Origin of the sequence: Plantibacter sp. Leaf314 (genome assembly GCF_001423185.1) — a bacterium.
Taxonomy (GTDB): Bacteria; Actinomycetota; Actinomycetes; order Actinomycetales; family Microbacteriaceae; genus Plantibacter.
Genome location: NZ_LMOB01000001.1, coordinates 2,539,833 through 2,596,423 on the forward strand (window position 1 = coordinate 2,539,833; position 56,591 = coordinate 2,596,423).

At 68.5% G+C, this 56,591-nt stretch carries 52 protein-coding genes, 3 rRNA genes and 1 pseudogene (2 of these 56 cut by a window edge); 33 read left to right on the forward strand and 23 right to left on the reverse strand.

The genetic code is table 11. The annotated features are described in order from the left end of the window. The 19 genes and pseudogenes from ASF68_RS11955 to ASF68_RS12040 form a co-directional block, all read left to right on the forward strand. A protein-coding gene (locus ASF68_RS11955; RefSeq protein WP_056010506.1) for a metal ABC transporter solute-binding protein, Zn/Mn family crosses the window boundary here: on the forward strand, window positions 1-618 show its 3' portion. The gene continues 372 nt to the left of window position 1, outside the view; 618 of the gene's 990 nt are visible here — the last part of the coding sequence; its start codon lies off the left edge, out of view; the stop codon is at window positions 616-618. Then, window positions 615-1,472, forward strand: coding sequence for a metal ABC transporter ATP-binding protein (locus tag ASF68_RS11960; RefSeq protein ID WP_056010509.1), 858 nt, complete (start codon window positions 615-617; stop codon window positions 1,470-1,472). The genes ASF68_RS11955 and ASF68_RS11960 overlap by 4 nt, the downstream gene beginning before the upstream one ends. Continuing rightward, window positions 1,469-2,389: a metal ABC transporter permease gene (locus ASF68_RS11965; protein ID WP_056010511.1), complete on the forward strand. Its 921-nt coding sequence runs from the start codon at window positions 1,469-1,471 to the stop codon at window positions 2,387-2,389. Before ASF68_RS11960 ends, ASF68_RS11965 begins: the two co-directional genes overlap by 4 nt. A 92-nt stretch (window positions 2,390-2,481) precedes the next feature. Continuing rightward, window positions 2,482-2,883: a Fur family transcriptional regulator gene (locus ASF68_RS11970; RefSeq protein ID WP_056010514.1), complete on the forward strand. Its 402-nt coding sequence runs from the start codon at window positions 2,482-2,484 to the stop codon at window positions 2,881-2,883. 7 nt (window positions 2,884-2,890) lie between these two features. Then, window positions 2,891-3,979 (forward strand): permease, encoded by a 1,089-nt coding sequence (locus ASF68_RS11975; RefSeq protein WP_369796458.1) that lies wholly within the window; start codon window positions 2,891-2,893, stop codon window positions 3,977-3,979. Then, on the forward strand, window positions 3,972-4,784 hold the full coding sequence (locus ASF68_RS11980; RefSeq protein ID WP_157580338.1) for a TIGR03943 family putative permease subunit: 813 nt from the start codon (window positions 3,972-3,974) through the stop codon (window positions 4,782-4,784). The genes ASF68_RS11975 and ASF68_RS11980 overlap by 8 nt, the downstream gene beginning before the upstream one ends. Beyond that, complete coding sequence (locus tag ASF68_RS11985) at window positions 4,774-6,240, forward strand: hypothetical protein (protein WP_157580341.1); 1,467 nt, start codon at window positions 4,774-4,776, stop codon at window positions 6,238-6,240. The genes ASF68_RS11980 and ASF68_RS11985 overlap by 11 nt, the downstream gene beginning before the upstream one ends. A gap of 775 nt (window positions 6,241-7,015) precedes the next feature. Further along, a 16S ribosomal RNA gene (locus ASF68_RS11990) occupies window positions 7,016-8,536 on the forward strand. Window positions 8,537-8,986: 450 nt separating this feature from the next. Continuing rightward, a 23S ribosomal RNA gene (locus ASF68_RS11995) occupies window positions 8,987-12,103 on the forward strand. Between the two features lie 136 nt (window positions 12,104-12,239). Then, window positions 12,240-12,356 (forward strand): 5S ribosomal RNA (rrf, locus tag ASF68_RS12000). The 16S, 23S and 5S rRNA genes sit together here, the layout of an rRNA operon. 328 nt (window positions 12,357-12,684) lie before the next feature. After that, complete coding sequence (gene rpmB, locus ASF68_RS12005) at window positions 12,685-12,921, forward strand: 50S ribosomal protein L28 (RefSeq protein WP_056010522.1); 237 nt, start codon at window positions 12,685-12,687, stop codon at window positions 12,919-12,921. Beyond that, complete coding sequence (rpmG, locus tag ASF68_RS12010; RefSeq protein ID WP_056010525.1) at window positions 12,921-13,088, forward strand: 50S ribosomal protein L33; 168 nt, start codon at window positions 12,921-12,923, stop codon at window positions 13,086-13,088. The genes rpmB and rpmG overlap by 1 nt, the downstream gene beginning before the upstream one ends. Window positions 13,089-13,090: 2 nt before the next feature. Next, on the forward strand, window positions 13,091-13,396 hold the full coding sequence (gene rpsN, locus ASF68_RS12015) for a 30S ribosomal protein S14 (protein WP_056010528.1): 306 nt from the start codon (window positions 13,091-13,093) through the stop codon (window positions 13,394-13,396). Between the two features lie 114 nt (window positions 13,397-13,510). Continuing rightward, window positions 13,511-14,164: pseudogene (locus ASF68_RS19410) on the forward strand (MFS transporter); the annotation flags it as partial. A 54-nt stretch (window positions 14,165-14,218) separates the two neighbouring features. Next, a complete protein-coding gene (locus tag ASF68_RS19415; RefSeq protein ID WP_369796481.1) occupies window positions 14,219-14,929 on the forward strand; it encodes an MFS transporter in 711 nt (236 codons plus the stop codon). A 205-nt stretch (window positions 14,930-15,134) separates the two neighbouring features. Further along, a complete protein-coding gene (locus ASF68_RS12025) occupies window positions 15,135-15,416 on the forward strand; it encodes an HU family DNA-binding protein (protein WP_056010531.1) in 282 nt (93 codons plus the stop codon). 194 nt (window positions 15,417-15,610) lie between these two features. Continuing rightward, window positions 15,611-16,780 carry an exonuclease SbcCD subunit D gene (locus tag ASF68_RS12030; protein WP_056010533.1) on the forward strand — a complete coding sequence of 390 codons (1,170 nt, stop codon included), beginning with the start codon at window positions 15,611-15,613 and terminating at the stop codon, window positions 16,778-16,780. Further along, entirely contained in the window at window positions 16,780-20,034 is a 3,255-nt protein-coding gene (locus ASF68_RS12035; protein ID WP_056010535.1) for an AAA family ATPase, read from the forward strand. The genes ASF68_RS12030 and ASF68_RS12035 overlap by 1 nt, the downstream gene beginning before the upstream one ends. Before the next feature lie 52 nt (window positions 20,035-20,086). Then, on the forward strand, window positions 20,087-22,081 hold the full coding sequence (locus ASF68_RS12040; protein ID WP_056010538.1) for a cytochrome c oxidase assembly protein: 1,995 nt from the start codon (window positions 20,087-20,089) through the stop codon (window positions 22,079-22,081). 10 nt (window positions 22,082-22,091) lie between these two features. Here the strand turns inward: ASF68_RS12040 and ASF68_RS12045 are convergent, their stop codons facing one another. Further along, window positions 22,092-23,159 (reverse strand): hypothetical protein, encoded by a 1,068-nt coding sequence (locus ASF68_RS12045; RefSeq protein ID WP_082498595.1) that lies wholly within the window; start codon window positions 23,157-23,159, stop codon window positions 22,092-22,094. A 66-nt stretch (window positions 23,160-23,225) separates the two neighbouring features. On the opposite strand from ASF68_RS12045, the gene ASF68_RS12050 reads away from it, so the two are divergent. Both ASF68_RS12050 and ASF68_RS12055 read left to right on the forward strand, forming a co-directional pair. Beyond that, complete coding sequence (locus tag ASF68_RS12050; protein WP_056010540.1) at window positions 23,226-24,485, forward strand: ATP-dependent RecD-like DNA helicase; 1,260 nt, start codon at window positions 23,226-23,228, stop codon at window positions 24,483-24,485. A gap of 89 nt (window positions 24,486-24,574) precedes the next feature. Further along, window positions 24,575-25,009 (forward strand): hypothetical protein, encoded by a 435-nt coding sequence (locus ASF68_RS12055; protein ID WP_056010543.1) that lies wholly within the window; start codon window positions 24,575-24,577, stop codon window positions 25,007-25,009. A 19-nt stretch (window positions 25,010-25,028) separates the two neighbouring features. Here the strand turns inward: ASF68_RS12055 and ASF68_RS12060 are convergent, their stop codons facing one another. The 4 genes from ASF68_RS12060 to ASF68_RS12075 all read right to left on the reverse strand — a co-directional run bounded on the left by ASF68_RS12060 (window position 25,029) and on the right by ASF68_RS12075 (window position 27,205). Then, window positions 25,029-25,682 carry a heme oxygenase (biliverdin-producing) gene (locus ASF68_RS12060; RefSeq protein WP_056010545.1) on the reverse strand — a complete coding sequence of 218 codons (654 nt, stop codon included), beginning with the start codon at window positions 25,680-25,682 and terminating at the stop codon, window positions 25,029-25,031. Between the two features lie 94 nt (window positions 25,683-25,776). Then, window positions 25,777-26,370 carry a hypothetical protein gene (locus ASF68_RS12065; RefSeq protein ID WP_157580344.1) on the reverse strand — a complete coding sequence of 198 codons (594 nt, stop codon included), beginning with the start codon at window positions 26,368-26,370 and terminating at the stop codon, window positions 25,777-25,779. 22 nt (window positions 26,371-26,392) lie between these two features. Continuing rightward, the gene (locus ASF68_RS12070; RefSeq protein ID WP_056010550.1) at window positions 26,393-26,803 is read right to left on the reverse strand and encodes a DUF4383 domain-containing protein; all 411 of its coding nucleotides are present in this window, start codon (window positions 26,801-26,803) and stop codon (window positions 26,393-26,395) included. Between the two features lie 93 nt (window positions 26,804-26,896). After that, window positions 26,897-27,205: a DUF2470 domain-containing protein gene (locus ASF68_RS12075; RefSeq protein WP_369796461.1), complete on the reverse strand. Its 309-nt coding sequence runs from the start codon at window positions 27,203-27,205 to the stop codon at window positions 26,897-26,899. Window positions 27,206-27,351: 146 nt separating this feature from the next. Between ASF68_RS12075 and ASF68_RS12080 the strand changes: the two genes are divergently transcribed. Then, complete coding sequence (locus tag ASF68_RS12080; RefSeq protein WP_162235766.1) at window positions 27,352-28,650, forward strand: serine hydrolase; 1,299 nt, start codon at window positions 27,352-27,354, stop codon at window positions 28,648-28,650. A gap of 96 nt (window positions 28,651-28,746) precedes the next feature. Next, the gene (locus ASF68_RS12085) at window positions 28,747-29,298 is read left to right on the forward strand and encodes a DinB family protein (protein WP_056010559.1); all 552 of its coding nucleotides are present in this window, start codon (window positions 28,747-28,749) and stop codon (window positions 29,296-29,298) included. On the opposite strand, the gene ASF68_RS12090 is transcribed toward ASF68_RS12085, so the two are convergent. After that, window positions 29,246-29,887, reverse strand: coding sequence for an ABATE domain-containing protein (locus ASF68_RS12090; RefSeq protein ID WP_082456219.1), 642 nt, complete (start codon window positions 29,885-29,887; stop codon window positions 29,246-29,248). The two genes, ASF68_RS12085 and ASF68_RS12090, sit on opposite strands and share 53 nt — an antisense overlap. An 89-nt stretch (window positions 29,888-29,976) precedes the next feature. On the opposite strand from ASF68_RS12090, the gene ASF68_RS12095 reads away from it, so the two are divergent. After that, window positions 29,977-30,912, forward strand: a complete 936-nt coding sequence (locus ASF68_RS12095; RefSeq protein ID WP_056010561.1) for a DMT family transporter — start codon at window positions 29,977-29,979, stop codon at window positions 30,910-30,912. A 20-nt stretch (window positions 30,913-30,932) separates the two neighbouring features. Here the strand turns inward: ASF68_RS12095 and ASF68_RS12100 are convergent, their stop codons facing one another. Next, window positions 30,933-32,087 (reverse strand): FAD-dependent oxidoreductase, encoded by a 1,155-nt coding sequence (locus tag ASF68_RS12100; RefSeq protein WP_056010564.1) that lies wholly within the window; start codon window positions 32,085-32,087, stop codon window positions 30,933-30,935. Between the two features lie 89 nt (window positions 32,088-32,176). Then, window positions 32,177-32,761 (reverse strand): hypothetical protein, encoded by a 585-nt coding sequence (locus tag ASF68_RS18780; RefSeq protein WP_056010567.1) that lies wholly within the window; start codon window positions 32,759-32,761, stop codon window positions 32,177-32,179. 72 nt (window positions 32,762-32,833) lie between these two features. Here ASF68_RS18780 and ASF68_RS12110 point away from each other — a divergent pair, with 72 nt between their 5' ends. Together ASF68_RS12110 and ASF68_RS12115 are read left to right on the forward strand one after the other, a co-directional pair. Continuing rightward, window positions 32,834-33,499: an SIMPL domain-containing protein gene (locus ASF68_RS12110; RefSeq protein ID WP_056010570.1), complete on the forward strand. Its 666-nt coding sequence runs from the start codon at window positions 32,834-32,836 to the stop codon at window positions 33,497-33,499. Window positions 33,500-33,560: 61 nt separating this feature from the next. Continuing rightward, complete coding sequence (locus tag ASF68_RS12115; protein ID WP_056010573.1) at window positions 33,561-34,448, forward strand: LysR family transcriptional regulator; 888 nt, start codon at window positions 33,561-33,563, stop codon at window positions 34,446-34,448. Between the two features lie 10 nt (window positions 34,449-34,458). On the opposite strand, the gene ASF68_RS12120 is transcribed toward ASF68_RS12115, so the two are convergent. Then, window positions 34,459-35,550 (reverse strand): GTP-binding protein, encoded by a 1,092-nt coding sequence (locus ASF68_RS12120; RefSeq protein WP_056010575.1) that lies wholly within the window; start codon window positions 35,548-35,550, stop codon window positions 34,459-34,461. Window positions 35,551-35,641: 91 nt separating this feature from the next. Between ASF68_RS12120 and ykgO the strand changes: the two genes are divergently transcribed. Beyond that, window positions 35,642-35,764 (forward strand): type B 50S ribosomal protein L36, encoded by a 123-nt coding sequence (gene ykgO, locus ASF68_RS12125; RefSeq protein ID WP_056010578.1) that lies wholly within the window; start codon window positions 35,642-35,644, stop codon window positions 35,762-35,764. A 35-nt stretch (window positions 35,765-35,799) separates the two neighbouring features. Here the strand turns inward: ykgO and ASF68_RS12130 are convergent, their stop codons facing one another. Beyond that, window positions 35,800-36,225, reverse strand: coding sequence for a hypothetical protein (locus ASF68_RS12130; protein ID WP_056010581.1), 426 nt, complete (start codon window positions 36,223-36,225; stop codon window positions 35,800-35,802). A 247-nt stretch (window positions 36,226-36,472) separates the two neighbouring features. Here ASF68_RS12130 and ASF68_RS12135 point away from each other — a divergent pair, with 247 nt between their 5' ends. Continuing rightward, window positions 36,473-37,531: a LacI family DNA-binding transcriptional regulator gene (locus tag ASF68_RS12135; protein ID WP_056011907.1), complete on the forward strand. Its 1,059-nt coding sequence runs from the start codon at window positions 36,473-36,475 to the stop codon at window positions 37,529-37,531. A 286-nt stretch (window positions 37,532-37,817) separates the two neighbouring features. Here ASF68_RS12135 and ASF68_RS12140 read toward each other — a convergent pair whose 3' ends face one another. Next, window positions 37,818-39,308 carry an HNH endonuclease signature motif containing protein gene (locus ASF68_RS12140; protein ID WP_056010584.1) on the reverse strand — a complete coding sequence of 497 codons (1,491 nt, stop codon included), beginning with the start codon at window positions 39,306-39,308 and terminating at the stop codon, window positions 37,818-37,820. A gap of 400 nt (window positions 39,309-39,708) precedes the next feature. On the opposite strand from ASF68_RS12140, the gene ASF68_RS12145 reads away from it, so the two are divergent. Next, a complete protein-coding gene (locus ASF68_RS12145) occupies window positions 39,709-40,044 on the forward strand; it encodes a nuclear transport factor 2 family protein (protein ID WP_056010587.1) in 336 nt (111 codons plus the stop codon). A gap of 120 nt (window positions 40,045-40,164) precedes the next feature. After that, window positions 40,165-40,815 carry a GntR family transcriptional regulator gene (locus ASF68_RS18985; protein ID WP_056010590.1) on the forward strand — a complete coding sequence of 217 codons (651 nt, stop codon included), beginning with the start codon at window positions 40,165-40,167 and terminating at the stop codon, window positions 40,813-40,815. A gap of 86 nt (window positions 40,816-40,901) precedes the next feature. Here ASF68_RS18985 and ASF68_RS12155 read toward each other — a convergent pair whose 3' ends face one another. Together ASF68_RS12155 and ASF68_RS12160 are read right to left on the reverse strand one after the other, a co-directional pair. Next, on the reverse strand, window positions 40,902-42,152 hold the full coding sequence (locus ASF68_RS12155; RefSeq protein WP_056010593.1) for an APC family permease: 1,251 nt from the start codon (window positions 42,150-42,152) through the stop codon (window positions 40,902-40,904). 56 nt (window positions 42,153-42,208) lie between these two features. After that, on the reverse strand, window positions 42,209-44,209 hold the full coding sequence (locus ASF68_RS12160) for an AarF/ABC1/UbiB kinase family protein (RefSeq protein WP_056010597.1): 2,001 nt from the start codon (window positions 44,207-44,209) through the stop codon (window positions 42,209-42,211). Between the two features lie 131 nt (window positions 44,210-44,340). Here ASF68_RS12160 and ASF68_RS12165 point away from each other — a divergent pair, with 131 nt between their 5' ends. Both ASF68_RS12165 and ASF68_RS12170 read left to right on the forward strand, forming a co-directional pair. Continuing rightward, a complete protein-coding gene (locus ASF68_RS12165) occupies window positions 44,341-44,979 on the forward strand; it encodes a LysE family translocator (protein WP_056010599.1) in 639 nt (212 codons plus the stop codon). Window positions 44,980-45,047: 68 nt separating this feature from the next. Next, complete coding sequence (locus ASF68_RS12170) at window positions 45,048-45,866, forward strand: hypothetical protein (protein WP_056010600.1); 819 nt, start codon at window positions 45,048-45,050, stop codon at window positions 45,864-45,866. A gap of 45 nt (window positions 45,867-45,911) precedes the next feature. Here the strand turns inward: ASF68_RS12170 and ASF68_RS12175 are convergent, their stop codons facing one another. From ASF68_RS12175 to ASF68_RS12220, 10 genes are all read right to left on the reverse strand, one after another. Next, complete coding sequence (locus tag ASF68_RS12175) at window positions 45,912-46,892, reverse strand: hypothetical protein (RefSeq protein WP_056010601.1); 981 nt, start codon at window positions 46,890-46,892, stop codon at window positions 45,912-45,914. Between the two features lie 47 nt (window positions 46,893-46,939). Further along, entirely contained in the window at window positions 46,940-47,809 is an 870-nt protein-coding gene (locus ASF68_RS12180) for a MurR/RpiR family transcriptional regulator (protein WP_056010603.1), read from the reverse strand. Beyond that, window positions 47,799-48,779, reverse strand: a complete 981-nt coding sequence (gene murQ, locus ASF68_RS12185; RefSeq protein ID WP_056010606.1) for an N-acetylmuramic acid 6-phosphate etherase — start codon at window positions 48,777-48,779, stop codon at window positions 47,799-47,801. The genes ASF68_RS12180 and murQ overlap by 11 nt, the downstream gene beginning before the upstream one ends. Continuing rightward, entirely contained in the window at window positions 48,763-49,704 is a 942-nt protein-coding gene (locus tag ASF68_RS12190) for an N-acetylglucosamine kinase (protein ID WP_056010609.1), read from the reverse strand. Before ASF68_RS12190 ends, murQ begins: the two co-directional genes overlap by 17 nt. After that, window positions 49,701-51,302: a glycoside hydrolase family 3 N-terminal domain-containing protein gene (locus tag ASF68_RS12195; protein ID WP_056010611.1), complete on the reverse strand. Its 1,602-nt coding sequence runs from the start codon at window positions 51,300-51,302 to the stop codon at window positions 49,701-49,703. The genes ASF68_RS12190 and ASF68_RS12195 overlap by 4 nt, the downstream gene beginning before the upstream one ends. Further along, the gene (locus ASF68_RS12200) at window positions 51,299-52,141 is read right to left on the reverse strand and encodes a carbohydrate ABC transporter permease (protein ID WP_056011910.1); all 843 of its coding nucleotides are present in this window, start codon (window positions 52,139-52,141) and stop codon (window positions 51,299-51,301) included. The genes ASF68_RS12195 and ASF68_RS12200 overlap by 4 nt, the downstream gene beginning before the upstream one ends. 83 nt (window positions 52,142-52,224) lie before the next feature. Next, the gene (locus ASF68_RS12205) at window positions 52,225-53,196 is read right to left on the reverse strand and encodes a carbohydrate ABC transporter permease (RefSeq protein ID WP_369796463.1); all 972 of its coding nucleotides are present in this window, start codon (window positions 53,194-53,196) and stop codon (window positions 52,225-52,227) included. 6 nt (window positions 53,197-53,202) lie between these two features. Continuing rightward, window positions 53,203-54,489: a sugar ABC transporter substrate-binding protein gene (locus ASF68_RS12210; protein WP_056010615.1), complete on the reverse strand. Its 1,287-nt coding sequence runs from the start codon at window positions 54,487-54,489 to the stop codon at window positions 53,203-53,205. A 253-nt stretch (window positions 54,490-54,742) separates the two neighbouring features. Next, entirely contained in the window at window positions 54,743-55,426 is a 684-nt protein-coding gene (locus tag ASF68_RS12215; protein WP_056010618.1) for a FadR/GntR family transcriptional regulator, read from the reverse strand. Continuing rightward, entirely contained in the window at window positions 55,423-56,151 is a 729-nt protein-coding gene (locus ASF68_RS12220) for an SDR family oxidoreductase (protein ID WP_082498597.1), read from the reverse strand. Before ASF68_RS12220 ends, ASF68_RS12215 begins: the two co-directional genes overlap by 4 nt. A 96-nt stretch (window positions 56,152-56,247) precedes the next feature. Here ASF68_RS12220 and ASF68_RS12225 point away from each other — a divergent pair, with 96 nt between their 5' ends. Further along, a protein-coding gene (locus ASF68_RS12225; protein ID WP_056010623.1) for an SDR family NAD(P)-dependent oxidoreductase crosses the window boundary here: on the forward strand, window positions 56,248-56,591 show its 5' portion. It continues 427 nt past the right edge of the window; only the first 344 of its 771 coding nucleotides appear in the window; the start codon lies at window positions 56,248-56,250; its stop codon lies off the right edge, out of view.

Genomic DNA, 56,591 nt, shown 5'->3' on the forward strand with positions numbered 1-56,591 from the left:
GCCCCGGACGACGACCACGCCGACGAGGAGCACACGGAGGAGGCACACACCGACGAGGCCCACGCCGACGAGGACGGCCACGACCACATCGAGGGCTTCAACGAGCACGTCTGGTACAGCCTGCCCACGATGGCGAAGCTCGCCGACGAGCTGGCGAAGGAGCTCGGCGAGCTCGACAGCGCCAACGCCGACACCTACACGGCCAACGCGAAGTCCTTCACCGACTCGCTCGCCACGATCGAGACCGCGCAGGCCGCCATCAAGACCGCGCACGACGGCGAGGGCGTCGCGATCACCGAGCCCGTCCCGCTCTACCTGCTCGAGGCCGCCGGCCTGAAGAACCGCACGCCGGACGCCTTCAGCGAGGCCATCGAGGAGGGCACGGACGTCTCCCCGACCGTCCTCAAGGAGACGCTCGACCTCTTCGGCAGCGGAACCGTCGCCCTGCTTGCCTACAATGAGCAGACGAGCGGCGCGGAGACCGAGCAGGTCAAGACCGCCGCGGAGAACGCAGGCGTGCCGGTGCTGTCATTCACCGAGACCCTCCCGGACGGCAAGGACTACCTCTCGTGGATGACCGAGAACGTCGACGCCGTGGCGGACGCCCTGGGTCGATGACGAGCGGATCCACGGATTCATCCGGCCCCGTCGACGTCCTCGCGCTCGCCGGGGCCGAGCTCGGTTTCGGCGGACGCACCCTCTGGAACGGTCTCGACCTCTCCGTGCGTCCGGGTGAGTTCCTCGCGGTGCTCGGTCCGAACGGCTCCGGGAAGACGAGTCTGCTGCGGACCATCCTCGGGCAGCAGCAGCTCGACCGAGGGACGATCAGCGTCGCCGGCGGACCGGTGCACCGCGGAGACCGCCGCATCGGGTACATCCCGCAGCAGAAGCTCATCCCAGCGGGCACACCGATGCGCGGCCGCGACCTCGTCGCGCTCGGCGTCGACGGTCACCGCTTCGGGCTGCCCATCCGCTCCGCCGCGACGAGGCGCCGGGTCGACGAACTCATCGCGTCGGTCGGGGCGAGCTCGTACGCCGACGGACCGGTCGGCACGCTGTCCGGCGGCGAGCAGCAGCGGCTCCGCGTCGCCCAGGCGCTCGCGGACGACCCGATCCTGTTGCTCTGCGACGAGCCGCTCCTCAGCCTCGACCTCCAGCACCAGCGGGGCGTCAGCGAGCTCATCGACCGCCGCCGCCGGGAGCACGACACCGCGGTGGTGTTCGTGACCCACGACGTGAACCCGGTGCTCCACATGGTGGACCGCATCCTGTACCTCGCCGGCGGCAGCTTCCGGGAGGGGACGCCGGACGAGGTCCTGCGGAGCGACGTGCTCTCCGAGCTCTACGGCACACCGGTCGACGTGCTGCGCAGTCACGGACGCGTCGTCGTCGTCGGCATCCCCGACAGCGAGACGCACCATCACCATCACGATGAGGATCCGCGCACCGGCGCCGTGGGGGTGGGCGCATGAACGCCGACGACCTCTGGGGACGGCTCTTCAACTTCCAGGACTACGGCGCGCTGCTCGAGCTCGTGCAGAACTCGATCATCGCGGGCGCGGTGCTCGGCATCGTCGGTGGGCTGATCGGTGTGTTCGTCATGCAGCGCGACATGGCGTTCGCGGTGCACGGCATCAGCGAGCTGTCGTTCGCCGGTGCCGCCGGGGCGCTGCTGTTCGGCGCGAACGTCGTCATCGGTTCGCTCGCGGGCTCGCTGGTCGCGGCGATCCTCATCGGGCTGCTCGGCGCGAAGGCTCGCGACCGCAACTCGATCATCGGCGTGCTCATGCCCTTCGGCCTCGGGCTGGGGATCCTCTTCCTCGCGCTCTATCCCGGCCGCAGTGCGAACAAGTTCGGCCTCCTGACCGGGCAGATCGTCTCCGTCGACGACCCGCAGCTCGGGCTGCTCATCGTCATCAGCATCGTCGTCCTGGTCGCGCTCCTCGTGCTCTGGCGGCCGTTGAGCTTCGACAGCCTCGACCCGGACGTCGCAGCGGCGCGCGGGGTGCCGAGCCGGTTCGTGTCGCTCGCCTTCATGGTCCTGCTCGGGCTCACGGTCGCGGTGTCGGTGCAGATCATCGGAGCGCTGCTCGTGCTCGCGCTGCTCGTGACGCCCGCCGCCGCCGCGCTCAGGGTCTCCTCGTCGCCGTTGCTCGTGCCGCTCTTGAGCATGCTCTTCGGTTTCGTGTCGGCCGTGGGCGGCATCCTCCTCGCCATCGGCGGGTCGTTGCCGATCAGCCCGTACATCACGACGATCTCCTTCCTGATCTACCTCGTCTGCCGCATCCTCGGTTCGCGCGGTTCGCGGAGCCGGGCCAGGGTGTCCCGTCGAGGTCGCGATCGAAGCGAGGCCGGCCCGATCGGCGACCGCGTCGAGGTCGCGCCGTGACGGTGAACGGCACGCCAGGGATGCACCGCGCCCCTTCGGAGCGTCCTCCAAGTGGTTCCCGGGTACCCTTGAAGCGACAGGCAGGAGCACCCGTGGCGAAGCGCAACACCTGGCAGCGTGAAGCTGTCCGCGAGGCCCTCGGCGGCAACGACGGATTCGTGAGCGCTCAGGGGCTGCACGCCGAACTCCGCGACACCGGCTCGCCGATCGGGCTCGCCACCGTCTACCGCGCCCTGTCCGACCTCGCCGTCGAGGGCGAGGCCGACTCACTGCAGTCTCCGGACGGCGAGAACCTCTACCGCGCCTGCACGCCGGGTACCCACCACCACCACCTCATCTGTCGCAACTGCGGTCTCACGATCGAGATCGAGGCCGACGAGGTCGAGGCGTGGGCGCGCTCGGTCGCATCACAGCATGGGTTCACCGAGGCCAAGCACGTCGTCGACGTCTTCGGCCTCTGCGCGAACTGCTCGGCGGCGGCCCAGCGCGCGTGAGGCCGCAGTGAGCAGGACGACCGGCACCCTCGGGGTCGACGACGACTGGACCGCACCCGACGACGACGGTGCCGAGCACTGGGGACGCACGGAGGGCCGCGATCCGCGGAACATCCGCACCCCGCTCCTGATCGGGGCCGCGCTCGCGGTGGTCGTGGGGCTCTTCGTCCTCCGGGCACTCATGCCGCTCGGCGAGGCCCTCACCCCGCCGACGGCCGTCCGGGACTTCGTCACCCTGACCCTCAGCGTCGTGGTGGAGTCCCTGCCGTTCGTCGTCCTCGGGATCGTGCTGTCGATCCTCGTGCAGATCTGGTTGCCGGACGGCTGGCTCGAGCGGTGGCTTCCGTCGCAGCCTATCCTCCGTCGTGCCTGCATCTCGCTTCTCGGCATGTTCCTCCCGGTGTGCGAGTGCGGTAACGTCCCGCTCGCCCGAGGGCTCATCGTGCGCGGATTCACGGTGCCGGAGTCGATCACCTTCCTGCTCGCCGCACCGATCCTCAACCCGATCGTCATCGTGACGACGCATCAGGCCTTCGGTTGGGACGGCGGCATCCTCGTCGCCCGTCTCGTCGGAGGGTTCCTGCTCGCGAACCTCATCGGCTGGCTGTTCAGCAAGCATCCGGACCCGAGCTCGCTGCTCACCCCGACCTTCCAGGCCAGCTGCGAGGTGACGGAGCAGCACGGGCACGAGCACACACGCATCGAACGCAGCCTGCAGCAGTTCGTCGCCGAAGCGCGCGCGATCATGCCGGCGCTGCTGATCGGTTCCGCGGTCGCGGGCGCCGTCCAGGTACTCGTGCCGAGGGATGTGCTGGTCACGCTCGGCGCGAACCCGGTGTGGTCGGTGCTCGCCATGATGACGCTGGCCGTCATCGTGTCGATCTGCTCGAACGTCGACGCCTTCTTCGTGCTCTCCTTCGGCTCGACCTTCATGCCCGGCTCCATCGTCGCCTTCCTCGTCCTCGGACCCGTCGTCGACGTCAAGATGCTCGCGCTCATGCGCACGACCTACACGACCAGGACCCTCGTGATCATCACCGCGGTCGCCGTGCTGTTCTCGGCGGCCCTCGGATTCGGAGTGAACGCCCTTGCCTGATCAGACCGCGACCCACGACCACCCGCAGAGCCGAGGCCCGGCGGGGGTGGACCCACGACGGGTCTCCCTGCTCGAGCGGCTGCGGCAACGATGGTGGGGCGTGCTGCTCCTCGTCACCGCCGCGGTCTGCATCCTCTGGCTCGCGATGACCGACCGCCTCGGTCTCTACATCCACCCGCGCTACTTCGTGTTCACGGTCATCATGGCGCTCATCGCGGTGGCGCTCGGCATCGTGAGCGTCCTCGTCCACGTCGACACGGAGGCGGTCCCGAAGCGCCGTGGTCGCACGGTGCTGCAGCTCGCTTCGGTGGTGGGCAGCCTCGCCGTGGTGGGTTCGATGGTCGTGCTCCCGCCGTCCACGCTGTCGGTCGCGACGGCGGATCAGCGCTCCGTGAACTCCGGCACGCTCGCCGGCGAGGTGCAGGGACAGGATGCGCAGACGGTCCTCACCTCGAATCCGGACTTCAGCACCTTCGGCATCAAGGACTGGGCGACCCTGTTGCGCCAGACCACCCGGCCCGCCGACCTCGAGGGGCGCGCGTTCACCGGCGTCGGTTTCGTGATCGCCGATCCGGACGCGGCGGGCGTCTTCTACGTCTCGCGGTTCGTCGTGAACTGTTGTGCCGTCGACGCGCAGCCGGTCGGGGTGCCGGTGGAGCTCGACGGGTGGTCCCAGCAGCTGAAAGCCGGCGACTGGGTCGAGGTCTCGGGGACGCTGACCGCCGGCGACGCCACCCACCCGCTGGTGGTCGGCACGGCGAAGGTCGACAAGGTCGAGGAGCCGGCGGACCCCTATGACTACTGATCGCCGTTCCGCCGTGCGCGGTCGATCGACGCGGGTGGACGCAGAGCGGAGCGGCTTCGGCCGGCTGGTCGCGATCGTGCTCGTCGCGCTCGTCGTCATCGGTGGCGGCGCCGCCGTCGTCGGTCTCACGCAGGGGCCGAAGCTCGTGCGCACCGTGGTCGATCCGACCGGTCTCGTCGAGTCGCGCGGTCAGCGCGTCGTCATGGCCGTCAACCAGCCGATCGCCGATCTCGGGGCGGATCGGGTCAGCGTCGAGCCGGCGGCGGACTTCGACGTCAGTACCGGCGACGGCGGGATCACCCTGGTCTTCCCGGAGCCGCTCGCCTACGGGACCGACTACCGGATCACCGTCGACGGCGTGACCGCTCCGGGCGGCGGGCCGTCGGCGAAGCTGACGACGTCGTTCTCGACGCCACCGGTCGAGGGCTTCTCGCTTGTCCGGGGTGAGGCGAAGCAGGGTGGTTCGGCGGGGAAGAAGCCCGAGGACCGGATCATGCGACTCGCGCTCGACGGCGGGGAGCGACAGACGGTCTACCGTGCGGCGAAGATCCAGGAGTTCGCGACGATCGGGGATTCGCTCATCGTGGTGGAGCAGGATTCGAGCGGGCTGGGTCGCATCGTCGTGGTGGACACGAGGGACGGCGCCACCCAGGAGGTGAAGCTCCCCATGGGGGGCATGATCACCTCCTTGCAGACGGCTCCCGCGCAGAGTCGCGTCGGGTTCCTCTTCACGGAGCAGTCGTTCGGTCGGGACGGCGGCGACAACCTGACGCTGTACTCGTTCGAACTGCGCTCGGGGAAGCCGACGGGCCCGGAACGGGTGGGCGGGATCGACGGAGCCGCGGTCGAGGCGGCCGAGTGGTCGTTCGTGCCGCGCACGTCGTCGATGCTCGTGCGGACGGTGGACAACTCGCTGGAGTTGCTCGATCCGGCTGCGACCACCGCTCCGGTGCTCCTCGGTCGCGCCGCCCTGATCTCGAGCTACATCCCGGGAACCACCAAGGTCGTCATCGAACAGATCGACGGCGTGGTGGTGCTCGACCTCGCCACGGGGAAGAGCGAGCCGTTCGTGCTCCCCTCGGTGGCACCCACCGAGATCCCCGGTCAGCTCGTCGCCCTCACGGAATCCTTGTCCGCGCGCATCTACGCGGACTACGACCGTGCTGCGGGGACGACGCAGCAACGCGTGTTGGCGATCAAGGACGGGGCGACGGCCGTGCTCTACACGCCGGAGCCGGGTGCGGTGGTCTGGTCGTTGTGCGCGAGCCCCAACGCGGAGTACGTCGCGGTCGTCGTGGTCCCCGACTTCGCCGATGCCGGCTTCGACGGGTACGCGAACGCGCCGATGCCGAACGGTCCGCAGATCGAGGTCGTCGAAGCCCGCACGGGGAAGGTCGTCGGTACACAGCCCGGATTCGACCTGTCCTGGTGCGCGGGAACGGGTATCGCGCAATGACCGGTCGACGTGGCCGTTTCGCCCCAGCTGGCGAGAACCGCGTCTTTCCGGGCGACACGCCCGGGATGCAAGCGGAATTTGCCACGATCCCGAGACACACGTAGAGTAATCACTCGTCACCCCAAAGGTGCGGGAAGCGGAAGAGCTTCTCGGCCTCAAGCGGGGACAATCCCCAGCCAAAAGCGAGAACATTTCGATGTTACCGTTTCAAGTCTCGGTTGGATGACCTCCTCCTGGTGTCACTCGTGCTCAGCATGACTCTGTTCGCAGAGCGGCTGAAACGCCGAGTTGACAACAAGCCGGGAAGATGTAAGATAGAGAAGTTGCCCTGCAGGGCGGTCGTGATGGCCAAAGGCAGGAGCATCCGATCCTTGAGAACTCAACAGCGTGCACAATGTCAAATGCCAAAAACCTCGTNCTCCAGGGAGTCCTCCATCTGCCGTGCTGCAGACGGAGTGACCAGACTACTGGAGGCGCGTGCAAGATGTAAGATAGAGAAGTTGCCCTGCAGGGCGGTCGTGATGGCCAAAGGCAGGAGCATCCGATCCTTGAGAACTCAACAGCGTGCACAATGTCAAATGCCAAAAACCTCGTGCAATTGATGCCTTCCTTTTCGGTTGGTTGATGTTGCGGGAGATTCCTTTGGAAAACATTTWAACAAAACAAAGCAAGTCAGTAATGATTTGTTCTGTCAGTTTCAAACTTGCATCGTGTTCACCTATTCCSGTGGCATGGTGCGCGAAATGTGCCGGTCTTCGGATCGTGCAATTCAACATTTACGGAGAGTTTGATCCTGGCTCAGGACGAACGCTGGCGGCGTGCTTAACACATGCAAGTCGAACGATGAAGCCCAGCTTGCTGGGTGGATTAGTGGCGAACGGGTGAGTAACACGTGAGTAACCTGCCCTTGACTCTGGGATAAGCGTTGGAAACGACGTCTAATACCGGATACGAGCTTCCACCGCATGGTGAGTTGCTGGAAAGAATTTTGGTCAAGGATGGACTCGCGGCCTATCAGCTTGTTGGTGAGGTAATGGCTCACCAAGGCGACGACGGGTAGCCGGCCTGAGAGGGTGACCGGCCACACTGGGACTGAGACACGGCCCAGACTCCTACGGGAGGCAGCAGTGGGGAATATTGCACAATGGGCGAAAGCCTGATGCAGCAACGCCGCGTGAGGGACGACGGCCTTCGGGTTGTAAACCTCTTTTAGCAGGGAAGAAGCGAAAGTGACGGTACCTGCAGAAAAAGCACCGGCTAACTACGTGCCAGCAGCCGCGGTAATACGTAGGGTGCAAGCGTTGTCCGGAATTATTGGGCGTAAAGAGCTCGTAGGCGGTTTGTCGCGTCTGCTGTGAAATCCCGAGGCTCAACCTCGGGTCTGCAGTGGGTACGGGCAGACTAGAGTGCGGTAGGGGAGATTGGAATTCCTGGTGTAGCGGTGGAATGCGCAGATATCAGGAGGAACACCGATGGCGAAGGCAGATCTCTGGGCCGCTACTGACGCTGAGGAGCGAAAGGGTGGGGAGCAAACAGGCTTAGATACCCTGGTAGTCCACCCCGTAAACGTTGGGCGCTAGATGTGGGGACCATTCCACGGTTTCCGTGTCGTAGCTAACGCATTAAGCGCCCCGCCTGGGGAGTACGGCCGCAAGGCTAAAACTCAAAGGAATTGACGGGGGCCCGCACAAGCGGCGGAGCATGCGGATTAATTCGATGCAACGCGAAGAACCTTACCAAGGCTTGACATATACGAGAACGGGCCAGAAATGGTCAACTCTTTGGACACTCGTAAACAGGTGGTGCATGGTTGTCGTCAGCTCGTGTCGTGAGATGTTGGGTTAAGTCCCGCAACGAGCGCAACCCTCGTTCTATGTTGCCAGCACGTAATGGTGGGAACTCATGGGATACTGCCGGGGTCAACTCGGAGGAAGGTGGGGACGACGTCAAATCATCATGCCCCTTATGTCTTGGGCTTCACGCATGCTACAATGGCCAGTACAAAGGGCTGCAATACCGTAAGGTGGAGCGAATCCCAAAAAGCTGGTCCCAGTTCGGATTGAGGTCTGCAACTCGACCTCATGAAGTCGGAGTCGCTAGTAATCGCAGATCAGCAACGCTGCGGTGAATACGTTCCCGGGCCTTGTACACACCGCCCGTCAAGTCATGAAAGTCGGTAACACCCGAAGCCAGTGGCCTAACCGCAAGGATGGAGCTGTCTAAGGTGGGATCGGTAATTAGGACTAAGTCGTAACAAGGTAGCCGTACCGGAAGGTGCGGCTGGATCACCTCCTTTCTAAGGAGCATGTGCAACGCTCGTCTGTATACAGCGAGGTTTACGTTGCCAAGTCACACTGAGACGAATGTTCTCGGGTGGCGCTCATGGGTGGAACATTGACATTGATGCAGACGTGAGAGTCTGCCAGCWAGTACGTCTTCTTCGGGGGATTGGAACGGTGGCCGGCTGGAGGGTTTGCATATGCACGCTGTTGGGTCCTGAGGGACCGGATCTTTCCTGCTTCGGTGGGGGAGGACGAACCTCAGGGCCTGTTGTTGTCGGCATACATCGCCGTCACGCAGGTACCGCCCGTACTTTGAGAACTACACAGTGGACGCGAGCATCTTAGATTCATGGCCCTTCGGGGTTGTGGATCACAAAGATCAAAACATGCTTCTTCGGAAGTGATGTTGATCATTGGTCAATCTTCATCAGGTAACTGGTGACGATCGATTCAAACTCATGTGATTTCAAATTTCTAAGAGCAAACGGTGGATGCCTTGGCATCTGGAGCCGAAGAAGGACGTAGTAATCTGCGATAAGCCTCGGGGAGCTGATAAACGAGCTGTGATCCGAGGATTTCCGAATGGGGAAACCCCGCCAGGCCTTTCAAGTGACCTGGTGACTCCCGCCTGAATATATAGGGCGGGTAGAGGGAACGGGGGGAAGTGAAACATCTCAGTACCCCCAGGAAGAGAAAACAACAGTGATTCCGTCAGTAGTGGCGAGCGAAATCGGAAGAGGCTAAACCGGGCATGTGTGATAGCTATCAGGCGTTGCATGTCCGGGGTTGTGGGACTTCTCACTCCGAACTGATATTCGGGGAGCATTAGAACGTGGTATAGACGAATGGGATTGAAAGCCCAGCCAAAGACGGTGCCAGCCCGGTAGTCGAAATGCTGCAATCGTGCGAGGAGTATCCCAAGTAGCACGGGGCCCGAGAAATCCCGTGTGAATCTGTCAGGACCACCTGATAAGCCTAAATACTCCCAGATGACCGATAGCGGACAAGTACCGTGAGGGAAAGGTGAAAAGTACCCCGGGAGGGGAGTGAAATAGTACCTGAAACCGTTTGCTTACAAACCGTTGGAGCACCCTTGTAGGTGTGACAGCGTGCCTTTTGAAGAATGAGCCTGCGAGTTAGCGATATGTGGCGAGGTTAACCCGTGTGGGGTAGCCGTAGCGAAAGCGAGTCTGAATAGGGCGATTCAGTCGCATGTCCTAGACCCGAAGCGAAGTGATCTATCCATGGCCAGGTTGAAGCGACGGTAAGACGTCGTGGAGGACCGAACCCACTTCAGTTGAAAATGGAGGGGATGAGCTGTGGATAGGGGTGAAAGGCCAATCAAACTTCGTGATAGCTGGTTCTCTCCGAAATGCATTTAGGTGCAGCGTTGCGTGTTTCTTGCCGGAGGTAGAGCTACTGGATGGCCGATGGGGCCCAAAAGCTTACTGACGTCAGCCAAACTCCGAATGCCGGTAAGTGAGAGCGCAGCAGTGAGACGGTGGGGGATAAGCTTCATCGTCGAGAGGGAAACAACCCAGACCACCAACTAAGGTCCCAAAGCGCGTGCTAAGTGGGAAAGGATGTGGAGTTGCACAGACAACCAGGAGGTTGGCTTAGAAGCAGCCACCCTTGAAAGAGTGCGTAATAGCTCACTGGTCAAGTGATTCCGCGCCGACAATGTAACGGGGCTCAAGCACGCCACCGAAGTTGTGGCATTGATATTTTTGGTAGGCCTTCGTGGTCCAGCCGTATTGATGGGTAGGAGAGCGTCGTGTGGCGAGTGAAGCGGCGGTGTAAACCAGCCGTGGACGCTACACGAGTGAGAATGCAGGCATGAGTAGCGAAAGACATGTGAGAAACATGTCCTCCGAAAGACCAAGGGTTCCAGGGTCAAGCTAATCTTCCCTGGGTAAGTCGGGACCTAAGGCGAGGCCGACAGGCGTAGTCGATGGACAACGGGTTGATATTCCCGTACCCGCGAAGAACCGCCCAAGACAATCCAGTGGTGCTAAGAGTCCTAACCCGGACGACTGATTCCCTTCGGGGATGATGGGTCCGGTCTAACGCTCGACCCCATGCTGGTGCGTTTAGCGTATTAACAGGTGTGACGCAGGAAGGTAGCCTATGCCGGGCGATGGTTGTCCCGGTGTAAGTGCGTAGGCTGAGAGATAGGCAAATCCGTCTCTCGTGAASGCTGAGACACGATACGGACCCGTAAGGGATAGTAGGTGATCCTATGCTGCCAAGAAAAGCATCGACGCGAGGTTCTAGTGGCCCGTACCCCAAACCGACTCAGGTGGTCAGGTAGAGAATACTAAGGAGATCGAGAGAATCGTGGTTAAGGAACTCGGCAAAATGCCCCCGTAACTTCGGGAGAAGGGGGGCCTGAGGCGTATTAGGACTTGCTCCGAAAGCGTTTGAAGGCCGCAGAGACCAGTGGGAAGCGACTGTTTACTAAAAACACAGGTCCGTGCCAAGTCGCAAGACGATGTATACGGACTGACGCCTGCCCGGTGCTGGAAGGTTAAGAGGAACGGTTAGCCGCAAGGCGAAGCTGAGAATTTAAGCCCCAGTAAACGGCGGTGGTAACTATAACCATCCTAAGGTAGCGAAATTCCTTGTCGGGTAAGTTCCGACCTGCACGAATGGCGTAACGACTTCCCAGCTGTCTCAACCGCGAACTCGGCGAAATTGCATTACGAGTAAAGATGCTCGTTACGCGCAGCAGGACGGAAAGACCCCGTGACCTTTACTACAGCTTGGTATTGGTGTTCGGTGTGGCTTGTGTAGGATAGGTGGGAGACTTTGAAGCTTGGACGCTAGTTCAGGTGGAGTCATTGTTGAAATACCACTCTGGTCACTCTGGATATCTAACTTCGAACCGTAATCCGGTTCAGGGACAGTGCCTGGTGGGTAGTTTAACTGGGGCGGTTGCCTCCCAAAAAGTAACGGAGGCGCCCAAAGGTTCCCTCAACCTGGTTGGCAATCAGGTGTCGAGTGTAAGTGCACAAGGGAGCTTGACTGTGAGACTGACAAGTCGAGCAGGGACGAAAGTCGGGACTAGTGATCCGGCAGTGGCTTGTGGAAGCGCTGTCGCTCAACGGATAAAAGGTACCTCGGGGATAACAGGCTGATCTTGCCCAAGAGTCCATATCGACGGCATGGTTTGGCACCTCGATGTCGGCTCGTCGCATCCTGGGGCTGGAGTAGGTCCCAAGGGTTGGGCTGTTCGCCCATTAAAGCGGTACGCGAGCTGGGTTTAGAACGTCGTGAGACAGTTCGGTCCCTATCCGCTGCGCGCGCAGGAAATTTGAAAGGATCTGACCCTAGTACGAGAGGACCGGGTTGGACGAACCTCTGGTGTGTCAGTTGTTCCGCCAGGAGCACCGCTGATTAGCTACGTTCGGGATGGATAACCGCTGAAAGCATCTAAGCGGGAAGCCGGCCTTAAGATGAGATTTCCATGCCTTCGGGCGAGAGGCTCCCAGCCAGACTACTGGGTTGATAGGCCGGATGTGGAAGAGAGGACGAAAGACTCTCGGAGCTGACCGGTACTAATAAGCCGATAATTTGATAACACTTTCTTTGTTTGAATACGAAGATGCTACGCGTCCACTGAGTGGTTCTCGATGTACGGTCGAGAACCCGCARACAACAYCACTGTGTTCGCACAGCGTGTTGGTTTGCTTGTTCACTTTGATACATCAATAGTGTTTCGGCGGCCATAGCGAGAGGGAAACGCCCGGTCACATTCCGAACCCGGAAGCTAAGACTCTTTGCGCCGATGGTACTGCAGGGGGGACCCTGTGGGAGAGTAGGACACCGCCGGACTTCTTCGTTGAAATGGCCACCCAAGGTTCTTGGGTGGCCATTTTGCGTTAACGCGGTACTGCAGGGGGGACCCTGTGGGAGAGTAGGACACCGCCGGACTTCTTCGTTGAAATGGCCACCCAAGGTTCTTGGGTGGCCATTTTGCGTTAACGAAGCACAACAGAATGCAGTTGCTTGTCGGGTCTACATGGCGTAGGCTCGATCTTTGGTGTGGACGCTCCATGTCCCCATCGTGATCACGGTTCCCGAGCTCCGGCTCGAGGACCGCGACGCCGACAAGAGATCTTGGGCAGGACACTCGTCCTGCGGTAATGAAGGAGAAACTACTATGGCAGCAGTGTGCCAGGTGACAGGAGCCGTTCCAGGCTTCGGTCACAACATCTCGCACTCGCACCGTCGCACGAAGCGCCGCTTCGACCCGAACGTGCAGAAGAAGACCTACTACGTGCCCTCGCTGCGTCGTAACGTCACCCTCAAGGTGTCCGCCAAGGGCATCAAGGTGATCGACGCTCGTGGCATCGAATCCGTCGTCAAGGACATTCTCGCTCGTGGGGTGAAGATCTAATGGCTAAGCAGCAGGACGTCCGTCCGATCATCAAGCTCCGTTCGACGGCTGGTACCGGTTACACGTACGTGACCAAGAAGAACCGTCGCAACAACCCCGACCGTCTCGTGCTCAAGAAGTACGACCCCGTAGTGCGCAAGCACGTTGAATTCCGAGAGGAGCGCTAACGATGGCTAAGAAGAGCAAGATCGCCCGTAACGAGCAGCGCAAGGTTATCGTCGACCGCTACGCCACGAAGCGCGCCGAACTGAAGAAGGCCCTGGTCGACCCCGCCGGCACCGACGAGTCGCGTGAAGCAGCTCGCGTGGGCCTGCAGAAGCTTCCTCGCAACGCTTCGCCGGTTCGCCTCCGCAACCGCGACGCCATCGACGGTCGCCCCCGAGGCAACCTCTCGAAGTTCGGCATCAGCCGCGTGCGCTTCCGCGACATGGCGCACAAGGGCGAACTGCCCGGCGTCCGCAAGTCGAGCTGGTAACAGCCACGCAGCCGGAACAGTTGTTCCGCTGACGCAGCATCGCAACACCGAACAGGCCGTCCGCATCGCGGGCGGCCCGTTCGCGTCTCCGGCCAGAGCTGCGAGGATCGGAGGCGATCCCACACCGACGAGGAGGCGCTCTTGGACGTCCGGACGCAACGAGCGATCGCACTCCTCGTCGCCGGCTGCTTCTTCATGGAGAACCTCGACGGCACCATCCTCACGACCGCCGCCCCGAGTATCGCGCGCGACCTCGGCACCTCGTCGACCGCCGTCGGCCTCGCCGTCACCGCGTTCCTCCTCACCGTCGCCGTCCTCATCCCCGTCAGTGGCTGGTTGACGGACCGCTTCGGCGCGAAGCGCGTCTTCGCCACCGCCATCGCGCTGTTCACGATCGCGTCCATCCTCTGCGCCCTGAGCTCGACGCTGCCGATGCTCGTCGGGTTCCGGGTCCTCCAGGGCGTGGGAGGCGCACTGATGGTGCCCGTGGGACGGTTGGCCGTCCTCCGCGTGACCCCCAAAGGCCGGCTCATCCAGGCCATCGCCCTCCTCACCTGGCCGGCGCTGGCCGCACCGATCATCGCGCCGTTTCTCGGCGGCGTCATCACGCAGTTCGCCTCCTGGCACTGGATCTTCCTCATCAACGTGCCCCTCGGCGTCGCAGCCTTCATCGTCGCCCTCCGCATCGTCCCCGATTTCGCCGCGGACGACGTGCCGCCGCTCGATTGGCTGGGGCTGTCGCTCAGCTGCCTCGGCCTGGCCTCGCTGCTCATCGCCGCATCCCTCGTCTCCGGCCTCGGATTCGAACCGCTCTGGTTCGCCGTGTCCCTCGCCGTCGGCCTGACCCTGCTCGGCCTGGCCGTCCGACACCTCCTCCGTGCCAACCATCCCTTCGTCGACCTCCGCTCCCTGCGCGTCGAGACGTTCCGGTTGGCGAACGCCGGCGGCAGCGTCTACCGCCTGACCATCAGCGCCGTTCCGTTCCTCCTCCCACTGCTGTTCCAGGACGCGTTCGGATGGACGCCGGTGGAAGCCGGATCGATGGTGCTGTTCCTGTTCGCCGGGAACCTGGCCATCAAGCCGGCGACCACGTGGATGCTCCGACGGTTCGGGTTCCGACTCGTACTCGTCTCGTCGAACGTCATCGGGGTGCTGTGCATGGTCGCCATGGCGTTCCTGACGGCCGACACCTCCATCGTCGTCATGGCGCTCTTGCTGTTCCTGAGCGGTGTCGCGCGCTCGGTCGGCTTCACGGCGTACAACACGATCACCTTCGCCGACGTCGAACCAGCGGACATGTCGCGGGCGAACACCCTGAACTCGACCCTGCAACAGGCGGCGAGCGGGTTCGGCGTCGCGGTGGGAGCGATCCTCCTGTCCACAGGGTTCTCGCTCGAGGCCGGTTCCGGTGGGGGTCTCCTCCTGCCCTACCAGTTCGCCTTCATCGGGATCGCCGTGCTCACGCTGTTCCCGACCATCGAGGCGTGGCTGCTCTCGCGCGCTGCCGGGCACAGCGTGATCGGCGTGCGATGAGGGTCGACGTCCGGGCCGCTCCCAGCTGGGAAACAACCGACACGCAGGTCCGTTTGTCCGCGAACAGCGGATACATCCCTGATTTCTCGCGGATTGCTGCTACATTCGAGGCGGTCACACCGACCAGTTGGTGCCGTATCAGCGACACCTTCGCTACCAACCAGTCAGCTGTACGTTGCAGCAACGTCCGAGGAGGACCCTCACAATGGCAAATTTGAACAAGACCGAACTCGTCGCCGCCATCGCCGCATCGACCGGCCAGAGCCAGGCGACCGTCGGCAGCGTTGTCGACGCGCTGTTCACCACCGTCGCTGAGACCGTCGCCAAGGGCGGCAAGGTTTCGATCCCGGGTTGGATCGCCTTCGAGCAGACCGACACCGCCGCTCGCACGGGCCGCAACCCGCAGACCGGCGCCGAGATCCAGATCCCGGCCGGCAAGCGCGTCAAGGTGACCGCCGGCTCGAAGCTCAAGGCTTCCGTCAAGTAACTCCTCGCGGACCACGGTCCGCGAGGGCTCGGCCCGGACCACACGGTTCCGGACCAGACCACGACAGCAGGGCGTCGCGAGAGCGACGCCCTGCTGTCGTTCGTGGAGGAGGACGTCTCGCGGGCAGCGACGGGTCGCGCATCCGGCCATCCGCGGACACTGCGGTGTCGGCGCATCCGCCTAGCATTGCTTCCATGCGGATCCTCCACACCTCGGACTGGCACCTCGGGCGGTCACTGCACGGCGTGGATCTGCTCCCGTACCAGCGCACCGTCCTGGAGCACCTCGAGCAGCTCGTCGAGGAACACTCGGTCGACGTCCTCCTCGTGGCCGGCGACATCTACGATCGCGCGATCCCGCCCGTCGAGGCCGTGACGCTCCTGTCGGAGTCGCTCGGGCGCCTGGCGGCCCGCACTCGCGTCATCCTCGCCCCGGGCAACCATGACTCCGCCATCCGTCTGGGTTTCGGAGCGGCCATGCTGCGGGAGGGCATCGACATCCGAGCCGACCTCACGCGCGTCGGCGAACCGGTCGTCGTCGACGACGAGCACGGCCCCGTCGCCTTCTACCCCCTGCCCTACCTCGACCCCGACACCGCGAGGGGCGTCCTCGGACCGACCGACGCGCCGCTCGCCCGTTCGCATGCCGCCGTGATGGGCGCCGCCCTCGACCGCGTGCGAGCCGACCTCGCCGCACGCCGGGAGCAGCAGCCGGTGCGATCGGTCGTCGCCGCGCACGCCTTCGTCATCGGTGGGCTCGCGAGCGACAGCGAACGCGACATCCGGATCGGCGGGGTCGACGCGGTCCCGGCTCAGCTCTTCGACGGCTTCGACTACGTCGCCCTCGGCCACCTGCACGGCGCCCAGCGTGTGGGCGCTGCTTCGGGAGTCGAGCGCATGCGCTACTCGGGGTCGCCGCTCGCCTACTCCTTCTCGGAGCGGAATCAGGTGAAGTCCAGTGTGCTGGTCGATCTCGGAGCCGACGGTTCCGTCGAGCTGCAGCTGCTGCCGGCGCCGGTCCCGCGCCGCCTCGTCGACGTGACCGGCACCCTCGCCGAGCTGGAGGGCCGTCTCGGCGATGCGGCGGTCGACGCATGGGTGCGTGCCACGGTCACCGACGACGTCCGTCCGCCGGAGCTCTACGCCGCGTTGAGTCGACGGTTCCCCCACCTGCTCGTCTGGTCGCACGCGCCGGCGAACCGATCGGAGGACGCACGGGCCGCAGCGGTCACGGCGGTCTCCGACCCGGTGGAGGTCACCGCGGAGTTCATCGAATACGCGACGGGCGCGTCGGCGACACCGCGGGAGCGCGAGCTCATCGCGGCGGCCAACGAAGCCGCCCTCGCCATGGAGGGCAGCGCCTGATGCGACTGCACCGACTCACCCTCCAAGCCATCGGCCCGTACGCCGGTGAACACACCATCGACTTCGTCGAGCTCGGCCGAGCAGGACTGTTCCTGCTTGAGGGGCCGACCGGGGCCGGGAAGTCCACGATCATCGACGCCATCGTCTTCGGCCTGTACGGCGAGCTCGCCGGCACCGGCGCCAGCAAGGATCGACTGCACTCGCATCACGCGCTCCCCGGCACGGAACCGTTCGTGGAGCTCGTGTTCGAGACCGGTTCGGGCGTGTACCGCGTGCGCCGGACGCCGGCGTATCAGCGGCCCAAGCAGCGAGGTACCGGCTTCACGCCGCAGCATGCGAGTGCCACCCTCGTCCGCCTGACGGATCCGGACGCCGCCACCGGGGAGACCCTGTCGACGCGCGCCCAGGAGATCGGTCCCGAGATCAGCCGCATCGTCGGACTCACCCGCGAGCAGTTCGTGCAGACCATCGTCCTGCCGCAGGGGGAGTTCGCGAAGTTCCTCGCCGCGGGTGGTGAGGAACGCAGCGAACTGTTGCGCTCGCTCTTCGGGACGGAGCACTACGAGCGGCTCGCGAAGCACCTCGTGGAGCAACGGCGGCAGGCGCAGCGCGACATCGAAGGGGCGAAGGAGGCGCTCGGACGAGCGATCGCCCGGTTCGCCGGGGCCGCGGAACTCGACGACGCCCGAGCGCTCGTGGATGCTGCGGGGTCGGACCGCTCAGGTGGAGTGGACCCCACTGCGCTCGAGCTCGCGGTGCCTGATCCCGGCACGAGCACCGAGGTCGGTCCCGACGCAGACCCCGAGCCCGGACCCGACGTCGAGCCGGCCGCCCTCGCCGTTCCGCTCGAAGCCGATTCGCCGGACCTCCTCGCGAACGCCGAGCGCGTGGTCGCCGTCCTCGAACGGCTCGCCGTGACAGATGCCGCCGCCGCCACCGAGGCGCGGCAGGCGCTCGATCAGGCTCGGTCCGAACACGTGGCCGCGACGACGCTGCTCGCCGCGCTCGACCGACGCGCCGAGCTGCTGCGGGAGCGCGAGTTGCTCGCGATCGACGACGAGCCCGTCGCCGCCCTCACCGAACGGGTCGCGGCGGCCGCGCGCGCCGAGACGGTCGCATCCGCGATGGCCGGAGCCACGGCGGCTGCCACCGCGCTCGACGCCGCGAGCGAGGCCCTCGCCGAGGTGGAGCGGCAGACGGACGAACGGATCGTCGCCCTGGACGACACGGGCCTCGCGTCGCGTCGCGAGGCGATCACCGTCGAGCGCGCAGGCCTCACCGCCGTGCTCGCGCTCGAGGCCGGCACCGCGGCACGCCAGCTCGTGCTCGACGGCCTCCGCGCCGAACTCGCCCAGCTCGACGACCGGCTCGCGGAACTGGCCGAGGAACAGACCCGACGAGACGCCCGTCGAGCTGCCCTCGAGGAAGCACCGCAGCGCGCTGCGGACGCCGCCGCCACCTTGGAGCGCGCGAGGGCTTCGGTGGCGCGAGCCGCCGAACGCCGGACGGCGCTCGACCAGGTGGACGCCGCGGATGCGCGCCTCTCCGGACTCACCGCACGGTTCACCAGTGCGGCGGCAGGGGCGAAGGCCGCGGTCGAAGCCGAGACCACGCTGCGGCTCCGCCGGATCGACGGGATGGCGGGCGAGCTCGCGGCAGGCTTGGTCGACGGTGAGCCGTGCAGTGTCTGCGGTTCGCTCAGCCACCCGGCTCCCGCCGCGCTCGCGGGCGATCACCCCGACGCTGACGCGGTCGAGGCGGCCGCCGCCGCGCGCGACGAGGCCGAGACCGCCCTGCACGCGGCACAGCAGGCCCGTGACCTCGCGCTCGCCGAGCGCCGACGCCTCGTGGAGACGGTCCTGACGCTCGCCGTCGACAGCGGTGAGGACCTCGCCGGAACCGAGGCCGAGGCTGCGGACTTGGGATCCGAGCACGACCGCGACACCGAGCCGGTGGCCGGGCCGGCCGGCTTCGACCCCGCGGCGGCCAGGAGCGAGGTCGACGCCGCGGTCGACGCTGCCGAGCGGCAGCGCACGGAGGCGGCCTCCGCTGCGGAACACGCCCAGGCCGAGCTCGCGGAGGCCGGTCGGCTCGCCGAGGAACACCTCGCCGGTGTGGTCGCGGAGGCGCAGCTCGTCGCCGAGCGCGCGACCCTGATCGAGCGGTCCGCGTCGGCTGAACGCGCGCACGAGCAGGCCCGTGTCGAGGTGCTCAGGGTCCTGGACGACCGGGCTCCGTCGCTGGCCGAGCTGGATGCCCTGCTCGCCTCCGAACTCGCCGCGCTCGCCGAGCTCGCCGGTGCGCGCACATCCCTCGCCGAGCGGCGTCAGCGCGACGCGGAACGGACCGTCGAGCTGGAGGCGGCGCTCGAGCGCGCCGGCTTCCCGGACCGGGCGGCAGCGGAGGCGGCGGCGATGGGCGGCGTGGAGCGCGCGAACGCCGAGGCGCGGGTCGCCGACCATCTGCGCCACACGACGGCGAACGCCCAGGCCCTCGCGAGCCCGAGCATCGTCGAGGCGGCGGACGCCGAGGCTCCGGACGTCGTCGCGACGGCCCAACGCCTGGCGGAGGCCGAGGCGGCGGCTGGGACGGCGACGGCCGCGGCCGCGGTGTCGGCACGACGCGCCAGCAATGCGGCAACGGCCGGTGCCGCGCTCGAAGCGGCGGCGGAGGAGAACGCCGAGGCCATCCGAGAGGCCGCGGCCGTGGTGCGCCTCGCCGACGTGGTGTCCGCCTCCGGCAGCGAGAACGCCACCCGGGTGACACTCGGCACCTACGTCCTGCTGCGCCGCTTCGAGGATGTCGTCGCGGCGGCGAACGCCCGCCTCGAATCGATGTCGGGTGGCCGTTACGAGCTCGTCAGAAGCGACCTCAAGGAGGGGCCCTCCCGCAGCCAGAAGGTCGGCCTGTCGCTCACCGTCCACGATCACCGGACCGATCGCCGACGCGACCCGAAGTCGCTCTCCGGCGGCGAGACCTTCTACGCCTCGCTCTGCCTCGCACTCGGGCTCGCCGACGTCGTCACCGGTGAGGCCGGTGGCGTCGAACTCGGCACGCTCTTCGTCGACGAGGGTTTCGGCAGTCTCGACCCCGAGACCCTCGACACGGTGATGGCCGAACTCGGCCGTCTCTCGGCGGGTGGCCGGGTCGTCGGTGTCGTCAGTCACGTCGAGGAGATGAAGCAGCGCATCGGCGAGCGGATCGAGGTCCGTCGGCTGGAGGACGGCTCGTCCACCCTCCTCGTCCGGGCGTGAACGGCGTCCCACTGCGGTCCGGGTTCCCAGCAGCGCCGCGTAGGCTTGCACCGTGAATCGTGCCGTCCGCCTCGCAGGTCCCGCCCTGCTGCTCCTCGTGGCGGTGGCGACCCTCCTCGCGGGCCTCGCCTTCGGTGGCGGTGCCGACGCCCAGCTGCTGGGCGATCCCGGTGCGGTGGTCCGCTGGGGCCTGCCCGTCGCGCAGCTGCTCGTGAACCTCAGCGCGGCCGTGACCATCGGCGCGCTGCTCATGTCCTGCTGGGCGCTCAGCCCGGATCGTCGTGAATACGGTGCGGCGCTCGACGTCGCGGCAGCGGGCGCAGCGGTCTTCACCGTCGCCGCCGGCGTGACCGGGTTCTTCACCTTCCTCAACGTCACGCAGGTGCCGCTCACCTTCGACGACGCGTTCGGCGCCAAACTCAGCCTGTTCTTCACGAGCATCGAGTCCGGTCAGGCCTGGCTCCAGACCACGCTCATCGCCGCGGCCGTCACTGTCCTCTGCTTCGCCGTCCGCAACCACACGGTGCTCGTGTTCGTGTTCGGGCTGTCGCTCGTCTCGCTCCTGCCCATGGCCCAGCAGGGGCACTCGGCCGAGGCCAGCGGGCACAACGCGGCCGTCACCGCGCTCGGTCTGCACCTCGTGTTCGCCGCCATCTGGCTCGGCGGGCTGCTCACGCTCGTGTTCATCCGCAAGACCCTCGAAGACGGCCGACTCGCGCCCGTGCTCCTGCGGTACTCGACGGTCGCCCTGGTGTCGTTCGTCGTCGTCGCGGTGTCCGGGTACGTGAGTGCCGAGTTGCGCATCGGCTCGCTCGACCGCCTGGGCACGCCCTACGGCATCCTCGTCCTGGTCAAGGTGTTCGCGCTCCTGGCGCTCGGCCTCTTCGGTGCGCTGCAGCGTCGGGTGCTCATCGGGCGCATCGAGCGGTCGGCGGCGGAGCGGGCGACCACCGCCACCACCCGTACCGGCACGTTCTGGTGGCTCGTCGCCCTCGAACTCGGCTTCATGGGCATCGCGTCCGGTGCCGCAGCGGCCCTGGCGAAGACCGCTCCGCCCGTCGACCAGGCGATCCCGAGCACACCCACCCCGGCCGTCCTGCTCACGGGTGAGGAGCTGCCACCCGAGCTGACCTTCGCCCGCTACTTCACCGAGTGGAACATCGACCTCCTCTGGCTGCTGGCCTGCGCGTTCGGCATCTTCTTCTACCTCGCCGGTGTCGTCCGCCTCCATCGCCGCGGCGACTCCTGGCCGGTCCTGCGGACCGTGAGCTGGGTGCTCGGGCTGCTCGTGCTCTTCTACCTGACCTGCGGCGGCATCAACGTCTACCAGCCCTACCTCTTCAGTGTGCACATGCTCGGCCACATGGGCCTGACCATGCTCGTGCCAGTCCTGCTCGTCCCGGGCGCCCCCGTGACCCTGCTCGCGCGGGCCGTCCGCAAACGCCAGGACGATTCCCGTGGCGGTCGCGAATGGGTGCTGCTCGCCGTGCACTCGAAGTTCGCGGGCGTGATCTCGAACCCCATCGTCACCGCGGTGCTGTTCGCCGGGTCGCTGTGGGTGTTCTACTACACGCCGTTGTTCCGCTGGTCCATGGAGGACCACATCGGTCACGAGTGGATGGTGGTGCACTTCCTCATCACCGGGTACCTCTTCGTCCAGTCGCTCATCGGCATCGACCCGGTCCCGTACCGACTGCCGTACCCGATGCGGCTGCTCCTGCTCTTCGCGACGATGGCGTTCCACGCCTTCTTCGGTCTCGCCATCATCTCCTCCACCGGACTCTTCCTCGCCGACTGGTTCGGGGCGATGGGTCGTACCTGGGGGCAGGTCCCGTTGCTCGACCAGCAGACGGGCGGCGGCATCGCCTGGAGTGTGGGCGAGATCCCGACGCTCGCGCTCGCCGTGGCCGTCGCGATCTCGTGGAGCAAGAGCGACGCGAAGGACCAGAAGCGCCTCGACCGCAACGCCGACCGGACGAACGACGCCGAACTCAACGAGTACAACGAGCGTCTCGCCCGGATGGCCGCGAACGACACCCGCTCCTAGCGGGCGGGCCTCAGCGGAGGTCGATGTAGAGGGAGCCGTCGTTCCGGATGGTGACGAACGCCGACAGCGTGAACGGCACGTCCTCGTCCAGGGTCGAGACGGTCCCGTCGAAGAGTGACTTCACCGCGACGACGATATGGGCGGCGCCGCCCGTCGCGGGCATCTGCCAGCCGATGTCGCCCGGCTGGACGTCGACGACGGGGTAGCTCGCGATGGACCAGACGGGGAGGTCGTCGACGCGGTCGCGGATCAGCATGCCGAACGGGCACCCCGTGGGTTGGAGCACCTGTTGGGCTGCGCAGCCGTCGAGGTACTCGTTGACCTGCATCTGCACCTCGGAGACGAACCCGGGGGTCGCGTTCGCCGTCACCTTGGCGTCGACGACGCTCGCGACCTCGGTGGTCGTGGCCGTGTCCACGGACGCCGTCAGGTACGGGGTGTCGACGGAGAAGTCCACGCTGCCCGGGGTGAAGGTGAGGAGCGGGACGGTGGAGGTGAAGGCGCCCTCGGAACCTGCTGCCACCCGGCGGCTGTCGAGCTCGAAGCCGTTCGCCAGGAACCCGGTGGTGTGCGCGACGGTCAGCCGGACGACGCTCAGGGGGCTCGTCTCGAAGCGCCAGGACGGGAAGAGGCCGAAGGTGCGTTCGCCGCTCATGATCGAGAAGGCGGTGCGGTGCGGCTGGCCGGCGAGCCGGTAGGAGAAGGTCACCTCGTGGGTGCCCGCGGTGGTCGTGACGTCGGATACGAGCCTGACGTTCTCGATCGTGCCGAGCGCTTCGCTGCGGAGGAGGGCGTCCGAGCTGTCGGCGGGGAGCCCCGCCTCCTCGAGTTCGGCGGAGCTCAGCGCGACCCCGGGGAGGGCGAGTGCCGCGGCCGCGTCATCGGCGGCGAGGGCCTGGAGGTAGCTTCGCGCGAACGACCCCGCGCCGTAGACGTCCCGGGCGACGGCCGACCAGGCTGAGAGGATGGCGGCTGTGAGCAGCGCGGCGATGCAGAGCCACAGCACGACGGCGCGCACGAGTGCACCGCGCACCGCCCCCGGGCGTCGCAGCTCCCCACGCGTCGCGACATGGCTCATCCCCACATCCTAGGCGGGCGCCTCGCGTAGGATTGGAGGGCGAAAACGGGAGGGAACCGAAGCACCATGAGCGTAGCCCTCTCCGCCGAGCAGCAAGCCGTCTTCGACCGCATCGAGAGCACGCGCGAGCACCTGTTCGTCACGGGTCGAGCGGGCACCGGCAAGTCGACGCTGCTCAACCACCTCGCGTGGAACACCTCGAAGCAGTTGGCCATCTGCGCACCGACGGGCGTCGCCGCCCTGAACGTCGGCGGCCAGACGATCCACTCGCTGTTCCGCTTGCCGATCGGGCTCATCGCCGATCACACGATCGATCAGAACGACCAGACCCGGAAGCTCCTCAACGCGATCGACACGCTCGTCGTTGATGAGGTCTCCATGGTGAGCGCCGACCTCATGGACGCCATGGACCGGAGCCTCCGCCAGGCCCGGCAGCGGCCGCGTGAGCCGTTCGGCGGCGTGCAGATCGTCCTGTTCGGCGACCCATACCAGCTCGCACCGGTGCCGGGCAGCCTCGAGGAGCGGGCCTACATCGCCGACACGTACCGCTCGTTCTGGTTCTTCGATGCGAAGGTGTGGTCCGAGACCCCGCTGCAGCTCGTCGAGTTGACGGAGATCCACCGCCAGCACGAGGCCGAGTTCAAGTACCTGCTGAACGGGGTCCGTCACGGGCAGGTCACCGCTGAGATGGCCGGACGCCTGAACGGTATGGGGGCGCGCACCCCACCGGAGGACGGCGTCATCACGCTCGCGAGCCGCAACGACACCGTCGACCGCATCAACAAGGCGGCGCTCGCGAAGCTCGATGGGAAGCCGCTCACCGCCAACGCCGAGGTCTCGGGTGACTTCGGGGGCCGCGCGTTCCCGGCCGACGAGGCCCTCGACCTCAAGGTCGGTGCGCAGGTCATGTTCCTCCGCAACGACAGCGAACGTCGCTGGGTGAACGGCACGCTCGGGACGGTCGTGAAGATCGACTCCACCGTGTGGGTCGAGGTCGACGGCGAGCAGTTCGAGGTCGAGCCGGCCACCTGGGAGAAGTACAAGTACTCCTATTCCGCGGTGACGAAGCAGCTGAAACGCGACATCGTGGCGGAGTTCACCCAGTTCCCGCTGCGGCTCGCGTGGGCGGTCACGATCCACAAGTCCCAGGGCAAGACCTACGACCGAGCCATCGTCGACCTCGGGAGCCGTGCGTTCAGCCCCGGGCAGAGCTACGTCGCGCTCAGCCGGATCTCCACACTGGACGGCCTTTACCTCTCGCGTCCGCTGCGTCCGAGTGACATCATCGTCGACACCGACGTGAAGCGGTTCATGTCGGGGCAGTAGCGTTCGCTCGCCCGTTTCTGGGCGAATCGGCGCTCGGTCGCCCGACAAGGGGCGAACGAACGGGGCCGGTAACCCTACGATTATCGGTTATGACGCATCCGATGCCACAGGGCCAGCCGCAGCCCGGTCCGATCACCGCCTGGCGCACGCTCGAGCTGCACACCAGCAAGCCGCCGTTCGCCGGGTACTGGGGGTTCATCCCGCTCGTCGTCCGCATCGACGGCTTCGAGCACCGTCCGAACTGGGGGCCGTCGCAGTTCACGGTGCCCGCCGATCGGCCCGTGCACGTGGCGTGCTCGATGGCCTGGCTGTGGGAGTTCGGCCATGCCGACTACCTGCTGCACCCCGGCGAGGCGCCGACGCTCGACTACATCGCGCCGGCGCAGCAGTGGGTCTCGGGATCACTCGCGCCGCGCGGCCAAGCGGTCATCAAGGGACGCGGCGCGCAGATCGCCGTGTACGCGGTGCTCGCCCTCGTGTTCGTCGCCATGTTCGGCGTCCTGGCGCTCTCACTGACGATGTAGTCGGACGGGAGCTCGCGGCTCAGGCGACGGCGGTCGCCTTCGCGGTCGCGAGGTCGCGGAAGAGGTCGGTGTTGAAGCGGTAGGCCACCATGACCTCCTCGATCACGCGGGCCTGCTCGTCGTCGTCCCACGGCACGGCGTCGAGTTGCTCGCGGTAGGTGTCCTTGAACTCGCGCGGCTTCGCGATGTCGCCGAAGAGGTAGAAGCCGACGCCGTTGGTGTCGAAGCCGAACTGACGCTGCATGAGGGTGCGGATGATCTGCCCGCCGGAGAGGTCGCCGAGGTAGCGGGTGTAGTGGTGGGCGACGAAGCCGCCCGGCCAGACCGCGCCGACCTCGTCGATGCGAGCCACGTAGCGGGCGGTGGTCGGGAGCGGGGTGATCTGCTCGCGCCAGTCCGGCCCGATGAGGAACTCGAGGTCCTGCACGATCGCGGGGAGTCGCGTGAGCTTGTCACTGATGAACGGTGCGGCGACGGCGTCGGCGCGCATGCGGTCCGCCGCGGCCTCCAGGGCCTCGTAGATGAAGAAGTGCTGGGCCACCAGGGCGACGTAGTCCGCCTTCGACCCCTTCCCGGTCATGAGGTCGCCCATGAAGTCCGCGCCCTCGCTGGAGGCGTGTCCGGCGGAGGTGCGCTCGCGCAGTGCCTGGGAGAAGGGGATCACAGTGCTCATGTCGGACTCCACGTCGGCGTTGTCGGTAAGGGTTGCCTAAGTGTAGCCGTCTGCGCTCTCGGAGGGGAGGGCGATTCGGCGGGGGTGGAGCTGATCAGTGGCTGCTGTGCAGGGAACCGTGCGGAACCGCGAACGCGCCGGCTCGGGTCTGCGCGAGCGCCGGCGTCGTGAGTGCCGCCACCACCGCGGCACCTGCGAGCAGGGTGAGCACGTAGCGCCCGGTGCTCGGTGCCGGACGCGGGCGGCGGCTCCGTCGGGCCACCAGCTCGTCCAGCTCGAGTTCCTCCGGTGCCGTCGCGGCGAGCGTGAGCCTCCGGAGCCGCCGTGCGAGCACGCCGGCCACCGCCAGCAGGAGGACCGTCGACGACAACGTCGGGAGGAACGGAGGAACGGTCGTGACGCCCACGGACGCCAGCCCGTACAAGACCACCCACACCACGACTGCACCCACGGCACCGACGAACGACGCACGGAGCCCCGGCACGCGGTCCCGGACGAGGACCACGGCAGCCCACAGCAGCGCGCCGACGCCGAGTGCCACGAGCGGGACCGCGCCGACGGGCGAGGACCCGGCGCCGGTCGCGACCAACACGAGACCGGCGCCGAGGGCGGCCATCGCCAACAGGCTGTTCGCGATCGAGGTCGTCCCGGAGCGGGTCATGGCGCCGTCGTCCGCCCGGGCGGTCACGCGTGCAGTCGACGTGGACATGTCAGGCCGTCGCCACCCGCGACACGCGCTTGTCGGCGGCGAGTCCGGCGCCGAGCAGGACCACCGCGCTCGCGAGGTGGAGGAAGTGGTCGGCGGTGTTCAGCGCGAGGATGTTCAGCGCCGATCCGACGATGAAGAACCCGACGACGCCGAGCAGCAGGTAGAACGCTCCGATGACCGTGTTGACGGTCTTGGCTGCGACCGCGCTGGACAGGCCCGCGATGAGCAGCGCGGCACCGATGAGCACGTGTGCGATGTTGTGCAGCGGGTTGACCTCGAAGATCCCGAGGAGGAGGCCACCCTCGGTGGTGAGGAACGGCAGGCCGCCGGCGACGATGCCGCCGAGGAGTCCGACCACCACGTAGACCGCGCCGAAGACGGTGGCGAGGAGCCGGTTGGGTGAGTGACGCATGGGAGCCTCCTGGGGTCCGTCGGGCCGCGGGTGCTTCCCGGGCATGGAGGAGTTCGGAGGTTGGACACCCGACGGTTTGGTCGCCGCCGCCGCTCAGTCGTGCGGGCGGGGCTCCACGCCGAGGCGCTCGCAGGCGGTGTCGTAGAGGGCCACGACCTCGCGGCGGATCTCACCGCGCCCGGAGATCGTGCCCGCCGGCCAGGGCACCCGTCCACCGGCAGCGGTGCCGTCGACCGTCCACGTCCACTCGCCGCCCGTCTCGTCGAGCGAGATCATTGTGGCGGCCTCGGCGGCGGGTTCGAGGAACGCGCGCACGATGAGCAGGTTGTCGTCGGGGTGGTCGCCGTTCATGTGCGCCAGGACGGCGTCGACGGTGGACTGCGGGAACGGGTTCGAGGTCACCTCTCCAGGGAACACCATCATCGGTCGGCGCACCAGGGCCGTGGGCGAGGTGCCCGGCGCGCGGCGCGCGACCGCTGCTCCCAGCCGACCCCGGTTACAATCGGGAGCAGTCTGCAGTCCGGCAGACCGCTCATCAGGGGGATGACTTGACTGCAACAGCTTCGAGGCGCAGACGCCTCGCCGCCTTCTTCACGGCGGCGACGCTCGCGACGGTGCTCGTCGGCTGCTCGGGACCCTCAGTGTCCGACACCGACTTCCCCGATCAGGTGAGCGGTGCCCTGGCCGGCGACACGACCGACGCCATCACGGCCGCGGTCGAATCCGCCGTCGCCCAGTCCGGCTCCTCCGGAGCCATCGTCGGCGTCTGGGCTCCTTGGGCCGGCAGCTACACGGCGGGTGTCGGCACGACGGAGCCGGGCGGCAAGACCAAGATGGACCCGTCCATGGTCTACCGCATCGCCGACACGACGCGCCCGATGACCTGCACGGTGCTCCTCGAGCTGGTCGACGAGGGCAAGATCAAGCTCACCGACGAGGTGAACAAGACCCTTCCGCAGATCCAGGGCATCGACGGCATCACCTTCCAGCAGCTCTGCCAGGGGACCTCGGGGCTCGGCACGTACACGCCCGCCCTCAACGCCCAGTTCGTCACGAACCCGACCCGCAACTGGTCGATGGCCGAGATCCTCGCCAACGGTCTGGCGAGCGGTTCGCGCACGGCCCCCGGCGCGCTCTTCGGCTCGAGCGACACCGGCTACATCCTGCTCGGGATGGCGCTCGAAGAACTCACCGGGCAGTCGTGGCAGTCCCTCTACGACCACTACGTCTTCTCGCCGCTCGGCATGTCGAAGTCCAGCTTCCCCGACGCCGCCACGGTCACCCTTCCCGGTTCGCACCCGAAGGGGTACCTGACGCCGCGCATCGCCGACGGCACCTTCCAGTGCGACACCCCGACGGACGAGACCGAACTCTCCCCGTCGATGGTGTGGACCGCGGGCGGCGTCGTCTCCTCGGTCGACGACCTGCGCAAGTTCACCCAGTCCTTCGCCTCGGGTTCGCTGTTGAACGACAGCACCTACAAGAAGCAGTGGAAGGACCCGGTCGCCCTCGGCGACGACCAGCCGACGTGGAAGACGTTCGGTGTCGGTGGCGTGCAGCTCGGGCCGCTCCGCGGTCAGGCCGGATCCATGCCCGGGTCGCTCTCCGCGGCCTTCGCCGATCCGACCTCCGGCCTCACGGTCGTCGTCATGCTCAACAACTCGACGCTCGGTGCCGGCTTCGTGCAGGCGCTGGCGATGGAACTCGCGTCCATCGGTGCCAAGGCGGCGCCGGCGAGCGGGCAGAAGGCTCCGGAGATCGCGCTCCCGTGGTCGGAGCAGCAGATGGCCGAACAGCTCGCCGCCTCGGCGATGGTCTGCGCGCCGCCCGTCGCCCCTGCCGGGTAGTGCGCGCGGTCTCCGAGGCCGCAGCGTGGCGCTGGATCGTGGCACGATGACGGTTTCCGGGGGCCGCTGAGCGACGCTGCTTCCTACAGTGAAGCCATGACGACACACACCCCCGACGAGCCCGGGATCGTCCCGGAGACGAAGAGCTGGACCTGGGTCCTCGAACACCCCTGCCCCGACTGCGGGCTCGACACGGCCCAGGTGGCGTTCCGTGCGCTGCCCGACGCGATCCGTGAGGTCGCCGCCGCGTGGCCGGCGGTCCTGGAGCGGGCAGACGTCCGGAAGCGGCCCGACCCGCAGACCTGGTCGCCGCTCGAGTACGCGGCCCACGTGCGCGACGTGTTCCGCATCTTCGACGTCCGACTGCGGCTCGTCCTGGACGAGGACGACCCGACGTTCGCGAACTGGGACCAGGACGCGACGGCCGTCGAGGAGCGCTACGGCGAGCAGGACCCGCGGGTCGTCTCAGCGGAGTTGACCGAAGCGGCGGCGACGCTGGCGGCTGCATTCGAAGAGGTCCCCGACGACGCGCTCGGCCGGACTGCCCGCCGGAGCGACGGAGCGCGCTTCACGACGGAGACCCTCGGCCGCTATTTCATCCACGATCCGATCCACCACCTGTGGGACGTGACGCGGGTGGAGGCGTAGCGGCATCTGAGCCGTCGTCGAGCGGTTCCTGCGCCCTCGCGCGGAACGCGATCGTGTTGACGCGGTTGCTGCAGCGCACGGAGCAGTACCGTTTGGAACCGTTGCGCGACAGGTCGACGAGGAGGCCGTCGCAGTCGTCGGCGGCGCACAGCCGGAGGCGGTCCCAGGCGTCGGACCGCACGACGTCGACGAGAGCCATGGCGATCTCGGTCTGGATCCGGTCGACGAGCGGGGCGTCGAACTCGGTGGCGTGGAGGTGCCAGTCGAAGCCGTCGTGGCGGCGCAACTGGGGGAGTGCAGCCGACTCGCGGAGCATCGCGTTGATCTCCGTGACGGCCTGGTCGCGGGTGTCGGGGCCGTCGGCGTCGGTCCGCCACAGGGCGTGGACCCGTTCCCGGAGCGCTGCCACCGCGGCGCGCTCGGCCTCGTCGCCGTCGACCCTCCCGGAGTAGCGGCTGACGCGGAGGAGCTCGACGAGTCGGGCCGGTGTCGCGAGCTCGTCCTCACCGCTCCTGGACGCTCCGGCGCGGGTGTTCACGAGCAGCGCGGCGAACAGCAACGCGTCCTCAGTGTCAGGGGCAAAATGCAAGTTGACTCCTTACTCACTCCGACGATAGCTTCATCTCAGCCGGGCGTCCACCCTTCCGCCGGCCCCACTCGCGGCAGTCGGAGGCTCGCATGAAGTCCACATCCTCGACCACGGTCGGTCTGCTCGTCGCCGTACTCGCCGCGGTCGCGTTCGGCACCTCGGGTGCCTTCATCAAACCGGTGCTCGCCTCCGGGTGGAGTCCGGCCGCGGCGGTCACCGTCCGGGCGCTGATCGGTGGTCTGGTGCTCGCGCCGTTCGCCCTCATCGCGCTCCGTGGACGCTGGGATGCGGTGTGGCGAGGTCGCTGGCGGCTCCTCGGCATGGGCCTCATCGGTGTGGCGGCAACGCAGCTCGTCTACTTCGCCGCACTGCAGACCATCGCCGTCGGCACGGCGATCCTCGTCGAGTACATGGCGCCGCTCCTGCTCGTCGCGGTCGCCTGGGTGCTGACCAGGCATCGCCCGGCGACCGTCGTGCTCGTCGGTTCCGTCGTGTCGCTCGTGGGGCTCGTGCTCGTCGTCGCTCCGAGTGGCGGCGCGACCCTCGACCCTGCTGGGCTCGTCTTCGCGATCCTCGCGATGGTCGGGTGCGCGGCGTACTACGTCATCTCGGCTCGTCCGGCCAAGGGGCTCCCGCCCGTCGCCTTCGCGTCCATCGGCCTGCTCATCGGTGCGCTCAGCCTGTGGCTCGCCGGGCTCGTCGGGGTGCCGTTCACGACGTCGGACAGCGACGTCACCGTCCTCGGGACCGCGGTGGCCTGGTGGGTGCCCCTCCTGTTCGTCGGCGTGGTGTCGACGGCCGTGGCGTACGCGTCGAGCATCACGGCGAGTCAGATGCTCGGGTCCCGGCTCGCGTCCTTCGCCGGACTCCTCGAGGTGGTCGCGGCGACCGGCTTCGCCTGGGTCCTCCTCGGGGAGCAGTTGTCGCTCGCGCAGCTCTTCGGCGGGGTGTGCATCCTGCTCGGCATCGGTTTCGTGCGCTCCGAGCGCGCTCCGGCCGTGCCGATCCCCGTCCCCGTGCAGTGACCGGCGGCGCAGTACCGGGCTCAGCCGACTGAGGCCGGTACCGCGTCGAGATCGGCGAGGATCGCGGCGACCGCTGCCCGACCAGCCCGGTTGGCGCCCACTGTCGACGCGGACGGGCCGTAGCCGATGAGGTGCAGCCGTGGTTCGTCGGCGGCCCGCGTTCCGTCGATCCGGATCCCGCCGCCGGGGAGGCGGATCCCGAGCGGTGCGAGGTGGTCGAGTGCCGCGCGGAACCCGGTGGCCCAGAGGATCGCGTCGACGGGCAGGAAGGAGCCGTCGTCGAGGATCACGCCGTCCTCCTCGATGCGCCGGAACATCGGATGCCGCACGAGCACCCCTCGCGCCTCGGCCGACCGCGCCCACGGCGTCCAGTGCATGCCCGTCACCGAGATCACGCTGCCCGGCGGGAGGCCCTGACGGACACGCTCCTCGACACCTGCGATCGCCGCGACCCGTGCCGCGGTGTCGAATTCGTCGTCCACCCACTCCGGCTCGCGACGCGTCATCCACACCGTCTCGGCGACGCGGGAGATCTCGTCGAGGAGTTGGATGGCGGACACGCCGGCACCCACCACGACCACGCGCTGGCCGCGGAACTCCTCGGCCGAGACGTAGTCGGCCACGTGCAGCTGACGCCCGGCGAATCGCTCGCGGCCCGGATAGGCGGGCCAGAACGGCTTCGTCCAGGTGCCCGTGGCGTTCACGACTGCACGAGCGCGGAACGCCGTCGGCGGCTGACCGGCGCTCGCCGCGGTCTCGACGAGGAGGTGACCGTGCGGGTCGTCGTCCTCCCGTCGGACGGCGCGCACGTGGACCGGGCGACGCACAGCCAGCGCGAAGCGTTCCTCGAACGCCGCGAAGTACGGCGGGATGACGTCGACGCTCGGGGACGCGGGGTCGAGCTCGGGCTTCGGCATGCCGGGGAGGTCGTAGATGCCGTTGACCGTCGACATCGTGAGCGAGCGCCAGCGATGCTGCCAGGCGCCACCCGGGGCGTCGTCGGCGTCGAGCACGACGAAGGTGCGGGGGTCGTCGTCGGTCGCTCGGCCCCCGGCTGCGTCGAGCGGCACTGCGTCGAGCGGCACGAACCCGCGACGGTGGAGGTGGTGCGCGGCGGACAGGCCGGCCTGACCCGCACCGACGACCACGACGTCGACGGTCTCCGGAGTGCTCACATGGGGCTCAACGTCGCGGACCGCCCGCGCATTTCCGGAGGTCCGTGGCGGAAGTCCGTCCCGGTCGCCGCGGAACCGATCCACGAGCCTCAGCCGTGGGCCAGGACCTGCACGCCGATCACGAGCACACCGAGGAGGACGAGGGCCGCCAGGGCGATGAGCTGCTGCCAGATCGTCAGCCGTGCCCGACGGACCGCGAACCATCCGCTCAGCCCGAGCGTGATCAGGTACACGATCGCCGAGACGCGCAGCGAGGTCGCCACCTCCATGACCCCGACGACGGCGAGCACGAGGAGGATGGTCGGCGTCGCCACCGTGAGCAGCGAACCCCACGCGATCCGGAGCATCGTGCGCCATCCGCCCTGATCGGGGAAGGCACCGTGCGCGGTGAGATGCGCGATCATCTCGGCGACGAGACCCGCGAGCGTGATCCCGACGACGCCGATCACGAGGGAGAAGAGGGCGTCCGCCGCGTCGTGATGCTCGACGTTGGCCGCGAGCACGAGCACGATCGCGAGGCCGGTGAACGTCGCGTAGACCCGTTCCTTGAGGTACTTCGCGACGGTCTCGACGTCGCCCGGTTCCAGGCCACGACGCTGGGCGCGGTCGAACCCCCGTCGTGCATCGTCGTGGCGCGCGCGCCGTCGATCCGCCCAGGTTCCGCCGTCCGTCATGGTCGAGATGCTAGCCGACGGGCCGGGTGGCGGCCGGGCGGTCCCCCGGGGCGCGGGGATAGAGTGCCCGGTATGACCGAAACGATCATCACCGTCGAGGGCCGCTTCGACTACCACCACCCGGCCGAGCGTGGGACCGTCCGTCTCTCCGCAGGGTTCGAGGGGCCGGCTCGGGAGTCCGTCGTCGCCCGGACCACCGCCGTCCACAACGCGCTCACCCAGGCCGCGCAGGGTCTCCGCGCGCAGTCGGCGGTCACCTGGTGGTCCGCCGACCGTCTGCGCGTCTGGAGCGAGCGACCCTGGAACAAGGACGGGAAACAGTTGCCGCTCGTGCACCATGCCTCCGTCGTGCTCGAGGTGAAGTTCGCCGAGCTGCAGACGTTGGCGCGCTGGGTCGAGGAGATCGCGAGCCAGGACGGCGTGACGGTGGGGGGCGTGACCTGGGCCCTCACCGAGGCGACCAAGCACCGCATCACGGCCGAGGCGCAGCACAACGCGGTGCGCGACGCCGTCGACCGCGCGACGAGCTACGCCAGGAGCCTCGGGCTCGGTAACGTGCGACCCATCGCGCTCGCGGAGCCCGGGATGCTCGGCGACGAGACGCGCTCGACGAGCACCCAGAACGCCGCCCCCATGATGCGCGGGGCGGCGGCACCGGCGGGTGACGGCGGTCTCGATCTGAAGCCCGAGGACATCACGGTGGCCGCCCGCGTGCACGCCCGCTTCGCCGCCTCCTGACCAGCCACTCCACCGCCGAAGGCGTCGCACGGCCGACCCGGGAGTGCGGCATCATGAGGGCATGAGGATCGACGAACTCGCGTACCTCCGTGCGCTCGCCGAAGACGGGCACGTCCCGTACGCGGCCGAGGCGCTGGGCATCTCCCAGTCGACCCTCACGAGGGCGATCGGCCGGCTCGAGGCGGACGCCGGGGTCGAGTTGTTCGACCGCCACAAGAACCGCCTGGAGCTCAACCGCTACGGCGAGATCCTCCTCGTGCACGCGCTCCGGGCGCAGACCGAACTCGACAACGCGCAGTCCCGCATCGACGAACTCCGCGACCCCTCGGCCGGTCTCGTCTCGATCGCCTACGTGTCCTCGCTGGGCGGCTGGCTCATCCCGCGGATCGTGAGCGAGTACCGGACGCTGCTGCCGGAGATCCGGTTCGTCCTCGACGGCGGCAAAGCCGACAGCGTGCTCGACGCGCTCCGCTCCGGCTCGGCCGACGTCGCCTTCCTCAGCCCGGAGCCGCGTGATCCGGAGATCGAATGGCGTCCGCTCACCTCCGAGCGGCTCGCGCTCGGGGTGCCGGCGGGGCATGCGCTCGCCGAACGGACGTCGCTCGCCGCCGGCGATCTCGAGCAGACGGAGTTCCTCGCGATGACCACCGACTCCGGTCTGCGGCAGATCGCGGACGCGTACTTCGCCCGCCACGGGATCGTGCCGCGGGTGTCGATGGAGGTGTCGGAACTGTCGACGCTCCGCGGGCTCGTGCGGTCCGGGGTCGGCATCGCCGTGCTTCCCGATTCGACGAGCATCGAGGGTGTCGTGCTCGTCCCGCTCGACGACGAGGCGGTCAGGGTGATCGGCGTCGCGACCAGCCGCGTCCGAGCCGTGTCGCCGGCCGTCGAACAGTTCGTGCGGTTCGTCCGCGAGGAATGGGAGAGCGCGCGGATCGGTCGCCCGTGAGCGTCGGGGCTCAGTGCTCGTGCGTCGAGCTCCACGGCGTGAAGGCGTCGGGGTAGCGGGCCCAAGCCGCCGGACCGGCGAGCAGCTCCTCGTCCGTGAGCGTGCAGCCGTGCAGGGCGGCGGTGATCGCAGCTTCGTCGAGGTCGATCCCGGTGATGACGAGCTCCTGCCCGAGCGGAGCCCCCGGATCGCTCGTCTCGAACGAGGTCGGTTCCAGGTCGATCATCGAACCGACGTGCTGGAAGACACCGACCCGCGACGCCCGGGTCGCGAGGGCGAGGAAGCCCGCGGTGCGGATCACCTGCCCGAGGTCGCCGGCCTCGATGGGGCCGTCGAAGCAGGCGAGCAGGCGCTCCGGGTGCATCGGTCGAGGGCTGTCGAAGCGGAGGGTGGTCACGCGCTCGTGGTCGACCCACGGGCGGTGCTCGCCGTTCAGCATCGCGATCCATCCGGGTGAGGTGGTGAAGCGCTCGAGGTCGAACGGCGAGTCGCGGTAGCGCGCGAGCGGCTGGCGGCTCCCTGCCGTCGCCGAGACCCCGGGAGTCGCCCGAGGGCGGGTCGCGACCGGTTCGACCAAGCGCGTCAGTGCCGTCGGGTTCAGGTGGCTGAGCAGGGCGAGCAGGACGGCGAGCTGCGCGTGGGTGACGCCGCGCCGCCCGGCGACGGCGATGGTGTCGGCGTACTCGATGTGCTCGACGGTGATCATGGACCGGGCGGTGTACACGGTGTCGCCGTCGTCGTCTTCGTGGGTCACGTACTCGTCGTCGTGCAGGTCGCGCAGGAGGTGTGCGGCGTCGACGACCGTCACGACCGCGTCGAGGAACGCCTCGTCCCGATGCCCGAGGACCGCGGAGACCGCGTCGACGGGACGGACCGTGCTCCCGCAGTCGAGCACGAGATGTCGCGGGGCGAGCGGGTGCCGCACGATCGCCTCGATCGCGTCGTCGATCTCGGCGTGGGCGCTCTCGCCGAGGCCGGACCGTTCGATCGAGACGAGTGCGGACGAGGAGCCGGCGATCTGGCGTGCGACGGTGCGGCGCTCCGGTGGACAGGTGCCGAGGACGAGGGTCACGGTCAACAACGGGGCGCTGGTGCGGGTCACGGCTGGCTCTCCTGAACAGTGGTGCTACGGTGGCTTTTGTTGAGAATCGTTCTCAACAAGTTAGCACGCATCGTCACCACGGGAGGCCACCATGAAGGTCCGCGCATCGCTCAAGTCGCTGAAGGACAAGCCGGGCTCACAGATCGTCCGACGGCGCGGGCGGGTCTTCGTGATCAACAAGCTGAACCCACGCTGGAAGGGCCGCCAGGGCTGACCGCCTGCTCGCTCAGCTGGAGACGAACCGCTCGCTCAGCTGGAGACGAACCCCACGACGATCGCGACCACACCGATCGCCGCGATGATGAACGCCCAGAAGCGCACCGGGATGAAGAACAGGGTCGAGCTCGGTCGGCTGTAGAGCTGTTCGCCGGTCTGCGGGTGGAGCACCGGGACGGCCTCCTGCTTCACCGTCAGGCCGTGCTCGTTGACGTACGGCTGCGCGAGCTGCTGCCAGACGACGACCGGGCGCGGGGCGTCCAGCTTGGCCAGCGCGTACTTCCCGAAGGCCCAGCAGGCGACGGCGCCGAGGAGGAATCCGATGCCGACGAAGACGCCCGTCTGCGGTGCGCTGTCGTCGAGATTCGGCACCGTGACCGCCTTGATGAGGAATCCGGCGCCGACGGAGAGGCCGAAGATGAGGAAGACGACGATGCCCCAGCGGGTCCAGATGATCATGTGAGCTCCTCCTGAGGGGCGACGCCGGGTTCGGATGGCGCGGCGGCCGTCCGCGACGTCGTTCACGCTACCGTCGGCTCCTTCCCGGGGCGATGGGGAGCCCTGCCCATGCGCGGTGACGGCTGAGCTGCTGAGCCGCTGAACCGCTGTGGACGGCGCTGATCGCGCGATCATGCCCGCGATCGCCGGATACGCTGCTCTGAGAGAGCGGCGGACGGACGTCGTCAGGCGGGAGCCGGCAGCACTGGTGGGTAACGACGACGAGAAGGCACGGGTCGCGACCATCTTCGACGTCGCGCGGCTCGCCGGTGTCTCACATCAGACGGTGTCGCGCGTGCTCAACGACCTCCCGAACGTGCGTCCTGCGACGCGGCTGCGGGTCGAGCAGGCGATCGCGCAGCTGCGGTACACGCCGTCGCAGGCGGCGCGTTCCCTCGTCACCCGGCGGTCGCGGACGATCGGGCTCATCACGACCGGCGGGCCGGACTACGGGCCGTCGAGTACGGCGCTCGGCTTCAACGAGGCCGCGCGGGACGCCCGGTATGCGGTGAGCATGGCGAGCATGCTCGAGTCGGATCCGGCGTCGCTGCGGCAGGCGGTCGAGTTGTTGTTGCGGCAGAACGTGGAAGCCATCGTGCTCATCGCCGCACATCGCGAAGCGCTCGACGCGGTGCGTGGCATCGACCTGGGGGTTCCACTCGTCGCGGTCGAATCGAGTCGCCACGACGGGTTCCACAGTGTCTCCATCGACCAGTACCAGGGGGCACGGATCCTCGTGGAGCATCTCGTCGGGCTCGGGCACCGGCGGATCGTGCATCTTGCCGGACCGGCGGATTCGGTGGACGCCCTCGAGCGGGTGCGCGGGTGGCGGGATGCGCTGTCGCAGCACGGCCTTGTGGCTCGCGAGCCGCTCGTCGGGGACTGGACGCCGGCGAGCGGGTTCCGGTTGGGGCGGGAGCTCGTCGCGAGTCGGGGCGCCGGCGACGGTCCGACCGGTGCGGGGTCGTCGTTCACGGCGGTGTTCGCGGCGAACGACCAGATGGCGCTCGGCGTGATCCACGCGCTGACCGAGCGCGGGATCCGGGTGCCGGACGACGTGAGTGTCGTAGGGTTCGACGACATTCCCGAGGCGGAGCATTTCGCGCCACCGTTGACGACGATGCGGCAGGACTTCCCCGAGCTCGGCCGGACGATCATGTCGACACTGCTGGAGGTGCTGACCGAGGCCGACTCCGTCGGCACGGTGCGTTCGGTGCCGCGGCTCGTGGTGCGTGCGTCGACCGCCGAGGTGGGCGTCGCGCGCTGAGGGCTGACGGCGACCACCACTGGTCCCTGGGCGCAACCCTGGTCCCTGAGTGCAGCGCTGGTCCTTGAGTGCAGCGCCGGTCCTTGAGCGCAACCTGGTCCCTGAGCTTGTCGAAGGGCGTGGAGGTGGTGCGTGTGCCCTTCGACAGGCTCACGGACCGGGTGGTCCGGTTTCGGAGAGCGGCTCCGTTCCCTCTGGGCAGTGCTGGTCCGTGGCTGGTCGTCTCCGGTCCCTGAGCTTGTCGAAGGGCGGCGTGGGCGGCGCGTGGGCGGACGGGTGCCATGTGTCAGGCGGCGAGGCGGATGCGTCCGCCGCGGATGGGGGTTTGGTGTCGGTCGATGGTGCCGGGTGGGATGAACCAGGGCACGCCGTCGCGCACCTGGATGTTCCAGTGGTCGTCGTGGATGCGGTGGTGGTGGAAGGGGCAGAGGAGGATGCCGTTGTCGAGGTCGGTGGGGCCGCCTGCTGACCACCAGGTGAGGTGGTGGGCTTCAGTGAAGGATGGTGGGTGGGTGCAGCCGGTCCAGGCGCAGCCGCCGTCTCGTTCGGCGAGGGCGAGTTTCTGGGCGCGGGAGAACAAGCGGGCACCCATACCGAGGTCGAGGACCTGGGAGGGTCCGCCGAGGACCATGGGGATGAGTTTCGCGTCCGCGGCGAGGCGGCGGAGGGCGCCTGCGCCGATGGGTTCTTCGATGCTGTCGATGGTGGCTGCGCCGAGGCCGGTTTCGAGGGTGTCGTGGTCGACGCGGATGACGACGGACACGGGTGCGAGCTCGGTGGCGGCACCACTGCAGCCGGCCGTGTGGCGGAAGATCTCGGTGAGCGCGATCGCTCGGCGCCGGTCGGTGGGGATCACCGACAGGCCCTCCGGCATGGGTGTGCCGGAACCGTCAAGCTGATCGCCGGCGGTGTCGGTGTCCACGAAGGACGGTCGACGGATCGCGGCGCCGACGAGGGCGTCGAGGCCGGCGCGGACGAACGCGGCGCTTTCGGGGGCGAGTTCGGCGCGGAGGAGCGTCATGCCGGAGGGGAGCTCTCGGAGGGTGGCGCGTTCGGCTCGGCGGAGGAGTTCGTCGCGGGGTTCCCGGCCGTCCTGGTCGAGGCGGGTGCGGACGAGCTTCGCGATCCGGACGACATCCTGCAAAGGTGCGTGCGCGGCGTGCTCGACCGCGATGACCGACGCCGCTTGGAGTTCGACGGTGGCGCAGATGCGGCCCGCGTTGCGCAGTTCGCGGACGATGACCGCCGCCCCGTCGACGCTGAGCGGGGCGGGCACCGTGCCAGCAGCCTCGGCCTGAGCGGGCCCGGCACCGTCCGTTTCGGCAGAGACGGAGGAATCGTCGGCGGCTGGTGTCGCCTCGAGGGCGGCGGCGATGTCCGGGAACGGACACTCCTCCAGCTCGCCGAGGAGCCCGCGGGGTTGGGTGATCGCGGCGCCGACCTCAGCAATGACCGAACCACGGGCACGTGCCACCCGCCACCGCTCCGACACCATCACGCCAGGGTTGGCGTAGCCGGCCGCCCGGACGAGGTTCCCGTCGCGGCCCGTCGGCGACGGACGAAGCGCGATCGCCCCGGTCACCCGCGCGGCCAGGACCTCGACCGCGTGATGCACGGCACCGAGTTCGTCGAGGACGCGGAACAGTGCCTCACCGTTCATGTTCTCGAGCTGCTCGGCGACACCCGTCCCGGCACGGATCGCGTCGAGCGCACCGTTCCACGCGGCATCGAACCCCGCCGCGGCGGCGGCGAGGGGGTTCGGTGCGGTGCTGGTCATGGTTCCATCCAAACACGGACCACTGACACTGGAACGGGTGCGGAATATCCTTTTGATCAGGGTATTTATCCGACAGATGGGGTCTGGTCATGGGCGCTTCGACTGGCCAAGAGATCGCCCTTCGACAAGCTCAGGGACCGGGGTTCTGCGGTGGATGCGGCGGCCGGGAGCGTCCTGAGGTCGGAGTCGGACCCCGGCAAAGCCGTTCACCGGGGTCCCCTTCGACAGGCTCAGGGACGGAGGGTGCCCCTCGACAGGCTCGGGAACCGGGAGTGCGCTCCGGCAGGCTCAGGGACCGGGAATGCCCTTCGGCAAGCTCAGGGACCGGCGCACCCTGCGACGGATCCGGCGACCGGGAACGCCCTTCGGCTGGTGCCGTGCCCGGGCGTACACTCCCCGCATGCGTTCATCGGCGATCGACACGGTTCTCGCGCTCATGCGGGCCTTCCACGAGCAGGACCGGGCCGCGGCCGAGGCGCTCATCCACGCGGACTTCGTCTTCACCAGCCCACAGGACGATCACCTCGACCGTGCCGCCTGGTTCGAGCGCTGCTTCCCGAGCGCCGACCACTTCGACGCCCCGAGTGTCACGCTGCAGATCGTCGAGACCGACGGCATCGTCCTCCGCCGGTACGAGTACGTCGTCGACGGCACGACCTTCCGGAACGTGGAGGCGACCCGCGTGATCGACGGCGCCGTGCGCGAGGTAGAGGTGTACTTCGGCGGTGCCGCCTGAGATTCAGCCGGAGTCGGGGCCGCGTGCCATCTGCCTCGGGCGGGACCGACTGACGGGGTCCGCTTCCGCTGATATTCGGTACGCTGATGCCGTAGCATTCGCCGACGAAGGAGAACCCGCATGCCCGTGCCCTCAGCCAACCCGCCCGTCGAGCGTCGGTCCCTCCGCGAGGTCGCGGTCGAGCGCATCCGCACCGCCATCTTCGACGGCACGCTGGAGCCCGGCGAGCACCTCAACGACGGCGAACTCCAGTCCTGGCTCGGCATCTCCCGCACCCCCATCCGCGAAGCGCTCAACGACCTCGCCCGCGTCGGCCTCATCGAGATGGCCGCCCAGCGCTACACCCGCGTCGCCCTGCCGGACCCCGCTCAGCGCACCGAGGTCATGCAGACCCTCGGCGCCATGCTCGGCGGCATCGTCCGCGTCACCGTCCCCGGCCTCGGCTCGACACAGAAGAAGGCACTCGTCCGCTCGATCAACCAGGTGATCGTCGTCGTCGAGCAGCGCGACATGGCCGAGCACGGACGTCTCAGCTGGGAGCTCTTCGACGCCTTCATCACCGCGTGCCCGAACGCCACCCTCGTCGCGGCGACGAAGGACATCATCGATGGCCTCACCTACCGGTCGTCCGCGACCCGCACCGAGGAGACGACCGACTGGGCCGCGAAGGAACAGGGCTACCCGGAGCTCCGCAAGGCGGTCGAGGCCGGCGACGCGATCGCCGCCGAGCTCGCGGTCGAGAACATCTTCCGGCTGTCCGCCCAGCTGTAGCGGGCCGCCCTTCGACAGGCTCAGGGACCGGGGCAGTCTCAGGGACTGGGGCGAGGCCCTTCGACAGGCTCAGGGACCGGAACCGCTCACCGAGTCTGTCGACGGACCATGATCGCCCGCCCGGCGAACCCGAGCAAGACCACCGCGCTCCCGACGGCGACGGACGCCGGGGGCAGCGTGCCCATCAGCAGCACGCACCCGGCCGTACCCACCACGCTGACCGCCCGCGGATACCGTCGATGTGCACTCGTCTGCCGCAGCGCCGCGACGTTCGCGACCACGTAGTACAGCAGGACGCCGAACGAGGAGAAGCCGATCGCGCTCCGGAGGTCGACGAGCAGCACGAGCACGATGACGACGGCGCCCGCGAGCAGTTCTGCGCGGTACGGGGTCGCGAAGCGGGGGTGTACGGCGTCGAGCCACCGCGGGAGGTCGCCGGTCCTCGCCATCGCGAACGCGGTCCGACCCACGCCGGCGAACACGGCGAGCAGTGCACCCAGACAGGCGGCCGCCGCTCCGACCCGTACGAGCGTCGTCGCCCACGGCCACCCGTTCGCCTCCACCACGGCCGCCAGTGGTCGTGACGCCTGGGCCAGACCGTCGGCACCGAGGGTGAGCAACGCCACCACGGCCACGCCCGCGTAGACCACCACCGCCACGGCGAACGCGATGCCGATGGCCCGCGGGATCGTCCGGGCCGGGTCACGGACCTCCTCGCCGAGGGTCGCGATGCGGGCGTACCCGGCGAAGGCGAAGAACAGCAGACCGGCGGACTGCAGCACGGCGAGCGGCCCGGCATCGAACCCGAGCGACGCGGAACCGGTCACGCCCGCCGCCGGCCCGAACACCCCGGAGGCGACGACCACGGCGAGCACGAGCAGGACACCCACGACGATCACGCGAGTCGCCGTCGCCGTGCGGGTCACGCCCAGGCAGTTGGTCACGACCACCAGGGCGACCGCCACCGCCGCGACCGGCCGACTCCACTCGGCGGGCGCGGCGTAGGCGGCGAAGGCGACGGCCATCGCCGCGGCGCTCGCGGTCTTCCCGATCACGAAGCTCCACCCGGCGGCGAACCCCCACCACGGCCCGATGAGTTCGCGACCGTAGACGTAGCTGCCGCCGGCCGAGGGCAGCTGGGCGGCGAGTTGCGCCGACGACATCGCGTTGCAGCAGGCGACGACCGCGGCGATCAGGAGTCCGATGAGCAGGCCGGCACCCGCCACCTGGGCGGCCGGCTGGAACACCGCGAACACGCCGGCGCCCATCATCGAACCGAGGCCGATGAACACGGCGGCGCTGGTGCCGAGTCGTCGCTGCAGTCCGGGGGCGCTCACCCGATCACGCTAGCGGGGTCTGGTGAACACCAGGGTCTGCGTGGAGAACGCGTCGATCACTGGCCTCGCCGGATGACCGTCTGCCGCAGGACGCGCAGCAGGCCGAGGAATCCGAGGAAGCCGATGAACGCGGCGATGAGGTCGAAGATGCGGAGTCCGCCCGGCAGGGTCGGGCCCGCACCCGTCACGACGAGGACCACGGCGATCACCATGGCGGCGATCGAGATCAACGTGCCGACGATCTCCGCCGTCACCCCCTGGACGAGTCCCTTCGCGGGTTCGTCGGCGAGGCCCTTCAAGGTCACCCCCACTGTGCCCTGCTCGAGTCCGGACAGGAGCGCGTCGAGTCGGCGCGGCAGGTTGCGTGCCAGCGCGGCCGACACCGCGGCCTGGGCCTGCAACGTCACGGCCGTCTGGCGGATCGACCGGGCACGCCGGAGCAGTCGCGGCACCATGGGCAGCGCCTGCTCGAACATGTCGAAGTCCGGGTCCAGTGCCTTGAGGCACCCCTCGAGGGTCGCGAAGCTGCGGAACGCGGCCGCGAGGTCGCCGGGCAGGGCGATGTGGTGCTGGCGGATGACGTCCAGGAGACGGCTGAAGATCGAACCGTCGCCGCCCGGGCGGTGTCGTTCGGTGGTGATGACGATGCCCACGTCGTGGCGGAGGGCGTCGAGGTCGGCGTCCTCCGGCAGGTCCACGATGAGGAGGAGCGCGTCGGTCGCGGCGATGTCGTCCTCGCTGACGGTGGCGAGCATCACCGCGGTGAGCCGCTGACGTTGGCTGCGCTCGATGACACCGACGGCGCCGAAGTCGATGAGGCCGAGCGAGCCGTCCTCGCGGAGGATGACGTTCCCCGGGTGCAGGTCGGCGTGGAAGACGCCGTGCACGAGGATCTGCTCGAGCACGACCTCCATGAGCCCTGTTGCGAGTGCCCGCCGTTCCTCCAACGGGATGGTCGCGATGCGCTCGCGGGCGCGGCTGAGGGGGAGCCCGTCGACGAGGTCCATGGTGAGTAGCCGGGCGCCCGACGCCGCCGGGTAGACGCGCGGGACGGTGATCCGGACGCCGTCGTCGTGCTCGTCGCGCCGCTTCAGGGTGCTGCGGATCATCTCCACGTTGCGGGCTTCGATCCGGTAGTCGAGCTCCTCGAGGAGGGTCGAGGTGAACGCTCGGGCGACGGAGGCGAGACGCAGGTCCTGCCCGAACTTCGTGTGCGTCTCGGCGCGCTCGGCCAGGCGGACGACGATGTCGGCGTCGGCCTCGACCTGCACCCGAGCGGCGGGACGCTGGACCTTCACGACCACGGGCGTGCCGTCGAGGAGTTCAGCGGTGTGCACCTGGGCCACGGAGGCGGCGGCGAGCGGTTCGGAGTCGATGGACGCGAACACCGTGTCGATCGGGGCACCGAGTTCGGTCTCGATGACGACCTCGACCTCGTGCCACGGCAGCGTCGTCGCCTCCGACTGCAGGGAGGCGAGGGCGCTGAGGTAGGGCTCCGGCACGAGGTCACGGCGTGTGGACAGCACCTGCCCGAGCTTTACGAAGGTGACGCCGGAGTCGTTGATCGTCGCGATGATCGCATTGGCGCGCTGCTCGCTCGTGGTGAGTTCCAGCTGCACGCGGGATCGGCCGTGCACGAGCCAGCCGGCGCCGTGACGCGAGGCGATCGTGAGGATCTGGAGGTAGCGGCGGGTGCGGCGACGGCGCCGGATCGCCGAGCGGACCACGTCGATCGGGTTCATCAACGGGCGGGTGGGGATGATCACCTCGATGGCGACGAGGACACCGAGACCCAGGGCGAAGATCCAGCCGATCGCGAGGAGGGCGACGGCGATCGCGGCGAACGCGGCACGGGCGTCGTCGACCTGGCCGTCCTGGAGGAGGCCGGTCTGCTGGACGAGCCAGCTGGCGAACGGGGGACCGGTGACGAACACCACCAGGCCGACGACGATGCTGCGCGGCCAGCCGACGGGGGCATCGAGCACGCGACGGGCGGCGAATCCGAGGAGGAGCGCGGAGACGATCGCCAGCACGATGGTGAGCGCATCAGTCAGCATCCGGCATCCCCTCGTCGGTCGAGCGGTCGACTCGCCCCGTCCGCCAGCGTATCCGGCCGAGCTGAGCGCGCGCGAGCGGTCGTCGCTCGTCTACATTCGACTCACCACCCGAGCCGATCATCGGAGTCCGCATGCTTCCCCCGACCAACCTGTGGGCGTTCGCCCTGGCGTCGCTCGCGCTGATCGTCATCCCGGGGCCGAGCATCCTTTTCGTCATCGGCCGCTCACTCGCGCTGGGACGGAAGGCGGGTGTCCTCAGCGTGGTCGGCAACGCCCTCGGGATGCTGCCGGCGGTGGCGCTCGTCTCACTCGGCGTCGGGTCGATCGTCGCCGAATCGGTCGTCGTGTTCACCGTCATCAAGCTCGTCGGCGCCGCGTACCTCGTGTTCCTCGGGGTGCAGGCGATCCGTCATCGCAACGACCACGCGCGCACCGCGGAGACGACGAAGGCGCGTCCGTCCTCACGACGGCTCCTGGGGGAGGGCTTCCTCGTGGGCGTGACGAACCCGAAGACGATCGTGTTCTTCGTCGCCGTCCTCCCGCAGTTCGTCGCCTACGACCACGGGGCGATCCCGGTGCAGATGGCCATCCTCGGACTCGTCTTCTTCGCGATCGCGCTCGTGAGCGACAGCGTCTGGGCGCTCACGGCGGGGACGGCGCGGGCCTGGTTCGCGCGGAGCCCGAAGCGCCTCTCGAAGCTGACCGCGGGCGGTGGCGTCATGCTGATCGGCCTCGGTGGCACGATCGCGTTGACGGGCAGTAAGGCGTAGCGCTGCGCCTCGACCGGTGATCGACCGGTGTTCCCGCTAGGGTGGCCGGCGGGGAACGGGGAACAGGCATGGACGATCAGCGGGTGCGGAGCGAGACCGGGGTGGGCGAGTCGGCGGAACGGACGAGCCAGCGGCGGCACCAGCGCTCCGTGCTGCAGGTGCTCTCCGGGGTCATCGCGGTCCTCGCGTTCACGACCGCCGCGGGGCTCACCATGCCGGTGGTCCCCGCTGACGGGCCGGCGTTCAGCGCGCCCGATCGGATCACGGTGACGGCGGCCGACGGAACCGAGGTCGAGCTCGAGCGGTTCCAGGGGGCGACGACCCGCTTCGGCTCGTATGCGCGCAGCGGCCGGACCTTCACGCTCCTGGACGTCGACACCCGTTCACGCGTCGTCGACCGCGTGCCGATCGTCGAACCGGCCGACATCATCGGCTCCGATGAGCTGCCGGTTCGATTCGTCGCCACGGTGAGTGCGCCGCACGGGGAGGAGGACCCTTCCGCCGGCGAGGTCCGGCTCCGGGACGAATGGCGCATGTACGTCCCGGTCGAGGACGGCCTGCCGGAGTACACCGACCAGCAGATCAACCGGGGTGAGGTGGGTGCGGACGGCGGATCGGTCACCACCGACGACCGCTCGATCCTCGCGATCGCACCGTCCTACCGGGACGGGTCGACGAGCCCGCAGCAGTGGGTGGTCCTCTTCGACTTCGCCGCCCTGCATGCCACGGGGAACACCAATCTCGGGTTCCCGCTGCCCTGGTACGTCGATGGTCCGGTGGTCCCTGCGATCCGTGCCGTCGCTCCGGTGCTCGGCGTCGTCTTCCTCGGTCTCGCGCTGTTCCTGCCCCGACTGCACCGGCGCGGCTCATCGCCGCGCACGGGGTGAGTCGGGGTCTCTCCCGTCAAGCCGCTCGGTCGCTCGGGTGAAGCGTCATCCGATGGTGTCACGGCGACGGATGAGCTCCTGCAGGCGCTCGTCGCGGCGGTCGGCGTCCGCCCTGACCAGCCCACGAAGCGAGGTGTCGTAGACGGACGTGGCTTGCTCCGGCTCGCAGTCCAGAACGGGCGCGATGCGGGCGAGCGCCTCGTCGTCCGACGCCGCGCTCCCGACGACCTCGGCGATCTCGGGCCAGGACCGGCGGGCGCTGACACGCAGCCGCTCCGCCTCGATCTGTCGGTCGTAGGCCCGGCGCTCGGTCGCGGCGTCGGCCCGGTGCTGATTCTGCTTGGCGAGCTGACGGCCGACCATCTCGGCCGTCAGATCGACGCGGAGCGGTTCGGCGAGGCGTAGCCCGAGTTCGACGACCACGACGTGGAGGTCGTAGGGGCCGGGCTCCGGCGAGTTGGCGTCCGACTGCGGCTGGAGCTGCACCGGGACACGGGTGACCTCGCCGGGGTCGAGCGGGACGGCGCGGTCCGCCGCGGAACCCATCCACCCGAAGGAGAATCCGGTCTCGCCGGGCGCGGTGAGGGCCCCGACCGCTCGGAACCCCTCGCTCTCCGGCGTCCATCTGGCGGTGCCCGCGATCACGATGTCGACGACGAGGTCGCTCGGATCGGCGATCTCCGCGACGAACGACGGCCACCGCAGCTCCAAGCCCTGTCGCCGCTCGGCTCGGCTCGGTCGAAGGTCCATGGTGTTCGGGTGGACGCGCACCAGCGGAAGCTGCTCGCTCGGATGCACCTGCGCCACGCGCCAGGTCCGGTGGTCCGCGTCGACCGGCGAACCGAGGTACACCGCACCACTCTCCAACCGGCGGAGCACCCGCCAACCGTCCGACGGGGCCTCAGCGGCGGTGGTCTCATCGATGCCGCAAGCAAGTTCGTCCGCCAGCGCCGAGAGTGTCGTGCCATCGCCGGTGAGGGCGTCGCCGTCGACCTCGAGGTCCCCGATCCGGGGTGCATCATCCATGGAAGCCATGCCCGATGGTCTCATGCGCCATGCTCGAGACCCCGAACTCAGGTGTCGATGCGGTGGTCCTGGATGGACTCGTAGGTGACGCGGAGCGATTCCGCTGCGACGTCGTAGCGACGCTGGGCGACACGGATGAACAACAGGTCGACGAGCGCGAGTTGCGCGATGCGCGAGGACATCGCCCCGGAACGGTAGCGGCTCTCCCTCGCCTGCGTCACGAGGACGAGGTCGCAGCGGCTCGCGATGGGGGAGTCGGGGAAGTTCGTGATGCACACCGTCGTCGCCCCCGCGGCACGGGCGAGTTGCATCGCCTGCTCGGTCTCGACCGTGAGACCCGAGTGCGAGATGCCGATGGCGACCCCGCCCGGCCCGAGGAGGGCGGCCGACGGCAACGCCAGGTGGGCGTCGACGAAGGTGTTGGCCGGCATGCCGATCCGGTAGAGCTTCTGGTGGAGGTCCTGCGCGGTGAGGTTCGAGGAGCCGAAGCCGATGATGTCGATCCGCGGCGCGAGGAGCAGCGCGTCTACGACCGCGTCCAGGGCGTCGCGGTCGAGCGAACGGGCGGTCAGCTCGATCGCCTGCACCTCCTGGTACGCGACCTTCGCGACGACCGTCTCCACCGAGTCGTCCGGGTCGATGTCGGCGTCGTCGACCTCGAACCGGTCCCGCTCCGCCTGCTCGCGGCTCGTCGACGTCGCGACGGCCACCCGGAACTCCCGGTACCCCGTGTATCCGATCGTCTGGCAGAACCGGGCCACGGTCGCCTGCGAGGTGCCGCACGCCTTCGCGAGCTCCGTGATGGTCAACTCGACGACGAGCGAGGGGGTGCCGATGATCGTCTCGGCGACGCGCGTCTCGGCGGCGCTCAGGCGTGGGATCGCCTGGCGGAGCACGAGGAGCGCGTCAGTGGACATCCGGTGCGGCCCCCGTCGGCTGGGCGGCCGCGTGGGCCGCGATGGCCGCGCTGAGGGACCCGTCGCCGCTGCGGAGGCGGGCGACTGCTTCATCTGCGGCGATGCCGGTCACGAGGACGAGGATAGCGGCCTTCACCCAGCCGTCGACGGATGCGAGTGTCGCAGCGGCCGTGGCGGCGTCGACGTCGGTGGCCAGCATGACCGTCCGTTCCGCGCGCGCCCGCAGCTTCTCGTTCGTCGCACGCAGGTCGACCATGAGGTTCCGGTACGTCTTCCCGAGTCGCACCATCGAGATCGTCGACAGCATGTTGAGCACGAGCTTCTGCGCCGTCCCCGCCTTCAGCCGCGTCGAACCGGTGAGGAGCTCCGGACCGACGACCGCCTCGATGCCGATGTCGGCGTCCCGTCCGAGCGGGGAGCCCGCGTTGCACGACAGGCCGATCGTGATCGCGCCGACCGAGCGCGCGTCCTCGAGGGCGCCCAGGACGTAGGGCGTGCGGCCCGACGCGGAGACCCCCACGACGGCGTCGTCCGCAGTGATCGACAGCGACGCCAGATCCGCGCGCCCGAGGTCGTCACGGTCCTCCGCGTTCTCCACCGCCTGCTGGATGGCGCCGGGGCCACCCGCGATGAGCCCGACGATGAGCCCGGGATCGGTGCCGAAGGTCGGTGGGGCCTCGCTCGCATCGAGGATGCCCATACGGCCCGCCGTGCCGGCTCCCAGGTAGATGAGCCGACCACCGCGCCGGAGTCGGTCGACGATCGCATCGACGGCCGCCGCGATCTCGGGGGCCACCGCGGCGACGGCCTCCGGGACGGACCGGTCCTCCTCGTTCATTGCCTCCACGAGCTCACGCGTGGTGAGGGCGTCGAGGTCGGGGACGCGTTCGCCCACCTGCTCGGTGGACATCGTCGCGAGCTCGGCGCGGAGGGAGTCCCTGACGGAGGAACCCTCAGACAGCGTGGACATCGTCGCGCACGACCCTTCCGGCGTAGGAGATCGCCGTGTCGAGGGCCACGAGCCTGGCGCCGTCCAAGGCGTCGCCCCGAGGTCCGACGAGGTCGACGCCGACCTCGCGCATGGCCGTCGCGAGGTGGGCGGCGAAGTAGGGCTGGGAGGCGATGCCGCCGACGACGCACACGGCACCGCTACCGGCCGCGGCGGCGCTCGCCGCGAGGTGTGCACAGGCGCCGTCGACGATGCCCGCGGCGACCTCGTCGCCCTGCTCTGCCCGGGCGATGACCGTCGGGGCGAAGGTGCCGAGTTGGCGGGCCGGTGCTCCGGTGCTGGAGACCCAGAGCGGAAGCGCCGGGATCGTGCCGGCGAGTGCCTCGGCGTCCGCGAGGAGCGCGGTCGCCGGGCCGCGACCGTCGAACGCGCGCATGCACGCCTCGAGGCCCTCCTGCCCGATCCACCGACCGCTGCCCTCGTCGCCGAGCCAGGGCCCCCAGCCGTCGATCTGCCTGACGGCACCCGCAGCGTCGACGTCGAACACGACGGCACCGGTCCCGGCGATGAGCACGGTGCCCGGGCCACCCGCGAAGGCGCCGGCGTGGGCTGCGAGGGCGTCGTTCACGACGGCGATCGTGGCACCGAGCGCCAGGCGGAGCTCCGCGGTGAACGCGGCGACCTGGTGCGGGGCGGCTTCGACCCCTGCGGCGCCGATACCGACGTGCCGGACCTCGGCCAGCAGCGCGGCCGGCAGCTGCGAGACCGTGTCCATGACCGCCCGAGCCGAGAGCTCGGCACCCTCGTGGTCGGCGAGGCCGGGCGCACCGTGGCCGTGGGCTTCGGCGAGGACGGTCGGCTCCTCGGCGGAACCGCCCGTGATGCGGGCGCGGCAGGACGTCTTCCCGAGATCGATGGCGAGGACGGGTGGTGCGAGGTGGGTCATGATCCGTTCCGGTGGTGCTGGTGGTGCGATGGTGCGGCGGTCGTCCCCGAGGCGAGCAGCTCCGTGACCCGGTCGGCCGAGGCGCGTGAGGCTGCAAGGCAGTCGATGACGGGGAGTGTGAGCCGGAGGTCGTCGGCGAGCGGCAGACCGACGCTCACGACGACCGCGTCGGGCCGGATGGCCGCGATGCGCTCCACGGCAAGCCGCTGCGGGGTGTCGTCGTCGAGGCGGTCCGCCAGGAGGGCGACGCCGTGCCCGGCGGGGATCGTGTCGAGCAGGAGGGACAGCTCGTCCGAGGTGGACGCCTCCGCACGGGGATCCGGTGTGCGCAGACTCGGGCCGGCCTCGAGCCGCGTCACCTCGAACCGTTCGGCGAGAGACTCGGCGAAGGGGTCGTGCGCCGAGGCGACGGCGAAGGTCGGTCGGTCGCGGAGGTCGACGAGCGTGATCGCCGAGGCGTCGACGGCGACGTCACCGCGGACCCGGACGATGCGGCGGATGGCGTCGGCGAAGCGCCCTTCGACCAGCTCAGGGACCGGGGATGCCTCAGGGACCGGGTCGCCGGTCCCTGAGCCTGTCGAAGGGGCGACCGTCGCAGCGAGCCGCGCGACGCGGGCGGCCGCACGCTCGACGATCGCGCGGTCGAGACCACCGTCGGTGATCGCGGCGCAGACCGCCTCGAACACCTCGAGGTAGTCGTCCTCGTCGGTGGTGGCGCCCTGCTTCGGTCCGAGGTTCGAGGGGTTGCCGATGCAGAGCAGGTCCACGCCGGCCTCGAGCGCGAGGACCGCCCCGCGTCCGGAACCGGTGGTGGAACGGATCGCGGCCATGTCGAGCGCGTCGGAGATGATGACGCCGTCGAAGCCGCTCTCGCGAAGTCGGCGGAGCGGGATCGGGTTGAGGGTCGCCGGTGCGTCACCGAAGGCGGGGACGACGATGTGGGCGGTCATGACGCTTGCGACCCCGGCCCCGATGGCAGCCTCGAACGGTGGCAGGTGCTCGGCCTCGAGCTCCTCCAGCTCCAGCTCGATGCGGGGGAGGTCGAGGTGGGAGTCGCTCGCGGTGTCGCCGTGGCCGGGATAGTGCTTCACGCACGCGGCGACCCCGCCCGACTGCAGACCCTCGACCATGGCGGCGACGTGGCGAGAGACGAGCGCCGCGGTGGTGCCGAACGAGCGCACGCCGATGACGGGGTTCGCCGGGTTGGTGTTCACATCGGCCACGGGGCCGAGGTCGACGTTCGCCCCGGCCGAGCGGAGTCGGCGCGCGAGTTCGGAGCCGACGGCCCGGGTGGTCTCGACCTCGTCGAGCGCACCGAGCTGGGCGTGCCCCGGCAACGTCGATCCGGTGAGGGCCTCGAGCCGGGAGACGTTGCCGCCCTCCTCGTCGACGCCGATGAGGATCTCCGGCCGGTGCGCGCGGAGCGTCGCCGAGAGGGCCTCGACCTGCGCCGGATCGGCCGAGAGGTTCTGGCCGAAGTAGACGACACCGGCGAGGCCGCCGTCGAGTTCGCGCAGCAGCCAGTCCGGGGCGGTCCGGCCGAGGAACCCCGGCCAGAGGACGCCACGGACCAGCCGGGCGACGTCGGGGTCGGTCATCCCTTCACCGCTCCGGAGACGAGGCCGCCGGAGAGGCGTCGCTGCACGAGGATGAAGAAGATCATGACCGGGATCGTGATGATCGTCGACGCCGCCATGACCGAGCCCCAGTCGTTGGAGTTCAGCCCGAAGAACTGCTTGAGGCCGATGGCGACCGTGTAGTTCTCCGTCGAGCCGCCGAGCAGGGTCATCGCGAAGATGAACTCGTTCCACGCGGTGATGAAGCTGAACACGCTCGTCGCGACGAGGCCGGGGGCCACGAGCGGGAGCATGATCGAGCGGAACATGCGCCACCAGCTGGCGCCGTCGAGGAACGCCGCCTCTTCGAGTTCCACCGGGACCGCCGCGACGAAGCCGCGGAGCATCCAGATGCCGAACGGCAGGGCGAGGGCCACGTAGACGATGATGAGCCCGAGCAGCGTGTTGAGCAGCTGCAGGTCGCGGATCTGCACGAACAGCGGGATCACGAGCGCCTCGAGCGGCACCATCTGCACGACGAGGATCATGAGCAGGACCGCGGTGCGGAACTTGAACCGGAAGCGGGCGACCGCGACCGAGGCGAGGAGCGCGACGGCGGCGGAGATGAGCACCGTCGCACCGGCGACGATCGCGGAGTTGCGCAGGAAGACGGCGAATCCGCCGTCGGTCAGGACCGACTCGAAGTTCGTCAGCGACAGCTCCTTCGGGAAGAAGGACTGGCCGCCGCTCGACGCCTGCGCGTCGAAGGCGCTCGACAGCATCCAGTACGCCGGGAACAGTGTGAACACGAGGAGCAGGGTGACGAGGACCGCCTTGACCGTGTTGGAGCGGATCTTCCGACCGCTCGCCTTCCGGTGCATGGGGACCTGCGGCTTGGCGGATCCGTCGGTTCCCGGTCCCTGAGCCTGTCGACGGGCGGTGGTCGGGGCGGGGGCGTGGGTTGTCACAGTTCGTCCTCCTTCATGAGGGCGCGGATGTAGACGATCGTGATGCCGAGCAGCACGAGGGTCAGCAGCACCGCGATGGCGGAGCCGAAGCCGTACCGGTTCTGCCCGAAGGACTCCACGTAGGACCACACGCCGAGGTTCAGCACCTCACGGTTCGAGCCGGAACCACCCGGCATGAGGTAGATCTGCGCGAACACCTTGAAGTCCCAGATCGTCGACAGGATGATGACGACGGAGAACACCTGGCGCAGCGACGGGAAGGTGATCTGGAAGAAGCGGCGGAACGCGCCGGCCCCGTCCATCTCAGCGGCTTCCAGCATCTCCTTGGAGACGCCGAGCAGGCCGGCCAGCACGGTGATGGCCACGAACGGGAACCCGTGGTGGATGACGTTCAGCAGCGCGATGCCGTAGAACGTGAACTGGTTGGTGAACCAGTTGAAGGGCTCGTCCATGAGCCCGGCGCCCATGAGCGTCTGATTGACGATGCCGCGGTCGGCGTCGAAGATCCAGACCCACACGTAGGTGCCGGTGACGGCGGGCATCGCCCAGGCGACCATGATGGCGCTGCCGACGATGGTGCGCCAGAAAGAACCGAGGTTCGCCATGAGGAGGGCGACGAGGGTGCCGAGGACGACCGTGCCGATGACGGCGGCCGCCGCGAAGAAGACGGTGTTCGGAAGGACGACGGTCCAGAGGGTCGGGTCTGCGAAGACCTCGGCGTAGTTCGCCCCGCCGTTGAAGTTGGTGTCGCCGGAGACGATCTCGCGGAGGCCGTAGTCCTGCAGGGAGAACAGCACGACCCGGATGAGCGGCCAGAGCAGGAGGACGGCGAGGATGAGGAGCGCCGGCGTGAGCAGCAGCCAGGGGCGGGTGCGCATGAGGAGCCGCAGCCGCTTGGGGGAGGGGCCCCCGGCCACCCGCGAAGCGGGGGCTTCGCGGGTGACCGTGGGCGGGGTGAGGGTCGACACGATCGGCTACTTGCCGTTCATGATGTCGTCCATCTCGGTGGCGGCGTCGGTCGTCGCCTGGTCGACCGACTTGCTCCCGGAGAGGATGGCCTGGATCATCGCGTTGGTGGTCTTCTTCGCCTGCACCGCACCGAACTTCGGGGTCACGGGGAGGGAAGCGCCGCCGTCGACGAACTGCTCGGCGAAGGGCTTCACCAGCGGGTCGTCGCTCTCGGTCGCGTCGCTGAGCAGCGAGGTCTGGCCGGGGAAGTACCCGGTCTGCTCGGCCCACTCGGAGGCGTACTTGCCGGTCGTCATCATCTCGATGAACTGGAACGCGAGGTCCTTGTTCTTCGAGGTGTTGAACATGCTGAGGTGCGAGCCGCCGAGCACGGAGGGCGACATGCCGCCGTCCTCACCCGGGATCGGGATGGCGGCGAACTTGCCCTCGAGCTCCGGGTTCTTCTGCACGATGGTGGCCGGGGTCCAGGAGCCCATGATCGCCATGGCGACCTTGTCCTGCACGAAGTTGTCGAGGACGTCGGTCTCCTTCCAGGTGGTCGCACCCGAGGAGGAGAGGTCGTACTTCGTGGCCAGGTCGGTCCAGAACTGGATGCCCTTGCGCGAGTCGTCGCTCGCGAGCTGGGACTTCCAGGTGTCGCCGTCGAGCTCGGAGACCTCGCCGCCGGCGCCCCAGACCCACGGGTAGGCCGTGAACTCGGCGTCACCGGGGACGGGGAACGGGATCATGTCGGGCTTCGCGGCCTTGATCGCGGTTCCGGCGTCGATGATCTCCTGCCAGGTGGTCGGCGCCTTGAGGCCGAGCTCCTCGAAGACGTCGGTGCGGTAGACGATCGAACGGACGCCGGCGTACCAGGGCATGCCGTAGAGCTCGCCGTCGTAGGTGCCGGAGTCGGCGAGACCCTTGACGAGGTCGTCCTTCAGGCCGGCCTTGTCGACGTAGTCGCCGATCGGGGCGAGCGCGCCGGCGTCGGCGAACTCGGCCGTCCAGGTGGTGCCGGTCTCGGCGACGTCCGGCGTGGTGTTGCCGGCGATGGAGGTGACGAAGCGGTCGTGGGCATCGGCCCACTGCACGTATTCGACCTTCAGGGTGGCGCCGGTCTCCTTCTTGAAGGCCGAGCCGACCTCCTTGAAGAAGGCCTCGGAGTCGGGGTTGGTGCCCTGCATGATCCAGACGGTGAGCGTCTGGCCGTCGGCCGAGACGTCGCCTGAGCCGGATCCGCCACCGGCACAGGCGGTGAGGCCGAGTGCCGCGGTGGCGAGGACGGCCAGCGGAAGGGTGCGCTTGCGCATGGTGCTGCTCCTCGATTCTGGGATCGGGAGTCCGAGCCGTCGTTGGCCCGGGATCCGTGATGACCGTGGGGTCGATCCCTGCTGTTTTCAGTGGGTGTGGAAACAGTATTCAATAAGTACAGGGAGCTTGCAAATATTTTCCAGCACTGCAACACGGTCGTTACCTGCGTGACGGACGTGTTTCACGAAGCTGCGAGAACCGTGAGCGGACAGGGGTGTGCGGGGCCGCGCGAGCGGCCTCCCAGCGAGGCGCTCAGGCGGTGCGGACGATGATCGCGCGCATCGCCGCCGCGGCCGCGTCGCCATCGCGTCGCTCGACGGCGCTCGCCAGGTCCCGGTGCAACGCCGCGTCGTCGAGATCGATCGCACCGGCCGGAAGGCGGTCGACCCGATCCCGGAGGGCTGCGTCGATGGCGTCTCCGACGCGGTCGAGGAGCGGGTTCGCGGCAGCCTGCCGCAGGAGTCGGTGCAACCGGAGGTCGGCGTCGAGGAAGGCTGCGACGTCCTGGGCTGCCGCGGCGTCGAGGAGTGCGTCGCCGATCGTCCGCAGCTCGAGCCCGGCCGCGCTACTGCGTCGCTCCGCCGCCAGCCGGGCGCACTCGGGTTCGGTGGCGGTCCGGAGCTCACGGATCGCCAGCAGCGTCGCGTCGCGTCGTCCGCTCGCGAGCGACCAGCGGAGCACGCGTGGCTGCAGCCAGTCCCACCGCTCCGACGGCAGGACCGTGTGTCCGACGTGGGCCTTCCCCTCGAGGAGGCCGAGCCCGCCGAGGACGCGGGTCGCCTCGCGGACGACGGACCGCGAGTGCCCGGTCCGAGCGGTCAGTCCTTCGACCGTGCACACGGCGCCGGACGCCAGTCGTCCCTCGACGATGTCGGAGCCGATGCGGTCGAGCGTGCGTTCGAACGCCGAGGTACCCGGTCGGTCGGTGGCGGTCACCGCGCGACGGCCGGGCGGGTGGGGGAGATGACCAACTCGTCGATCCGGACGTGGGCGGGGCCGTCGAGGACGAAGGTGACCGCGCGCGCGATGTCCTCCGGGGCCAACATCGTCTCCCGTGCTGCGGCGTCCGGCACCTGTGGGCGCATCGAGAGGAAGGGGGTGTCGACGTCGCCGGGGCAGAGGTGCGTCGCGCCGACACCGTTGATCCCCTCCTCCTCGTTCAGCGTGGCGCAGAGGGACGACAGTGCGGTCTTGCTCGCGCTGTAGGCGACGCCGCCCTTGGTGGAGAAGCGCCAGCCGGCGAAGGAGGAGATGACGACGACGCGGCCCTGCGCCGCGCGGATGCCGGGCAGTGCGAGGTCGATCGCGCGCGCCACGGAGGTGAGGTTCGTGTCGACGATCGTCGCGAACTCGGCCATCGACTGGTCGTCCCAGCGCCGCCGCGGCGAGTTCAGTCCCGCAGCCGTCACCAGGTCGTCGACCGTTCCGAAGTCGGCGAGGATGCGCTCGTGGGCGCGTGCGAGCGCCGCGGGGTCGGTCGCGTCGGCGGCTGCCGCGAGGGCCGTTCCGCCCGCTGCGGTGATCTCCGCCACCGTCTCGTCGAGTGCCTCCGCCCGGCGGCCGGTCACCGCCACTCGGCGCCCGGAGCGGGCCGCGGCCAGCGCGACGGCCCGTCCCATCCCGCTTCCGCCACCGGTCACCCACAGCACTCGATCCGTCATGGCTCCAGTGTAGGCACGGTCGACCATTCGTATGTTTTAATCGCCTGACGTGGACGGTGCTGCCGTCGTCCATGCCGCAGAGGAACGGAGACGACGATGTTGCTGGATCTGACGGACCGCCGGGTCATCGTGACCGGGGGAGCACGCGGGATCGGTCGGGCGCTCGCGGAGACGTTCCTCGCCGAGGGTGCGCGTGTCGCGGTCCTCGACCTCGACGTCACCCCGCTCGACGATCTCATCGGCGCATGGGGCGACGCGCTCGCCGCCATCCCGTGCAACGTGCGGTCCGAGACCTCGGTGACGGAGGCGGTCACGGAGGCCGCCGTGCGCCTCGGTGGGATCGACGTCCTCGTCAACAACGCCGGCATCAACGTCGAGGCGCTGCTCGAGGAGACGAGTGACGACGCCTGGACGGCGTGCTTCGACGTGAACGTCGGCGG

Excerpts from the sequence above, each read along its gene's own strand:
- ASF68_RS12060 (WP_056010545.1), bottom strand. The coding sequence starts at position 25,682 with ATGAGCACTGTGATCCCCTTCTCCCAGGCACTGCGCGAGCGCACCTCC.
- ASF68_RS12070 (WP_056010550.1), bottom strand. The coding sequence starts at position 26,803 with ATGCGTCACTCACCCAACCGGCTCCTCGCCACCGTCTTCGGCGCGGTC.
- ASF68_RS12165 (WP_056010599.1), top strand. The coding sequence starts at position 44,341 with ATGCTTCCCCCGACCAACCTGTGGGCGTTCGCCCTGGCGTCGCTCGCG.
- ASF68_RS12180 (WP_056010603.1), bottom strand. The coding sequence starts at position 47,809 with ATGTCCACTGACGCGCTCCTCGTGCTCCGCCAGGCGATCCCACGCCTG.
- ASF68_RS12195 (WP_056010611.1), bottom strand. The coding sequence starts at position 51,302 with ATGACCGACCCCGACGTCGCCCGGCTGGTCCGTGGCGTCCTCTGGCCG.
- ASF68_RS11960 (WP_056010509.1), top strand. The coding sequence starts at position 615 with ATGACGAGCGGATCCACGGATTCATCCGGCCCCGTCGACGTCCTCGCG.
- ASF68_RS12160 (WP_056010597.1), bottom strand. The coding sequence starts at position 44,209 with ATGCTGACTGATGCGCTCACCATCGTGCTGGCGATCGTCTCCGCGCTC.
- ykgO (WP_056010578.1), top strand. The coding sequence starts at position 35,642 with ATGAAGGTCCGCGCATCGCTCAAGTCGCTGAAGGACAAGCCGGGCTCA.
- ASF68_RS12140 (WP_056010584.1), bottom strand. The coding sequence starts at position 39,308 with ATGACCAGCACCGCACCGAACCCCCTCGCCGCCGCCGCGGCGGGGTTC.
- ASF68_RS18985 (WP_056010590.1), top strand. The coding sequence starts at position 40,165 with ATGCCCGTGCCCTCAGCCAACCCGCCCGTCGAGCGTCGGTCCCTCCGC.
- ASF68_RS12190 (WP_056010609.1), bottom strand. The coding sequence starts at position 49,704 with ATGACCCACCTCGCACCACCCGTCCTCGCCATCGATCTCGGGAAGACG.
- ASF68_RS12170 (WP_056010600.1), top strand. The coding sequence starts at position 45,048 with ATGGACGATCAGCGGGTGCGGAGCGAGACCGGGGTGGGCGAGTCGGCG.
- ASF68_RS12035 (WP_056010535.1), top strand. The coding sequence starts at position 16,780 with ATGCGACTGCACCGACTCACCCTCCAAGCCATCGGCCCGTACGCCGGT.
- ASF68_RS12050 (WP_056010540.1), top strand. The coding sequence starts at position 23,226 with ATGAGCGTAGCCCTCTCCGCCGAGCAGCAAGCCGTCTTCGACCGCATC.
- ASF68_RS12145 (WP_056010587.1), top strand. The coding sequence starts at position 39,709 with ATGCGTTCATCGGCGATCGACACGGTTCTCGCGCTCATGCGGGCCTTC.
- ASF68_RS12210 (WP_056010615.1), bottom strand. The coding sequence starts at position 54,489 with ATGCGCAAGCGCACCCTTCCGCTGGCCGTCCTCGCCACCGCGGCACTC.
- ASF68_RS12110 (WP_056010570.1), top strand. The coding sequence starts at position 32,834 with ATGACCGAAACGATCATCACCGTCGAGGGCCGCTTCGACTACCACCAC.
- rpmB (WP_056010522.1), top strand. The coding sequence starts at position 12,685 with ATGGCAGCAGTGTGCCAGGTGACAGGAGCCGTTCCAGGCTTCGGTCAC.
- ASF68_RS12030 (WP_056010533.1), top strand. The coding sequence starts at position 15,611 with ATGCGGATCCTCCACACCTCGGACTGGCACCTCGGGCGGTCACTGCAC.
- ASF68_RS18780 (WP_056010567.1), bottom strand. The coding sequence starts at position 32,761 with ATGACGGACGGCGGAACCTGGGCGGATCGACGGCGCGCGCGCCACGAC.
- ASF68_RS11985 (WP_157580341.1), top strand. The coding sequence starts at position 4,774 with ATGACTACTGATCGCCGTTCCGCCGTGCGCGGTCGATCGACGCGGGTG.
- ASF68_RS12130 (WP_056010581.1), bottom strand. The coding sequence starts at position 36,225 with ATGATCATCTGGACCCGCTGGGGCATCGTCGTCTTCCTCATCTTCGGC.
- ASF68_RS11965 (WP_056010511.1), top strand. The coding sequence starts at position 1,469 with ATGAACGCCGACGACCTCTGGGGACGGCTCTTCAACTTCCAGGACTAC.
- ASF68_RS12220 (WP_082498597.1), bottom strand. The coding sequence starts at position 56,151 with ATGACGGATCGAGTGCTGTGGGTGACCGGTGGCGGAAGCGGGATGGGA.
- murQ (WP_056010606.1), bottom strand. The coding sequence starts at position 48,779 with ATGTCCACGCTGTCTGAGGGTTCCTCCGTCAGGGACTCCCTCCGCGCC.
- ASF68_RS12045 (WP_082498595.1), bottom strand. The coding sequence starts at position 23,159 with ATGAGCCATGTCGCGACGCGTGGGGAGCTGCGACGCCCGGGGGCGGTG.
- ASF68_RS12025 (WP_056010531.1), top strand. The coding sequence starts at position 15,135 with ATGGCAAATTTGAACAAGACCGAACTCGTCGCCGCCATCGCCGCATCG.
- rpsN (WP_056010528.1), top strand. The coding sequence starts at position 13,091 with ATGGCTAAGAAGAGCAAGATCGCCCGTAACGAGCAGCGCAAGGTTATC.
- ASF68_RS12095 (WP_056010561.1), top strand. The coding sequence starts at position 29,977 with ATGAAGTCCACATCCTCGACCACGGTCGGTCTGCTCGTCGCCGTACTC.
- ASF68_RS12175 (WP_056010601.1), bottom strand. The coding sequence starts at position 46,892 with ATGGATGATGCACCCCGGATCGGGGACCTCGAGGTCGACGGCGACGCC.
- rpmG (WP_056010525.1), top strand. The coding sequence starts at position 12,921 with ATGGCTAAGCAGCAGGACGTCCGTCCGATCATCAAGCTCCGTTCGACG.
- ASF68_RS12055 (WP_056010543.1), top strand. The coding sequence starts at position 24,575 with ATGACGCATCCGATGCCACAGGGCCAGCCGCAGCCCGGTCCGATCACC.
- ASF68_RS12115 (WP_056010573.1), top strand. The coding sequence starts at position 33,561 with ATGAGGATCGACGAACTCGCGTACCTCCGTGCGCTCGCCGAAGACGGG.
- ASF68_RS12200 (WP_056011910.1), bottom strand. The coding sequence starts at position 52,141 with ATGCACCGGAAGGCGAGCGGTCGGAAGATCCGCTCCAACACGGTCAAG.
- ASF68_RS12085 (WP_056010559.1), top strand. The coding sequence starts at position 28,747 with ATGACGACACACACCCCCGACGAGCCCGGGATCGTCCCGGAGACGAAG.